The organism is Bradyrhizobium sp. USDA 4473 (genome assembly GCF_054063335.1).
In genome coordinates this window covers 7,379,647-7,436,560 of the sequence record NZ_JBSSGE010000001.1, presented here as the reverse complement: position 1 = coordinate 7,436,560, position 56,914 = coordinate 7,379,647, and the positions used below count along the sequence as shown (strand labels likewise).

Below are 56,914 nucleotides of genomic sequence, written 5' to 3'. Positions count from 1 at the left end.
CCTCTGTTCGCCCGAACAAGTGCGTGTGGCGCAAGGCAAGGAGGAATGTGCGGTCACGGTCGAATGGCCATACGCGACCGAGGCCGAGCCTGCGATCTCAACGGATGTGACCTTTGCTTCACTCGTAGAACTTGGGCGCCGAGGCACCGGGCAGTCGCTTGCTCCCTTGCGTGTCGAACTGGTTCGTGAGCGTCCCAAGAACGATGTTTATCAGAGGTATTTCGAATGCCCGGTTCGCTTTGGTGCTGCGCAGAGCCGGCTTATCCTGAAGCCGTCCGACCTCGATCGTCCGTTTCCCGGGCATAATCAAGAACTCCTCGAAATCCTCACCCCGGCACTGGCTTCAGCACTCGGCGAGCTGCAAGCGCGCAGCTCGATCAAGGAACAGGTGAAGGTTGTTCTCAAAAGAAGCCTCGCGAGCGGGCGGCCGGAGCTATCGGACGTGGCGCGCGATCTCGGCTTGAGCGAACGCACGCTGCAACGAAGGATCACCGAAGAAGGTGCGAGCTTCCGCGAACTGCTTGCCGAAGCGCGGCAAGAACTCGGACGGCAGCTTCTCCTCGACCCTTCCGCTGAGATCGATGAGGTGGCCTGTCTGCTCGGCTACCAGGATACAAGCTCCTTCTATCGCGCATTCCGGGACCGGGAAGGCGTGACGCCCAGCCGCTGGCGGGAATTGAGGAGCGACAAACTTCACTAATTAGGCATTTAAGACATCGAGCATGGAGGCAGCCGCCGGGTGCGGCTTCTCCATGAACGTCGGAGGCTTCCCACTGCTCAGGAGCAGACAATATGAAGAAAATATCAAGTCGTCGTATTCTCCTTTGCCTTGCCACCGCTCTGATGCTGGCGATTTTGGGCCCGCTGGCGTTCGTCAAAATCGGGCACGGTCGGGGCACGCCCTATCCGGATATCGGCTCGGACAATCCGGAGGGCCTTGCAAAGCTCGAGACGCTCATCACCCTCGATTATCCTCCGGGCAATGTGGCTGTCGCAAACGATGGCCATGTTTATTTCAACTATCATCCGATCGCGCGCGCGAGCCGGTTCTCGCCGAACACGGTATTCGAATGGGCTGACGGCAAGATCACGCCGTTCCCGTCCAAAGAAATGCAGAAGGAGTTTCAAGGCAGTTTCGGCATGACCATCGACAACCAGAAGCGCATCTGGTTGATCGAGCCGGCGAGCTTCGATTTTCAACACACCCGCTTGTGGGCGTTCGACCTCGCGACACGCAAGCGTGTCGACTATTTCGAGTTCCCCGGCAAGGATGCGCAATTCGCGCAGGATTTGCGCGTTACCGCCGACGGCAAATACATCGTCCTCGCCGACACCGGCATCATGCGGTTCACGGCACCGAAGCTGATCGTCTATTCGGTCGCTGATCACGCGTACCGGACCGCGCTGGGAGCGCATCCGTGCACCTCGCCCGAAGACTGGTTGATGCAAACGCCGTTTGGCGCGTATCGCCTGGGCTTCGGACTTGTGAACGTCGCGGTCGGTCTTGATGGCATCGAAATCAGCCGGGATCAGCAATGGGTCTACCTTGCGGGCATGACGAATTCACATCTTTGCCGGGTGCCCCTTTCAGCCGTGCTCGATCCCACGATCGCTCCGTCGGATGTTGCCAGCAAGGTGGAAGATCTCGGGCGCAAACCCCTCAGCGACGGCATCAGCACGGACAAGGCGGGCGATGTCATTCTGACCGATGTCGAGCATGGCGGCCTCATGGCGTTTGATCTCAATACCAGGAAGGCCAGGACGCTCGTGCGCTCGCGTGACGTGATTTGGCCCGATGGGGTCGTGACGGGGCCCGATGACTCGCTCTATTTCACGGACAGCGCACTTTCGGCCTACATGGGTCAGCTCGCGGGACCGCCCGACCAGGCGCAACTGGCCGCACATCGACCGTATTTCATCTACCGCCTCAAACGCTAAGCACTGCACGTCTGCTGCATTATCGTTGGCGTTTGCCGCAAGTTCATTGGCGCGGTTGGTCACTGCCGATTGCGGGAGCCATCACTAAAACAGCGGCGGCAGATCAAGCGCTCTTCACGGAAGGAACATCGTATGTCTGACAAAATCTGGTTCATCACGGGCGCATCGCGCGGTTTTGGTCGCATCTGGACCGAAGCCGCGCTCAAGCGGGGCGACAAGGTCGCAGCCACCGCACGCATTGCGGCGGACCTTACCGACCTTACGGAACGCTTTGGAGAAAACGTGCTGCCGTTGTCGCTTGACGTGACCGACCCCCATGCGGTTCGGAATGCCGTTACGCGAGCCTACGGGCATTTCGGAAGGCTGGATGTCGTTCTCAACAACGCCGGCTATGCCCTGGTCAGCGCGATCGAGGAAGCCGACGAGACCGAGGTTCGGGCCGAGTTCGACACCAATTTCTTCGGCTCGCTCCGCGTGATCCAGGCCGCGCTCCCGATCTTGCGCCGTCAGCGTCGTGGTCACATCATCGGTGTATCCAGCGTGGCCGGAATCGTCGCGGGTCCTATCACGGGTTTCTACAACGCTTCGAAGTTCGCGCTCGAAGCACTCCATGACAGTCTGTCACAAGAGGTCGAGCACTTCGGGATCAAGGTGACGGTGCTTGAACCCGGCGCCTACGCGACAGGGTTTGCCAGCATGGCCTCGCTCAGGATCGCAACCGCGATCGAGGCTTACAGCGCGACGAGGGCGGAAGTCTTCGCGGCAGGCGCGGCAAGCCCGTTCGGCGATCCGGCGGCGACGGCGGATGCGATCCTGAAGATCGTCGACGCCGAGAATCCTCCCCTGCGTTTCTTCGTGGGTACCGAGGGTATGCCGCGCGCCCGGGCCGCCTACGCCGAACGCCTCAAGACGTGGGAAGCATGGGAGACGGTTTCAAACGCCGCGCAAGGTGAAGCACGGCAACACAACATCGCGTCCTGACCGGTCAACGCAAGGAGGGTTCGATATGAACGCCAGCGCTGTTGTAGATTTCTTTCAGTTCTTTCGCTCCTACGTCTCCAATCCGGGCCAGGTTTCGGCGATCGCCCCCTCGGGGCAGTCGTTGGCGCGCCTGATGACGCAAGAAATCGTACCAGGGGCCGGGCCGGTCATCGAACTCGGACCCGGCACGGGGGTGTTCACCAAGGCACTGCTCGCGCGCGGCGTTGCCGAGCAGGATCTGCTTCTCGTCGAGTATGGTTCCGATTTCATGCGCCTGTTGCAGCAACGCTTTCCAAGGGCGAGGGTGCTCTGGATGGATGCGCGACAGCTTTCGCAGTATGAGCCGTTCATGGCGCCTGCCGCAGCGACCGTGAGCGGACTTCCGCTCCTGACCATGTCGCCGCGCAAGGTCATCGCCATCCTGAGTGGCGCGTTCCGTCACATGCGCGAAGATGGGACGTTCTATCAATTTACCTACGGGCCGCGCTGCCCTGTGCCACGCCCGATCCTGGACCGGCTCGGGCTGAAAGCCAGCCTCGTCGGGCGCACGGCATTGAACGTTCCTCCTGCCTCCGCCTATCGCATTCGGCGGCGTCCGCAACTTCCAAAGCACACGCTACGGCATGAAAATTGGTAATTGCGGATTGCCCGGGTCGAGACGTACTTGGACTTCGGCAATGTCCGCTTTCGTGCGGCCATCACAGACATCCAACGCGCGTGATCGTGCGCGGGCTCGCAGCAACTAGCCCGCATGAGCGAAGCGAGATGCGGGATTGATGCCGCGACCTATTGCCGGCCCCGGATATCGCTTCGCCCATCCGGGCTACGCTCGCTGTTGGCCCGAAGCCACCGCTGCGTCCGTCAGGCAACGATCACCACTTTTCCCGGAATGCGATCTGCTTGGCGTGATCGCTTTTCATCACCAGTATGGCCACCGCCAACCCTCATAGAGGTCCCAAGACGACACCAGCGGCGGCGCATAGGGATCGACCCGGTCGTCTTCAGGGCGATAGCGATATCGTGGAACGATATAATAATCCCACGGGGTCGGCGTTATCACGGGCGTCGAGATCACGACCCTCGTTCGTTCATGTGCCTTGCGCGCCCGGGCTTCAGCACCTGATGTCCCGAGGGTACACAGCACCAGGGCCGCTCCGAGAGCGCATGCGGCAGTCATCATCTTCATCATGCATCGGCCTCCAAGCGTGAGAGTGCAAAAGGACTCAAAGCAAGCTACTTCGCCCCTGGCTGGCGTGAATCTTCGCGTCCGGCCGCTCTCGGACTTGTCGCAAAAGTTCGGAATAATAGAAGATATCGCTGAGTTGCCCGACGTGTCAAGTTGCTTGTCCGAGTGCCGGCGGCCGCCCGGCTCCTTTGCATGGGGTTGTTCTTCGGTATTTTGGGTGATGGCGGGAAGCGGAGCCGGCGAGCGCTGTTACCGCAACGCCGCCAGCAGCTCGTCGGGCTGTTCGACCATCATCATGTGGCCGGCGCCGGCGAGCACAACGGTGCGGGCGTTCGGCGTAGCGGCGGCGAGCGCCTTGCCGGCCTTTGCTGGCGTCATCATGTCGCGCTCGCCGAGGACGAAGGTCGCTGGCACCTTGACCGCGGCAGCAGCCGCGAGCGCGTTCTGGTAGGCGTTGCAGGCATTGAGGTCGTTGAAGAGCACGCCGGGCTTGGCCTCTTGCAACACCCGCTGCGCGCCCTGGTGCATCCACAGCCCCGGCGCGAGGCTGCCGCCGAGCTCGGCGTTGAAGCCGAGGCCCCAGATCGAGACCATGTCGATCGCCGCGACGTCGTTGGCCTCGGCGGCCTTCAGGAGATCAGGGCCGACCGTCATGGTCGCGGCGGTGCCGATCAGCGCGAGGCCGGAGACCTTGTCGGGATGCCGCGCGGAGGTCTCGATCGCGATCAGCGAGCCCATCGAATGGCCGATCAGCCGCGCCTTCGCCGCGCCGGCAGCCGCAATCAGCGCCGCGGTCCAGTCGGCCATCTCGGCAATGGTCGCAAGGGGCTTGCCGGCGGAGCGGCCATGGCCGGGCAGGTCGGGCGCCAGCACGGAGAAGCCGTGATGGGCGAACCAGCGGCTATGCAGCGCCCAGGTCGATGAATCGAAGCCGGCGCCGTGGATCATCACGACCGCCGGAAACGACGGGTCGAACGGCTTGCCGCCGGTGGCGATGAAGGTGTCTGATCCGTTGACGGAAAGCTGCATGGCGCTCAAGTCCTTTGCGAGGCGCGCAGCGCCTGACCGAGATCGTCGATGATATCGTCAGCGGTCTCGATGCCGACCGACAGCCGCACCAGCTCCTCGCCGATCCCGGCGGCCTTGAGCTGATCGGCGTCCATCTGCTGATGCGTGGTGCTGGCGGGATGGATCACCAGCGTCTTGGCGTCGCCGACATTGGCGAGATGGCTGATCAGCTTCAGGGACTCGATGAACTTCTTGCCGGCAGCGCGGCCGCCCTTGATGCCGAAAGAGATGATCGAGCCGGCGCCGCGCGGCAGCAGCTTCTTCGCCAGCACGTAGTCCGGATGCGTTTCCAGCGACGGATGCAGCACCCAGTCGACCGCCTTGTTCGCGGCGAGGGCGTCGAGCACCGCACGGGTGTTGCTGATGTGGCGGTCCATCCGGACGCCGAGCGTCTCGATGCCCTGCAACAGCTGAAACGCGTTGGTCGGCGACAGGCAGGCGCCGAAATCGCGCAGGCCCTCGGTGCGGGCGCGCATGATGAAGGCGGCCTTGCCGAACTGCTCGTCGAAGACGATGCCGTGATAGCCGGCATAGGGCTCGGTGAGCTGCGGGAATTTGCCGGAGCCGCGCCAGTCGAACCGGCCGCCGTCGACGATGACGCCGCCGATCGCGATGCCGTGGCCGCCCATCCACTTGGTCGCCGAGTTCATCGTGATGTCGGCGCCGAGCTCGATCGGTTGGCTCAGATACGGCGTCGCGAAGGTGTTATCGATCAACAGCGGGATCTTCGCATCATGCGCGATCTGCGCGACCGCGGGGATGTCGAGCACCTCGAGGCCGGGATTGCCGATGGTCTCGCCGATCACGAGCCGCGTGTTCGGCCTGATCGCGGCGCGGAACTCGTCCAGCGCCCGCGGCTTCACGAAGGTCGTGGTGATGCCGAACCGCGGCAGCGTGTGCGCCAGCAAATTGATGGTGCCGCCATAGAGCGAGGCGGAGGCGACGATATGGTGGCCGGCATTGAGCAGGGTTGCGATCGCCAGATGCATCGCGGCCATGCCGCTGGCGGTGCAGATCGCGCCGACGCCGCATTCCAGCGCGGCGATGCGCTCCTCCAGAACCGCGGTGGTCGGATTCGAGATGCGCGTATAGATGTGGCCGGCACGTTCGAGGTTGAACAGTGCCGCGGCGTGGTCGGCGTCCTGGAACACGTAGGACGTGGTCTGGTAGATCGGCACCGCGCGGGCGCCGGTTGCGGGATCGGGGCGCTGGCCGGCGTGCAGGCTCAGGGTTTCGAAGGCAGGCGGCTTGGGTGCGGGCATGCAGGACTCGTCAGGTCAGTCGATGGGTGGGCAGTGCGCGAATTAGACGTGAACTGCGGTGCGAACGCGGCCGACATTGCCGAACACGCGCAAATAGCGCTCGACCTCCGAGGGGATGCCGGTTGCCTTCTCCGGATTGTCGGAGAGTTTCACGGCCGGGCGTCCGTCGACCGACGTCACCTTGCAGACGATCGAGATCGGATCGAGCTCGGCGGAACCGTCGGGCGCGCAACCGACGAAGTCGTTGGTGAGGTTGGTGCCCCAGCCGAAGCTGACGCGCACGCGGCCCTTGAAGTGGTGGAAGGTGTCCTCGATCGAGCCGACGTCCATCGCGTCCGAGAACACCAGGAGCTTCTCCTTGGGATCGCGGCCCTTCTGCTTCCACCATTTGATGATCTCTTCGCCGGCGGTGATCGGCGGCGCGCTGTCGGGACGAAAGCCGGTCCAGTCGGCGACCCAGTCGGGCGCGTCGCGCAGGAACGGCTTGGTGCCGAAGGCGTCGGGCAGCGCGATCAAGAGGTTGCCGCCATAGGTGTGGCGCCATTGGTCGAGGATGCGATAGGGCGCCCAGCGCAGCGCCTCGTCGTCATTGGCGAGCGCCGCCGCCACCATCGGCAGCTCATGCGCGTTGGTGCCGATCGCCTCGAGATCGTTGTCCATCGCCAGCAGCACGTTCGACGTTCCGGTGAAGGACGGACCGAGGCCTTCCTTCACCGCCTCGACGCACCAGCGCTGCCACAGGAAGCCGTGGCGGCGGCGGGTGCCGAAATCGGACAGCCGCAGGCCGTCGAGCTTCTGCAGCCGCTCGACCTTGGTCCACAGCTTGGCCTTGGCGCGGGCGTACAGCACGTCGAGCGCGAAGCGGCCATAGGTCTTGGTCGCGGCGCGCGAGCGCAGCTCGTTGAGGATCGCGAGCGCCGGGATCTCCCACATCGTGGTGTGGGTCCACGGGCCGTGGAAGTGCAGCTCATACTGGCCGTCGACCTTGTGCAGCTCGTATTCGGGCAGGCGGAAGGTCGAAAGCCAGTTGATGAAATCGGGCGAGAACATCTGGGTCTTGCCATAGAACGTGTTGCCGGCGAGCCAGATCAGTTCCTTCTTGCTGAAGCGGATGGTGCGGGCGTGGTCGAGCTGGGCGCGCAATTCGCCCTCGTCGATGACCTCGGCGAGGCGGATATGGGTCGAGCGGTTGATCACCGAAAAGGTCGTGCGGGTGTCCGGATAGCATTCCCGGATCATCTGCTGCATCAACAGCTTGTAGAAATCGGTATCGAGCAGGCTGCGCACGATCGGGTCGAGCCGCCAGCCATGGTTGTAGGTCCGGGTCGCGATATCTGTCACGGTCATAAGGGAACCTTAGCCTGCCCCGCGCCGCCCGCCCAGTGGGTATCGGGCGGAACATGGCAGCTCAGCGCGCTATGGTCTGCCGTATACGGCCGACGGTGGCGGCGACATCGGTCCAGGCCGGCTTGTCCGGGGCGAATTGCCGCCGCAGGAAGGCGGCGAGCTCGGCGACCTGGTTGTCGCTCATGCTGTCCTTGAAGGCCGGCATGTAGCCGAGATCGGTCACGGCCGGCTTGGCGATGCCGTGCAGGATCACCTGGATCAGATTGTCGGGCGCATCGCTGTGCAGATTGCTGTTCAGCGCCAGCGACGGCCGGCTGCCGAACAGCGGCGGGCCGCCGACCTCATGGCAGACCGCGCAGGCGCCTTGATAGATCCGCGCACCTGCCGAGGCGGCGGTGGTGACGGCGGTGCCGGCCTCGAGCTTCGCGGCGAGCGCATCGTGGGCCAGCTGATCAGCGGTTGGGTTGAACGAGGCGAGGTAGACCGCCATCGCACGGATATCCTGGTCGGGCAGCGCGGCCAGCTCCTGCACGACCGGCGCCATCGGTCCTGCGGCGACGCCGTGCAGGCGGGACTCGCCGGTGCGCAGATAGGCGTACAGCTCGTCCTCGCTCCAGGGGATCGGCGCCTTCGACAGCGACGTCAGCGCCGGCGCCTCCCAGCCCTCGGCAAAGCCGCCGGCGAGATAGGCCGCCTGTCGCTCGGCGCCGAGCGCATTGCGCGGCGAATGGCAGGCGCTGCAATGCCCGAGCCCTTCGATCAGATAGGCGCCGCGATTCCATATCTCGGGCTTCGATGGATCGGGCTGGAACGTGCGCGGCTGATGGAAAAACGCATTCCATCCGGCGAGCGGCGGCCGCAGGTTGAACGGAAAGGCAAGGGCATTCGCCGGCGTTTCGGCGCGCACCGGCGGCTGCGCCATCAGATAGGCATAGAGCGCTTGCAAATCGGCGTCGGTGGTCCTGGCGAAATGCGTGTACGGAAACGCCGGATAGAGATGGCGGCCGTCGCGATGAATGCCTTCGCGCATCGCGCGCTCGAAGGCGGGATAGGACCAGGCGCCGATGCCGGTGTCGATATCGGGCGTGATGTTGGTGGTATGGATGGTGCCGAACGGCGTCTCGAGCGGCCGGCCGCCGGCGTTCAGGATGCCGTGCTCCGAGGTGTGGCAGACGGCGCAGGCACCGAGCGCCGCAAGCTCCTTGCCGCGCGCGATCGTTGCCGTGGAATAGACCGAGGCATCGGGACGGGCGATCGGCGCGATCGCGCGCCATGGCAAGACGGCCGCGCCGATCCCGATCGCTGCTGCACACAGTGCGGCAATGCCGGCAAGCATTCCGCCGCGTTGCGCGAACGGATTTTTCCATCTGTTGAGGTCGGCCGCCTTCGCCGGCGGCGCAAGCGGGGCGGGCGCTGCCGGTTGCTCGCCGCGTAAGCCCTTCAAAATGCGCTCCGGCGTGAACGGCAATTCGCGGAAGCGCACGCCGGTCGCATCGTAGATCGCGTTCGCGATCGCAGCCGCGCTCGGCACCGAGGCGGATTCGCCGACGCCGAGCGGCGGCTGGTCCTGCCGCGGCAGCATCAGCACATCGATCTCAGGCAGCTCGGGGAATTTGATGATGGGGTAGGCGCCCCATTCCCGCGCGGCCACCGCGCCGCGCTCGAAGGAAACCTCCTCCATCAGCGCGCGGCTGGTCGACTGGATGACGTTGCCTTCGATCTGGTGCCGCACGCCCTCCGGATTGATCATCAATCCGGAGTCCTGGCCGGCGACGACGCGCGTCACGCTGACATCACCGGTCGCCTTGTTGACCGCGACGTCGGCGATCCACGCCGACCATGCCGCACCGTAGCCGGGAAACTTGCTGTGCACGTAGAGCGCATAGGCGAAGCCGCGGCCGCGCACGATGTCGCCGTCCGCCTCGGGCTCTTGCCGCACCGGGCGCGGCGTCCAGCCGGCGCGCTCGGCGACCGCGTTGACGAGGTCGATCGCGCGCTTGTCTTTCAAATAACGCAGCCGGTATTCGATCGGATCGACTTCCGCTTCGGCCGCGAGCTCGTCGATATAGGACTCGTGCGCAAACGTGTTCGGCAGCGCCGAGACGCCGCGAAACCAGGAGGCGCGCACGATCGGCGGCATGTCGTTGGCGACCACGCGCATGTTCTCGTAGTCGTAGGGCGGGATTGCGGTGCGGTCGCCCATCTCGAATACGGCAGGCGTCGGCGCGATCCGCCCGGTGAGCAGCAGCGCCAGCGTCGGCGCGCCGTTCGAGGGATAGCGCGTAGCGAAATCGTAGCCGGCGACGCTGCCGTCGGCGTTGAGCCCGCCATTGACGTCCATCAGCTGCGCGGTGCCCTTCGGCTCCCAGGCATGCTCCTGCTCGCGCGTGAGCTGGACCCGCACGGGCTTGCCGACCGCGCGCGACAGCAGCAGCGCATCGGCGGAGACGTCGTCGGCGCAGTTGCGGCCGTAGCAGCCGGCGGCCTCCATCCGGATCACGTCGATCTCGGATTCCGGCCGCTGGATCAAGAGCGCCAGATCGCCGCGCAGGATGTGCGGGTTCTGCGTGCCGGACCACACCCGGATCGCACCGGCGCCGTAGTCGGCGACCGCGCAGGATGGGCCGATCGAGCCGTGCATCTGGTAGGGCCAAACGTAGGTCCGTTGCATCGGCTTGGCGGCAGCCTTGATCGCGGCATCGACATCGCCCTTGTCGATCAGCTGGCGCGGCGTCGCGGGATTGGCGCGCAGCGCCTGCTCGATGTCGGAGAGATCGGTCAGCGCAGGCCCCGGCTTCCAGCTCACCTTGAGCTGCGCCGCGGCCTTGATCGCGTTCTCCTCGCGCTCGGCGACGACGCCAACGAAATCGCCGATCCGCACCACCGCGACAACGCCGGGGATATCCCGCACCGAAGCTTCATCGACCGCGATCAGGCTGGTGCCGACGAACGGGCCGGCATCGACGCCGGCATAGGGCGGTCGCACGACACGGCCATGCAGCATGCCGGGCACGCGCACATCGTGGACGTAGACGAGCTCGCCGGTCGCCTTCGCCGGCAGGTCGATGCGCGGCACCGATTTGCCGACGACGGAATAGCTTTTGACCGGCTTGACCGGCACGTCGTCGGCGAGCTCGAGCCTGATGGTCTCGTCGGTGATCAATTCGCCATAGCTGATGCTGCGGTTGTCATGGCCGCGGATCAGGCCGTCCTCGATCGTGAGTTCGTCAGCCGGTAGTTCGAGCCGCTCGGCCGCGCGCGCGAGCAAAAAATGCCGGGCTTGCGCGGCGGCCTTGCGCAAGGGCACAGCCGTGATCTGGATGGTTTCGCTTGCGATCGTCGCGCCCTGGTTCGGCACCACGGCGGTGTCGCCGAGGATCACGACCACGCGGGCAAAGGAGACGTCGAGCTCTTCGGCGACGATCTGCCCGAGCGCGGTGCGGATGCCGGTGCCGAGATCGACGTGGCCGTTATAGGCATTGACCGAACCGTCCGCCGTGATGGTGATGAAGGTCTCGAACGCGCCTTCCGTGCCCAGCACCGCGGGACGGACGACGGAGAGTGAGCCGCGCTTGCGTTGCTCGGCAGGCCGTGCGTCCGCCATCAATCGCGCGCCTCGAGCGCGTGGCCGGCGGCGCGCATCGCCGCGCGGACGATCTCGATATGCGCGCCGCAACGGCAGAGATTGTAGCGCAGCGCTTCCAGCACCTCGTGCTCGGACGGGCTTGGGTTGCGCGTGAGCAGCGCCTTGGTCGTGATGATCATGCCGTTGAGGCAATAGCCGCACTGCGCGGCCTGTTCGCGGATGAAGGCATCCTGCACCGGATCGGGATGCTCGCGCGTGCCGAGCCCTTCCAGCGTGACGATGCTGCGCCCCGCGCAGCCTTCGATCGGAATCACGCAGGCGCGCGCCGCGACGCCGTCGATCAGCACCGCGCAGGCGCCGCACTCGCCGAGCCCGCAGCCATATTTCGGTCCATTCAATGCGAGGTCGTTGCGCAGCACGTAAAGCAATGCGGTGTCGGGAGCGGCGTCGATATCATGATTCCTGCCGTTCACGGTCAGGCGCATCGCCCCGGTTCTCCCCTCGATGTTTGCGCTGCAATGTCAGCGTCCGATCGCAAATGAGGATAACGTTTGTATACAAACGTGCAAGCGGCGCCATGCCGCGCTGCAGCGCGTGCACGCTTTATGAACAGGGTGCGCAAGCGAATGGCAGGGTTTGATTGCAAAGGTCGCTTGACAGGTGTCGGGCTCGCGCGCAGGATCATTCGTATACGAACGATATAGGCAGGGAGGCGGAAGCGCAGTATGATCGACCGCCACCACAAGTCCAGGCTGGGTCACGATGGCTGACACAATGACCGTCGCCGCCGGCGACAAGATCCGCTGCGATGCCTGTCCGGTGATGTGCTACATCAAGCCGGGCGCGGCCGGCGCCTGCGATCGCTACGCCAATCACGACGGCACGCTGGTGCGTGTCGATCCGCATGTGGTGCTGGAGCGCACGGTCTCGCATGGCGGCAAGCTGGTGCCGTTCCAGGTGAGCGGCGACTGGGACGGCAAGATCGTCCGTCAGCCAGACCTGTTCGTCACCGCGATCGGCGCTGGAACCACCTATCCGGACTACAAGCCGGCGCCGTTCATCGTGTCGTCGGAGGTCGACGGCGTCGACATGGTCACCGTGGTGACCGAAGGCATTTTCTCCTATTGCGGCGTCAAGGTGAAGATCGACACCGACCGCTATCTCGGCCCGGAGACCGCGACCGTGCGCGCGGACGGCGAAGCGGTCGGCCACGTCACGACCAGCGAATATGGCTCGCAGATGCTCTCGCTCGGTGGCGTGCATCATTTGACCGGCGGTTCCAAGAAGGAGGGCCGCATCACGTGCGACACGCTGATGGATCTCTCCAATTGCAAGGCGGTCGAGCTCGTCATCGACGGCGGCGCCACCGTCGTGGTGCAGGCGGGCAAGCCGCCGATCGTCAACGGTGTGGCGGAAGAGCGCATGCGGGTCGGTTGCGGCTCGGCGACCATCGGCATGTTCGCCAAGCAGTGGCACGGCAAGGTCGACGAAGTCGTGGTGGTCGACGACCACATCACCGGCGTGCTCAGCGAGCACCAGGCCGGCAAGCTGCTCGACATCGCCGACACCGGCATCAAGATGAAGGGCCGCCGCTCGACGCCCGGCCGCTATTTCCAGGTCGCCGATCCCGGCACGGGATGGGGCGGCACCAACATCTCCGATCCGCTGTCGATCCTCGGCCCCTTCAATGCCAAGGAGGCGCGGCCCGGGCTCACCATGCTGATGGTGTCGACCACAGGCGAGCACGCGTCCTACTACGTGCTCGACGAGGCGTTGCAGCCAATCGAGACCGAGATGCCTGCCGACCTTCGCTTCTCGGTCGAGCGCATCCAGGAGAATTGCGAGCCGGCGCTGTGCACCGTGCTGTTCATGGGCGGCGCCGGCGGATCGCTGCGCGCCGGCGTTACCGACAATCCGGTCCGGCTGACGCGCTCGGTGAAGGACGCGCTCACGAGGGTGACCAGCGGCGGTGCGCCGGTCTATGTCTGGCCGGGCGGCGGCATCACCTACATGGTCGATGTCACGCAGATGCCGGCCGGCGCCTTCGGTTATGTGCCGACCCCGGCATTGGTGGCGCCGATCGAGTTCACGATGCGCATGTCCGATTACGCGGCGCTCGGCGGTCATATGGACTATGTCCGGCCGCTGTCGTCGTTGCGGGACAGCGCCGAAGTCAGGCCGTATCTTCCGGGACGGCGCGCATGAGGCGGCTTCCGCAAATCGCGCTTCTTCCTGACGGCAAGCGGCTGCATTTGCAGGACGGTCCGATTGATCTGGTCATTGAAGCCAAGGGCAGGGATGCCGAGATCCGCGCCGCCTATCGGGCCGCGGCGGAGCGCTTCACCGGTTTGCTCGATGAACTCTGCGCGGAACTGCCGGGATTGCGGACCGCGGCCCAGCCGAAGCACAGCACGCTGAAGGGCGTGGTCGCGCGGTGCATGCATGCGGCGGTCGTGCCGTTTGCTGCCGACTGCTTCATTACGCCGATGGCGGCGGTGGCGGGATCAGTCGCCGAGGAAATCCTCGGCGCGATGCTTCGGGCGGCAACGCTCGATCGCGCTTATGTCAACAATGGCGGCGACATTGCGCTGCATCTCGGCGGTGGCGAGCATTTCACCGTTGGCCTGATGGACCGCCCGGACCGCGATGGCGTGATGCACACCATGACCGTCGATGCCGACATGCCGGTCCGCGGGATCGCGACCAGCGGCCGCCACGGCCGCAGCTTCTCGCTCGGCATTGCCGATGCCGTCACCGTGCTGGCGCGGACGGCATCGCAGGCGGACGCGGCCGCGACGGTGATCGCCAATGCGGTCGATCTGCCCGGTCATTCCGCGATCCTGCGCTGTCCGGCCAGCGAATTGCAGCCGGACAGCGATCTCGGCGCGCGGCTGGTCACGCGCGATGTCGGGGCCTTGGCGGAACACGAGATCGAGCAGGCGCTGGAGGCGGGGGCAGCGCGGGCGCGCGACCTCCTGATGGCGGGATTGATCGAGGGCGCGGCATTGCGTCTACTGGGCGAAACGCGAATTGTCGGTGCAACTGGGATTGAGGCGCCGGCGTCGCACGCGTTTCAGGGGCGAACGATAAACAACACGCTGCAGGCATGACCGGGAGCGAGGCACAATGAGCGCCGTCATTCGCAAGATCGTCACCGTGGTCGAGGAGACCCATCTGGAGATGGGCAAGACCATCGCGCCGCCGACAAGGCGCGCCGCCGCGATCGCCGTGATCGAGAACCCCTTTGCCGGCCGCTATGTCGAGGATCTGTCGCCGCTGATCGCGATCGGCGAGGAACTCGGCGAATTGCTCTCCAAGCGGGCCGTCGCCGCGCTCGGCATCGATGGCGCCAAGGCCCACAGCTACGGCAAGGCCGCCGCCGTCGGCGAGAACGGCGAGCTCGAGCATGCGGCCGCGATCCTGCATCCGAAGATGGGCGCGCCGGTGCGCAAGGTGCTGTCGAAGGGTGCGGCACTGATTCCGTCGTCGAAGAAGCGCTCGGGTCCCGGCACGACGCTGGATATTCCGCTCGGGCACAAGGATGCCGCCTTCGTGCGCAGCCATTTCGACGGCATGGAGGTGCAGATCAACGACGCACCGCGGGCCAACGAGATCATGGTCGCGGTCGCGGTGACCGACAGCGGGCGGCCGCTGCCGCGGGTCGGCGGGCTGACGGTTTCTGAAGTCAAAGGCGAAGACGGATTGCGATAGTCTCTTTGAAGAACAACTGGAGGACGGGATGCGTGGTTATTTCGTAGGGGCGGGATTGGCGATCGCGGCCGCGGCCATGGCAACAAGCGTCATGACGACGCAGGCCATGGCGCAGAATGAAATCAAGATCGGCGAGATCAACTCCTATTCCTTGCTGCCGGCGTTCACCGAGCCCTATCGCAAGGGCTGGCAGCTCGCGGTGGAAGAGATCAATGCCGCCGGCGGCATCAACGGCAAGAAGCTCGTCGTCATTTCCAAGGATGACGGCGGCAAGCCGGCCGACGCACAGACCGCGGCCAACGAGCTGGTGTCGAGCGAGAACGTCGCGATGCTCACCGGCACCTTCCTCTCCAATATCGGCCTCGCGGTCTCCGACTTCGCCAACCAGAAGAAGGTATTCTTCCTGGCGGCGGAGCCGCTGACCGACGCCATCACCTGGTCGAAGGGCAACCGTTATACATTCCGCCTGCGGCCGTCGAATTACATGCAAGCCGCAATGCTGGTGGAAGAAGCCGCAAAACTGCCCGCAAAACGCTGGGCGACGATCGCGCCAAACTATGAATACGGCCAGTCGGCGGTCGCGGTGTTCAAGAAGCTGATGTCGGAGAAGCGGCCCGATATCCAGTGGGTCGACGAGCAGTGGCCGCCGCAGGGCAAGATCGACGCCGGCCCGGTGGTGCAGGCGGCTGCCGCGGCAAACCCGGAGGCGATCCTCAACGTCACCTTCGGTGCCGACCTCGTCAAGCTCGTGCGCGAAGGCAACACCCGCGGCCTGTTCAAGGGCCGCACCGTGGTGAGCTTCCTGACCGGCGAGCCGGAATATCTCGATCCCTTGAAGGACGAGACGCCTGAAGGGTGGATCGTCACCGGCTATCCCTGGTACTCGATCAAGACGCCCGAGCACGACGCGTTCCTGAAAGCCTATCAGGCCAAGTACAACGACTATCCGCGACTCGGCTCGATCGTCGGCTACCAGACCATCAAGGCGGCCGCCGCGATCCTCGCCAAGGCCGGCTCGAGCGATCCGGAGAAGCTGATCGCGGCAGCCGAAGGCATCTCGATGCCGTCGCCGTTCGGCGAGATCACCTTCCGCAAGATCGATCACCAGTCGACGCTGGGGGCCTTCACCGGCAAGACCGCGCTGAAGGACGGCAAGGGCATCATGGTCGATACCGCCTATCGCAAGGGCTCGGACTATCTGCCTGGCGATGCCGAGATCGAGAAGCTGCGGCCGAAGGATTGATTCTTCTTCTCCCTCTCCCCGTTCTTACGGAGAGAGGGTTGGAGTGAGGGGCTGTCTCCGCGAGCGAGCGCGTGGAGAGTTCCCCTCACCCGAAACTCAAGCTGGCGCTTGAGTGTCGACCTCTCCCCGCAAGCGGGGCGAGGTGAAGAAAGTGACGCTTGTGTTCTCCAACGTGGACCGCCCATGGCCTTCTATGTCGTCCAGTTCCTGACCGGTCTTGCCAGCGCGGCGTCGCTGTTCCTGGTCGCTTCGGGTCTGTCGATCATCTTCGGCGTGACGCGGATCGTGAATTTCGCCCATGGCGCGTTCTACATGCTCGGCGCCTATGTCGCCTTCACGCTGACCGAGCGCTTCTCGGGCGCGTTCGGCTTCTGGGGCGGCATCGTCGTTGCGGCGCTGGCGGTTGCCGCGATCGGCGTGTTGGTCGAGATGGTGCTGCTGCGCCGGATCTATCATTCGCCCGAGCTGTTCCAGCTACTCGCCACCTTCGGCCTGACGCTGATGGTCGAGGACCTCGTGGTGCTGATCTGGGGGCCGGACGATCTGGTCGGCCGCCGCGCGCCCGGCTTCAAGGGCGCGATCGATTTCTTCGGCCAGAATATTCCGAGCTACGATCTGTTCCTGATCGTGCTCGGGCCGGTCGTGCTCGGCGTGCTCTGGCTGCTGTTCCAGCGCACCCGCTGGGGCGTGCTGGTGCGGGCGGCGACGCAGGACCGCGACATGGTCGCGGCGCTCGGCGTCAATCAGAAATGGCTGTTCACCAGCGTGTTCGCGCTCGGCGTCTTCCTCGCCGCGCTCGGCGGCGCCTTGCAGATCCCGCGCGATGCGGTCAATCACGCGATGGATCTGCGCGTCATCGTCGAGGTCTTCGTCGTGGTCGTGATCGGCGGCCTCGGCAGCATCATCGGCGCGTTCGTCGCGGCGGTGCTGGTCTCCGAGCTCAACGCCTTCGGCATCCTGATCTTCCCGAAGATCTCGATCATCCTGGTGTTCCTGGTGATGGCGGTGGTGCTGATCGTCCGTCCCTGGGGCCTGTTCGGCAAGCCGGAGGCGCCGGCGCGGCGCACGCCGGGCCTCACCGTCAATCCGTGGCGGCCGCTGACAACGAACGAACGGCTCGCCGCGATCGCCGTGCTGGTGGTCGCCGCCGCGCTGCCGTTCGTCGCCGGCAATTACCTGCTCACCGTCGGCTCGGAGATCGCGATCTTCGTGATCTTCGCCGTCAGCCTGCACTTCCTGATGTCGGTCGGCGGGCTCGCCTCGTTCGGCCACGCCGCCTATTTCGGCCTCGGCGCCTATGGGGTGGCGCTGCTCGCCAAGATGGCGGGCCTGCCGATGATCGCCTGCCTGCTGCTCGGTCCGCTGCTCGGACTATTGGGCGCCGCGGTGTTCGGCTTCTTCGCGGTGCAGCTCTCCGGCGTCTATTTCGCGATGCTGACTTTGGCTTTCGCGCAGATCGTGTGGTCGATCGCATTCCAGTGGGTGTCGGTCACCGGCGGCGACAACGGCATTCTCGGCATCTGGCCGGAAAAATGGGCGGCGAGCCCGTCGCATTTCTACTGGCTGTCGCTCGGCATCGCCGCGCTTGCGGTGGTGATCCTGCGCATCATCGTGTTCTCGCCGTTCGGCTTTGCGCTGCGCGCCACGCGGGACTCGCCGCTGCGCAGCGAAGCGGTCGGCATCGACGGCAAGCGCATCCAGTGGACCGCCTTCGTGATCGCGGGCACGGTCGCAGGCCTTGCCGGCGCGCTGTTCGCCTACCTCAAGGGCAGCGTATTCCCCGACAATATGGGCATCTCGCTGTCGGTCGACGCGCTGGTCATGGTGCTGCTCGGCGGCGTCGAGACGGTGTCGGGCGCGGTGGTCGGCGCCATCGTCTACAAGGCGCTCAACATCTGGCTGGTCAGCCAGACCGATCTCTCCAAGCTCGTGCTTGGCGGTTTCGTGGTGCTGATCGTGGTCGCATTCCCGAAGGGCATCGTCGGCACGCTGGAAGCCTTCATGCATCGCCGCCGCAAATCCTCGTCATCGGCGTCGTCGCCCTTGCTGACCTCCCGCATCGAGAGCGCCGAATGAGCATGGTCCCCACATTGCTGTCGGTCGAAGGGCTGACCAAATCCTATGGCGGCGTGCATGCCGTGCGCGGCGTCTCGTTCGATCTGCGCGCCGGCGAGATCCTGGCGCTGATCGGGCCGAACGGCGCGGGCAAGAGCACCTGCTTCGACATGCTCAACGGCCAGAACATTCCAGACTCTGGCCGCATCCGCGTGCTGGGGGCGGAGACCACCGGCAAGAAGCCGCGCGTGATCTGGCGCATGGGGGTGGGGCGCACCTTCCAGATCGCGGCGACCTTCCCGACCATGACGGTGCGCGAGAACGTGCAGGTCGCGCTGGTCTCGCATGGCCAGCAATTGTTCAATCTGTGGGCCTCGACCGCGCGGCACGCCCGAGACGAAGCCGCGCGGCTGCTCGACCTGGTCGGCATGGGCGCCTATGCGGAGCGTCCCTGCGGCGAGCTCGCCTATGGCGACGTCAAGCGGCTGGAGCTTGCGATCGCGCTCGCCAACCAGCCAAAGCTGCTCTTGATGGACGAGCCGACCGCCGGCATGGCGCCGCGCGAGCGCGTCGAGCTGATGCGGCTGACGGCGCGGATCGCGCGCGAGCAGTCGATCGGCGTTCTCTTCACCGAGCACGACATGGACGTGGTGTTCGAGCATGCCGACCGCATCCTGGTGCTGAACCGCGGCACCTTGATTGCCGAAGGTTCGCCCGAGGAGGTCCGCGGTAACGCCCAGGTGCGGGCGATCTATCTCGGCGAAGGCCTGCTCTATGACGCCCGGCACCGCGAGGGAGCATCGGCATGAAGCTCACCGTAAAGGACCTCAACAGCTTCTATGGCCCGGCGCATATCCTGTTCGACATCGCGCTCGAGGTCGGCGAGGGCGAGGTGGTCGCGCTGCTCGGCCGCAACGGCGCCGGCAAGTCGACCACGTTCCGCTCCATCGTCGGCCTGGTCGAGAACCGCTCGGGCCGCGTGATGTTCGAGGGCCGGGACGTCTCCGATCTGCCGACGCATGCGATCGTGCGCGGCGGGCTCGGCTATGTGCCGGAGGAGCGGCGCATCTTCACGGATCTGACGGTCGAGGAGAATCTCGAGGTCGGCCGCCAGCCGAAGCGGGCGGGCGCGCCGCAATGGGATCGTGACAAACTGTTCAAGCTGTTCCCCAATCTCGGCGAGATGCGCGGCCGCCCCGGCGGGCGCATGAGCGGCGGCGAGCAGCAGATGCTGACGATCGCGCGCACGCTGATGGGAAATCCCTCGCTCGTTCTGCTCGACGAGCCGTCGGAGGGACTGTCGCCCAAGATCGTCGAACAGATGGTCGATGCGATCCTGGCGATGAAGAAAGAGGGCGTCAGCATCGTCGTGTCGGAGCAGAATCTGCATTTCGCCCGGCTGATCTCGGATCGCGCCTACATCATCGAGCGCGGCCGGATCTGCTTCGGCGGCACCATGGCGGAACTCGATGCGCGTCCGGATATCCGCGATGCGCATCTGTCGCTGTAACGGGCGGGGTGGACAATGGCGAGGAGCGCTGCACAGAAGCGAAGCGTCAAGGCGGCGAAGCCCGGCTACGTGCTGGACGAGCAGATCGGCTTCATCCTGCGCCAGGTGTCGCAGCGCCACGCCGTGATCTTCGCCCGCGAGATCGGCATCAATTTGACGCCGACGCAATGGGCGGCGCTGTCGAAGCTGTCCGAGGTCGGGCCATGTTCGCAGAACCAATTGGGGCGGCTGACCTCGATGGACGTTGCGACCATCAAGGGCGTGATCGATCGCCTGACCGCACGCGGCCTGACCGAGACCTCGCCCGATCCCGACGACGGCCGAAGACTGCTGGTAAGCCTGACCCGCGCCGGCCAGCAGATGGCCGACAAGGCCGCGCCGAACGCGCTGGTGATCTCCAGGGAAACCCTGGCGCCGCTCGACGCCAAGGAGCGCGAGACGCTGATCGCGCTGCTCGGCAGGTTGCGGTGATTCAAATCTGTTCTCACCAAAAATCTCTCACCGTCACCCTGAGGAGGCCGCAAAGCGGCCGTCTCGAAGGGTCGACGGCCACCAGCCGGGCCGTGCATCCTTCGAGACGCGCGGAGCCTGTCATCGGGCCGCGCTTCGCGCGGACCCGTTGGCGCTCCTCAGGATGACGGGGCGCCTGCCGCAGCCTACTTCCCCACGATCTCCGGCACCTTCCCCGCGGGCGGCGTGTTGCGGCTGCGCTGGGTGCGGACGATGCCGTCGATGATGGTCATGCCGATGCCGGGGAGGTCGCCGAGCTGAACGCTCTCCAGGATGTTCTTGCCCGGCGAATGCTGCGCCTTGTCCATCAGCACGAAATCGGCCGAGCGGCCAACCTCGATCAAGCCGCAATCGAGCTCGCGCATCCGCGCGGTGTTGCCGGTTGCCAGGCAGAACGCCAGCTCGGCCGGCAGTTCGCCGAGTGAGGACAGCAGCGAGACCATGCGCAGGATGCCGAGCGGCTGCACGCCGGAGCCCGCCGGCGCATCGGTGCCGAGGATGACGCGGTGCAGGTCGCCCATCTCGCGCGCGGTGCGCAGCGTGAACAGCGCCGAGCGCTCGTTGCCGTTGTGCACCAGCTCGAGCCCGCGCTTGCAGCCCTCGCAGATGCAGCGGATCTGGTCGTCGGGCAGCGCGGTGTGGCCGCCATTGATGTGGCCGACCACGTCGGTGTCGGCCTCCAGCACCACGTCCTTGTCGATCAGGCCGGAGCCCGGGATCGACGGACCGCCGGTGTGGATCGTGCTCTGAATGCCGTATTTGCGCGCCCAGCCGACCATCTTGCGCGCCGTCGGCCCGTCCTTGACGCCGCCGAGCCCGACCTCGCCGAGCAGCTTGACGCCGGCGGCGGCCATGTCCTTGAAATCGTCCTCGACCATCTCGCATTCGATCACGGGCGCGCCGGCATGCACCTTCACGCCGCCCGGCCGCAGCGTCCAGAACGCGCGTTGCGCGAAGATCGCCATCGCCTTCAGCCCGACCACGTCGCGCGGCCGGCCGGGCATGTGCACCTCGCCGGCGGAGATCATGGTGGTGACGCCGCCGTGCAGATAGCTGTCGATCCAGTTGATCTGGTTTTGCCGCGGCGTCCAGTCGCCGGCGACGGGATGGACGTGGCTGTCGATCAGCCCGGGCGCGACCGTCGTTCCCATCGCATCGACGATCGTGGTGGCGCCTTCGGTGTCGACGTCCTTGAGGCGGCCGATCGCTGATATCTTGCCGTTCTCGGCAACGATGGTATCGGCGTCCAGGATCGGCTTCTCCAGCGCTCCCGACAGCAAGAGCCCGATATTGCGGATCACCAGCTTGCTGGGGCCGGTGGCCTGGGGCGCGTCGTGAGCCATGGGTGTTTTCCTTTTTTCTTTCCGAAATTGCTCGGGAATTTGAGCCCGGCTTGACTTTCCGATCAAGCCGGATTATTCGTTTGTATACGAATGATCGTATACAAACGATCCGGCCGGTCAACGGGGTCCAAGTCCCTTTCCGCCGCGGCACAAATCAGGGGTTGGTGCGATGAGCAATTTCAACCAGGAAAGCGTCCTCAGCGTCCACCACTGGACCGACACGCTGTTCTCCTTCAAGACCACGCGCAATCCGTCGTTCCGCTTCCGCAACGGCGAGTTCACCATGATCGGGCTCAAGGTCGGCGAGAAGCCGCTGCTGCGCGCCTACAGCGTCGCCAGCGCGAATTACGAGGATACGCTCGAGTTCTTCTCGATCAAGGTTCCGGACGGCCCGCTCACCTCGCGCCTCCAGCACCTAAAAGAGGGCGACGAGATCATCGTCAGCCGCAAGGCGACCGGCACGCTGGTCATCGACAATCTCGAGGACGGCCGCAACCTCTATCTGATCGGCACCGGCACGGGCCTCGCGCCGTTCCTCAGCGTGATCAAGGATCCGGAGACCTATGACCGGTTCGAGAAGGTCGTGCTGCTGCACGGCTGCCGCCGCGTCAAGGAGCTCGCCTATGGCGAGATGATCACCGAGACGCTGCCGCAGGACGAACTGATCGGCGAGCTGGTACGCGACCAGCTGATCTACTATCCGACCGTGACGCGCGATCCGTTCCGCAACCGCGGCCGCATCACCGACCTGATCACCTCGGGCAAGCTGTTCGCCGACATCGGCCTGCCGGCGCTCGATGCCGCGCATGACCGCGTCATGATCTGCGGCTCGCCGGCGCTGGTCGCCGACACCCGCACGCTGCTCAACGGCCGCGGCTTCGTTGAGGGCAACCACGGCGAGCCTGCCCAGTTCGTGGTCGAGAAGGCGTTCGCCGAACGGTGATGTCGGCACGGTCTCGCCCCGCGTCATTGCGAGGAGCGACAGCGACGAAGCAATCCATCTCTCCATTCGAGTGGAGAGGTGGATTGCTTCGCTCCGCTCGCAATGGCGGGGGATAGAGCGACGCGCAATCATTGCTCATCGTAGGGGACCACCGTCACGGCCGCACCGCCGGTGTCTCGATCGGCATGCCGCGCGCCCGCGACATCAGATAGAGCTCGAGCTCGACGAGCTCCGGGGAGCCGTAATCATAGGCCTGCGCGCGGATGCCGGTGATGCAGGCGCGCAGCCGCCGCTGCAGCGATCCGAGCGACTGCCATTCCAGCCGGTACAGCGGATAACCCGTGGGCTGGCCTTGCGTGATCGCGCTGCCCGCGAGCTTCTTGTCCCAATTGTCATCGTGGCAGCTCGCGCAGGCCAGATTGAGCTGGCCCTGCCGCTGCATGAACAGCGCGTGGCCCTTGTCGACGAACGGCGCGAGCTCCGGATCGTCGCCGGCCGCGATCGGCACGCCGCGTGACTGCTGCGCGACGAAGGCGGTCAGCGCCAGCAGCTCACGGCTTTCATAGGCAAACGGTGACGCCTGCTGATGATTGGTGCGGCAGAGGTTGATCCGACCTTCGAGGTCGACCGGTTTGCCCAGCGCCTTCTCGAAGGCGGGATAATGCGCGGCGATGCCCTTCATGCTGACGCGTGCATCATTGTGGCAGTCGGCGCAGGCCTTGTTCGCGGTGCCGGCCTTGCGCGTCCACAGCGCCTCGCCGTCGAGCACGAAGAGCATGCCGGGATTGGCGGTGTCCTCGTCCTGCATCGCCTTGGTGTCGGCGCTCATGAAGCTGGTGCCGGAGCGGCGTTCGGATAGCGGAATCTCGGTGGCGAACGCTGCGCCCGCCATCGCCGTCAGCAGCGCGATTGAGACCGCAAGCCTCATTCGACCGTGATCGAAGCCTGCGCGGTCTCCGAAAACCCCTTGTCGCCGATCCATTCGAACTCGAACTTGCCGCTCTCGGTCGCCGTGGTGAAGAAGGTGATGAACGGATTGGCCGCGATCGCCGGATAAAGATCGGCGCGGAACACTTCGGTGCCGTTGAAGCGGCACGTGAAGCTCGTGATGATGTCGCGCGGCACCACGTCGCCGGACGCGGTGTGGCGATAGCCGGTCTCCATGATGTGCGACATCAGCGTCTTGATCTCGATAATTTCGCCGCGCCTGGCCTTCTTCGGCACGTTGATGAGGGCCGAGGGCATCAGATCGCCTCCTCGGTGCAGGCGGCGAGCGTCACCACGACGTCTGCGGTCGCCGACCAGAAGGTGTCGTCGGACAGCCGTGCGATCGCGGTGACCTTCTGGCTGTCGGCGAGGCGGATGCGGGTCGATATCTGCGCACGCCCGGCGCGCGGCCCGAGATGGAAATTGCCGATGTTCGGCTGCGGGTTCTTCTCGTTGAAGACGTGGATGCTCTTCACATACTCATCCGCCGTCATCGGGCTCGTCACGCTGACCGTCATCGGCACGGTGTTGCCGTTCTCGACCAGCGGCGGGATGTCGAGCTTGACCTTACCGGTCCGGACATTGGCTTCGCCGACGACGTTGCGGATCGCGGCTTGCAGCATCGCCGGCGTTGCATCAGCCGGACGGACGATCACCATCGACGCGGCAGCGCCGGTGAGGGCAAAAAACGTTCGCCGGGTGTGATCCGAATGCGCCATCGGCTAGTCTCGCAGTGTCACCAAGTAAGCCACGATATCCTCGATCTGCTCCGCCGACAGGATCGGCTTGCCGCGCCATGCATTGCCGACGTGCGTGAACCCGTCGACGCGATAATAGGACGGCATGATCGTTGCCGCATTGAGGTGCGACGCGTCGACCAGGCGGAGCCGTAACTGCCCTTCCGACCAGCGGCTGCCGCTGCCCGCGAGGTTCGGCGCGAGGTCACCCTGGAACGCCTGCTCGGGAAATGGGCCGCTGTGGCAGAGGATGCAAGTGGAGGAGCGCTCGACGATCAGCGCACGGCCGCGGATCGCGTCGCCCTTGGTTCCCGTCAGCGAGACTGGAATCGCATCGCCCACGACGGTGTAGGGGCGCAGGTCCTCGGCGCCGGCGGGCGCGCAGGCTGCGAACCCAGCCGCGAGCAATGCGATGAGGGAACGCCTAGCCAAAGGCGTCTCCCGTGATTGTCTTGAACCAGTCGAGCGCCTGGTCGGCTTCGCGCTGGCGCATCTCGCGCGACGCGTCGACCGGGCTCGTCGTCACCTCGGCCTCCGCGTACTGATCCTCCTTCGGCTGATAGATGCCCTTCAGCGAGAACGCGTAGCCGGGAGCGACCGTGTTGTAGCAGGCGCCATCGAGCCGCGGCATCTCCGGCGGCTTGCCTGCAAGTGAATTCACGATCGCGGCCGCACAGGCCCGGCCTTGCGCCGCCGCGGCGGAAGCGGATTTCGGGATGCCGCCGGCGATCGCGGCATCGCCGATGACGTGGATATTGGGCACGAGCTTCGAGGCAAAGGTCACGGGATCGATCGGGCACCAGCCGGTGTGGTCGGCAGCGCCGGCGACCTCGGCGATGCGGCCGGCTCGCTGCGGCGGGATCACATTGGCGACCGCCGCGGTGTAATTGCCGAAGTCGGTGACGATCTCGTTGGTTGCCGGATCGACCGACGTCACCCGGCCGCCCTGCGACAGCGCGATCCGCTCGATCATGCCGGGATAGAGTTCGCTCCACGCTTTCTCGAACAGTTTTTGCTGCGAATAATTGTCCTTGGCGTCGAGCACCAGGATCTTGGACTTCGGCTTGTTCGCCTTCAGGTAATGCGCGATCAAGCTGGCGCGTTCGTAAGGCGCAGGCGGGCAGCGCAGCGGCGCGGCCGGCACCGCGATCACGACGAGGCCGCCATCCTCCATCGCCTCGAGCTGCCTGCGCAGCAGCAGGGTCTGCGCGCCGGCCTTCCAGGCATGCGGCATCTTCTCGGCTGCGGCCTCGTCATAGCCGGGCAGGGCGTCGAAGTGCATGTCGATGCCGGGGGCGAGCACAAGCCGGTCATAGGACTGCGTTGTGCCATCGGAAAGCGTGATGCTGCGCGCCTGCGCATCGACCTTGGTGGCCGCCTGCGCGGCGACGGTGATGCCGTCGGCCGCAATCTTGTCGTAGCTGAATTGCTGTGCGGAGAGCTCACGCAGGCCGGCGATCACCTCGTTGCTGAACGGGCAGGCGGTGAAGGTCTTGTTCGGCTCGATCAGCGTGACCTGAAGCTTTGCATCGAGCCGCCGCAGCGCCCGTGCGCAGGCCGCGCCGCCGAAGCCGCCGCCGATCACTGCAATGCGCGGCGCGGCCTGGGCCAGCGCCGGACATGCCAATGCGGCCGCTGCGACGACAGCGGCGCCACGGATCACATCCCTGCGCGTCCGATGACGCGAGACGGCCATGCACGATAATCCGGAAAATAAGGAAGCGGCGGCCGGTCGGGCCGCCGCTTCGGGTTTGATCAGGCGAAGGAGATGTTCTGGTTGCGCAGCGGGAAAGAACGGATGCGCTTCCCCGTCGCCGCGAAATAGGCGTTGAGCACCGCCGGCGCCGCAACGCCGATGGTCGGCTCGCCGACCCCGCCCCAGAACCCGCCGCTCGGCACCATCACCGATTCCACCTTGGGCATTTCGTTGATGCGCATCGAGTTGTAGGTGTCGAAATTGGTCTGCTCGATGCGGCCGTCCTTCACGGTGCAGCCGCCATAGAACAGCGCGCTGAGGCCGTAGACGAAGGAGCCCGCGATCTGCCGCTCCACCTGCGCCGGGTTGACGACATAGCCGGGATCGGTGGAGGCGACGATGCGATGCACCTTGATCTTGCTGCCCTCGGTCACCGAGATCTCGGCGGCGCCCGCAACATAGCTGCCATAGCCCATCACCTGCGCGATGCCGCGATAAACGCCCTGCGGGGCCGGCGTGCCCCAGCCGATCTTCTCGGCCACGGCATTGAGCACCGCGAGATGCTTGGGATGCTTGCCCATCAGCTTGCGGCGGAATTCGAGCGGGTCCTGGCCCACGGCCAGGGCCAGCTCGTCCATGAAGCATTCCATGTAGATCGCGTTGTGATTGACATTCACGCCGCGCCAGAAGCCCGGCGGGACGTGCGGGTTGCGCATTGCATGCTCGACCAGCAGGTTCGGCACCGAATAGCCGATCGCGGCCTCGCCGGATTGCGCCACGCCCTGGAACGCGGCAGGGTCCATGCCGTTTTGCAGCGCTTCCGGGCGCACTGAAAACAGGATGGATTGGCCCGACAGCCGGTAGTGCAGCGCGACCAGATTGTTGTCGGCATCGAACGCGCCGGTCAGCTTGCACTGCGTGACCGGGTGATATTTGCCGTGCTGCATGTCCTCTTCGCGCGACCACAACAGCTTGATCGGCGTACCCGAAATCTGCTTGGCGATCGCCACGGCCTGCCGCACATAGTCGGTCATGCCGCGCCGGCCGAAGCCGCCGCCGAGCATCAGCTTGTGCACGTCGACCTTCTCCGCCGGCAGGCCGGAGGCCTCGAGCGCTGCCGCGAACGCCGCCTCGCCATTCTGCGTGCCGCACCACACCTCGCATTTGTCCGGCGTGTAGAGCACGGTGGCGTTCATCGGCTCCATCGTGGCGTGGTTCTGGTAGGGATAGCTGTAGACAGCTTCCACCTTCTTCGCCGCGCTGGCGATCGCCGCCTTGGCGTCACCATTCTGGTTGCCGACATAGGCCGGCTGCGCGTTGTCGAGCCCTTCGGCGAGCCACTTCGCGATCGTCTCGCTGGAGACTTTTGCGTTGTCGCCTTCGTCCCAGACGATCGGCAGCGCATCGAGGGCGGTCTTGGCGTGCCACCAGGTGTCGGCGACGACGGCAACCGCGCTGTCGCCGACCGGCACCACCTTCTTGACGCCCTTCATGCCCGCGATCTTGGCTTCGTCAAAACTCTTCACCTTGCCGCCGAACACCGGGCAATCCTTGATCGCGGCGTTCAGCATGCCCGGCAGCTTGACGTCGATGCCGTAGATCATCTTGCCGGTGGTCTTGTCGACGGTATCGAGCCGCTTCAGGCCCTTGCCGGCGATGGTCCAGTCCTTCGGGTCCTTCAGCTTGACGTCGGCCGGCGGCTCGAGTTTGGCCGCGGCTTCCGCGACCTTGCCGTAGGTCGTGGTCTTGCCCGATGGCGTATGGGTGATGACGCCGTTGGAGACCTTGCACTCCGCGGCCGGCACCTTCCACTCATTGGCCGCGGCCTGGATCAGCATCACGCGCGCGGTGGCGCCGCCCTTGCGGACATAGTCCTGCGAGGTGCGAATGCCGCGGCTGCCGCCGGTGGAGAAATCGCCCCAGGCGCGCTTGCGGGCGACGCTCTGGCCGGGCGTCGGATATTCGGTGGTGACCTTCGACCAGTCGCATTCCAGTTCTTCAGCAACGAGCTGGGCGAGGCCGGTGAGCGTGCCCTGGCCCATCTCGGAGCGGGCGATGCGGATCACCACGGTGTCGTCGGGCCGAATCACCACCCAGGCATTGATTTCAGGCGCGCCGCCGGCGGCGCGCACCACGGTGGGGCCGCCGAACGGCAGATCGAGGCCGAGCGCGAGGCCGGCGCCGGCGGTTGCCGTTCCGATCACGAAAGCGCGGCGGTTGAGTTTTGGCATGACGTGCTGATTCATCCCTGCCTCCTCACGCGTTCGCGGCAGCATGGATCGCCTCGCGCACCTGCTGGAAGGTGCCGCAGCGGCAGATATTGGTGATGGCGTCGTTGATGTCGTTGTCTGATGGCTTCGGGTTCTCTTTCAGCAGCGCCGCCACGGCCATGATCATGCCGCTCTGGCAGTAGCCGCATTGCGGCACGTCGTTCGCGATCCAGGCGAGCTGCACCTTGTGCATCGCGCCGTTGACCTCGAGACCCTCGATGGTGGTGATCTCCTTGCCGGCGGCTTCGCCGACCGTGACGCCGCAGGAGCGCATCGCGACGCCGTCGACATGCACGGTGCAGGCGCCGCATTGTGCGATGCCGCAGCCGTATTTGGTTCCCGTCAGTCCGACATTCTCTCTGATCGCCCAGAGCAGCGGGGTGTCGTCCTCGACGTCTACTGTAATTGTCTTGCCGTTGATTTTGAGGTTTGCCATCGCGATCCCCTGAATGGTCCAATCCTCCGATTGGACTCCAGCGCGATGTTGGCCTTGAAACTGGAACGTTTCAAATCAAGAAAACGCGTTTGCGGCGCGGAAGAAAGCTGGTCGCGCGGTGTTTGGTCGCGCCCTCGCGCGCGACATGCCTGTCATGTCTTTTGCGGTGAGGCGACGGCCAGGCGCAGGAAGCTCATGACGCTGCCGAGCGTGGCAAACCCCGCACCCAGCGCCAGCGCCACGGTGGCGCCCTCGCGGTCGGCCAATGCGAAGCAGAGCGCGGCGAGGGCGGCGCCGGTGGTCTGGCCGGTCAGCCGGGCAGTCGCGACGATGCCGCTGGCGCTGCCGCTGCGATGCGACGGCGCGCTCGACATGATCGCCTTCATGTTGGGAGTCTGGAAGAAGCCGAAGCCGATGCCGCAGATCATGGTGCGCCAGACGATGTTGGCGACGCTCGGCTCCGCCGGCAGCGTCGCCAGCAGCACCATGCCGAGCCCGAGCAGCAGCATGCCGATGCCGCCGAGGATGCCGGCCGGATAGCGATCCGACAGCCGGCCGCCGATCGGCGCCATGAAGGCGACCACCAGCGGCCAGGGCGTCATGAAGAAGCCGGTCTCGACCTGCGAGCGGTGCAGGATGTCCTCGAAGTAGAACGGCAGCGACACGAAGGCGAGGCCCTGCACGGCGAATGAGCAGACCGCGGTCGCGGCCGACAGCGCGAAGATCGGCCGGCGGAACAGGTCGATCGGCAGCATCGGCGCCGGATGATCGGCATGCCGCCGGGTCAGGATCCAGCCGAACAGCACTGCGCCGACCAGCTCGGCGATCACCAGCGCGGGCGCCGTCTTGTGGGCGGCGCTGCCGATGCCGATGATGAACAGGCCGAGGCAGGCGCAGGCGAGCGCGGCGCCGGTGAAGTCGAAGGCGTGGGTGGCGCGCGGCGTCTTCGGCAACGTCTTCATGCCGATCAGCAATGCGATGATGCCGAACGGAATGTTGACGGCGAACAGCCAGGGCCATGGGCCGAGCGCGAGGATGCCGGAGGCGATGGTCGGCCCCAGCGTGAAGGCGGTCGCGACCACGAGTGCATTGTGGCCGAAGCCGCGGCCGTGCATCCGGCTCGGATAGACGAACCGCACTAGCGCCGTGTTGACGCTCATCAGGCCGCTGGCGCCGAGCCCCTGTAATGTCCGCGCGACCAAAAGGCTCGGCAGCGACCACGCCAGCGCGCAGCCGAGTGACGCCAATGTGAACAGCAGCAGGCCGCCGAGATAAATCCGCTGATGGCCGACGATCTCGCCGAGCGCGCCGAGCGGCAGCAGCGTCGCGACCAGGGCGATCTGGTAGACATTGACGACCCAGACCACCTCTGCAGGGCTGACATGCAGATCGCTGGCGATCGCCGGCAGCGCGATGTTGGCGATCGCGGTGTCGAGCGAGGCCATCGCCAGCGCCGTGAAGATCGCGGCCACCGCCCATCGGCGGGTCTCCCAAGGCAACCCATCTGGCAATCCATCGGTGATCGGCGCCGCTGCCGCGGTGGTCGGGGTCTTCTCGAGCATGTGTGAAAATGTCTCCAGACGGCCATGTACTACGCCGGCCTCGCGTTCCCCAGCCGCGCCATTGCATGATGCGTATGCGAAGCGGTCTTGCCGGGCGCGCCGGCACGCTCCTGTCGAGGGGAGGGTGCGGCGAAGTTTCTTCGTTTTTTCCGAATTAGCTCTTGACGCGCACCCCAACTCAGATGTTCAATAGGTTCGTCTCGCCCGACACGAGGGGCGCTTCGCGGTCGTCACGAACGCGGGTCGAGATGCGGTGGACGCCGATTGCGCAGTCGACGAACGCGCATGAGGCGGACGGCGAAATCGTGCAGGCCTGACGCCCTAGCGGTAGGTGTCTCTTCGGATTGCGCAATGCGCGTCGCGAAGGCGGTGACAACAAAGCCAAGTCTCGCCGGGGAGAGCACGTATAAGCCGTAACCCATCGCGCAGGGAAAGCCGGATTGCTCCGGTTACACCTGTGGTCCTACCCCCGAGCTTTCTACCCCATTGCTCGGGGCCCATGGGTGCGATCGGCACCCGGCTTTCCCTGCGCCCTCTTCAAGCGAGGGCGGAACGAAGAGCAAGACTCGGACAATTCATGTCGCGAGAACACGAAACTGCGTCCTCACCCAAGCTGTCATCGCCCGGCTTGACCGGGCGATCCAGTACGCCGCAGCCCATCGGTTCAATAACGACTGCCTCTGGAATACTGGATCACCCGCTTTCGCGGGTGATGACACCGAGAGCGTGGCAATTGAATCGAGACCGATCCTCATCGTGGTCGCGGCGAGGACCGGGACGACGATGAAATTGGGGTGCGTGAGCGGGATCAATCGAACGCGTGTTCCCGCAGTGTGTCACACAACCGCACGCAGACGACTTTCGGATAGCTTGCGTCATAATCGCGATCGACTACCCTTGGCATACGAGCAGGCGCGACGTCAGATCGGGCCGCAACAGGGGAAGCGCGCATTGCACGGACCGACCGACCGGCGCAGCGAAGCCATGCGAAGCGCCGGTGAAGCCACCCGCCGCCGCGCGCTCACCGGTCTCTGGGTCGCAGCCTTGCTGGCGGTCCTCAGCTTCCTGGTCATCTATCCCGTCTTGATGCTGCTGCTCGGTGCGCTCACCGACACCAATCCGGTGGTCGACGGCGTCCGTCTCAGCCTGAGCCATCTGTCGATCGCCAATTTCCTCGCGGTGCTGGCCAATCCGAATGTCGGCGAAGCGTTGCTCAACACGCTGATCGCCTGCGGCGGCGGCACACTGATCGCGGTCGCGATCGGGCTGTTGTTCTCCTGGATCGTGGTTCGCAGCAACACGCCGTTCAAGGGCTTCATCGCCGCGGCCAGCATCCTGCCGTTGTTTGCGCCGCCGCTGGTGGCCGGCGTGGCCTGGGCGATCCTCGGCTCGCCGAAGACCGGGCTGATCAACACGATATTCAAGTGGATGGGATCGGACCTGCGCGTCGATCTCTATTCGATGTGGGGCATGGTGTTCGTGTTCGGCATCTACTACGCGCCCTATGTCTACATGTTCACCTCCTCGGCGCTGCGCAACATGGACCCGAGCCTGGAGGAGGCCGCGGAAATCTCCGGCGCCAGCGCGTTCGCGACGCTGTTCACGGTGACGTTTCCGCTGATCATGCCGGCGATCGTCTCGGGCATGCTGCTGTCGTTCATCGTGATGCTCGGCATCTACGGTATTCCGGCCGTGCTCGGCGCGCCGACCAACCTGAACGTGCTGACGACCTACATCTTCAAGCTCACCAACTGGTCGCCGCCGCTCTACAACACCGCGGCCGCGGTCGCGATCATCCTGATGGTGGTCACGGGGCTGCTGGTCTATCTGCAGCAGAAGCTGCTGAGCGGGCGCAGCTACACCACCGTCGCCGGCAAGGCATTCCGGCCGCGCAGCCTCGATCTCGGGCCGTGGCGCTGGCTCACCTTCGGGCTTGGGATCGTCTATCTCCTCGTCGTCGTGGTGCTGCCGTCGCTGGCGCTGATCGTTGCGGCGTTCCGCAAGTTCATGTTCATCCGCGACGCCGCCAGCCTGTTCGACATGCGGCAATACTCGCTGATGCATTTCGAGAGCATCTTCGACAATCCGCTGACGATGAAGTCGATCTACAACGCGCTCGAGGTCGGGATCATCACCGCAATTGTCGGCGGCGCGCTCGCCTTCGCGATCGGCTACACCATCCATCGCACCCGTGTCGCCGGGCGCGGCGCCATCGACCTGATCTCGACATTGCCGGTCGCGATCCCCGGGCTGGTGGTCGGTGTCGCCTATCTCTGGGCCTGGATCGGCGTGCCCGGCGGACTCTACGGCACGATCTGGATTCTTGCGCTCGCCTTCATCGCGCGCTTCATGCCCGACACCGTGAAATCGTTGTCGACCTCGTTCCTGCAGATCCATCGCGAGCTCGAGGAGGCCGCCTGGGTCTGTGGCCGGGGCATGCTCGGCACCATCGCCTCGATCGTGTTGCCGCTGGCGCGGCCGGGCGTGCTGGCGTCGATGACGCTGCTGTTCGTGCTGGCGATCCGCGAGCTCGGCTCGTCGCTGTTCCTCTACACCAGCAACACCATGGTGATGTCGGTGCTGCTGCTCGACTATTACGAGGGCGGCAATATCGGCAAGACCGCGGCCTTCAGCCTGGTGCAGACCGTGTTGCTCGGTGTCCTGATCGGCGGCGCCAACTGGCTGTCGCGCGGGGCTGCGCAGGGCAACGTCGCACGGACCGGATAACAAGAAACGACGGGAGGATTGGCGATGGATAGACGGACCTTCACCACACTGGCCTTGGCGAGCGCCGCAGCGCTTGCGCTGGTGCCGGCCGCTCGGGCGCAGGAGTTCGGCTCGGCGGAATTGATCGCGGCTGCCAAGGCCGAAGGCAAGCTCGTGTTCTACACCGCGAACTTCGCGGAGATCGAGCAGCAGGTCATCAAGGCCTTCAACAAGCGCTATCCGGAGATCAAGGTCGAGATGGTCCGCGCGCCCGGCGGTCAGCTCATCACCCGCGTGAAAACCGAGGCGGCGGCCGGCAAGCTGATCGCCGACGTGGTCGATCATTCCGATCGCGCGCTGATGCAGCCGCTGCAGGACCTGTTCCAGGACTACGCGCCGCCGAACGCGGCCGATTACGATCCGCATGCACTGATCTCGCCAAAATACTGGCCGCGCGCCACGATCGCCTGGTCGATCGCCTACAACACCGAGCTGGTGAAGGATCCGCCGAAATCCTGGATGGACCTGACCAAGCCGCAATATGACAAGCTGATCGGCCAGGTGTTCGCGCAGTCCGGCGGGACCACCTGGACGCGGATCATGTTCGAGCGCCAGGTGCTCGGTGAGGAGTACTGGGCCAGGCAGGCCGCGACCCATCCCGTGCTCTATCCCTCCGGCGCGCCGACCGCCGATGCGCTGGTGCGCGGCGAGATCGCGATCGCGCCGCTGCTCTACAACGTGATCTATCAAAAGAAGAAAGACGGTGCGCCGATCGAGATCTTCTTCCCGCCCGAGGGCGCGCCGGTCAATCCGTATGCGAGCGGCATTCCGAAGACGGCCGCGCATCCCAACGCGGCAAAGCTGTTCCTGAACTGGTGCCTGTCGAGAGAGGGCCAGACCTTCATGATCAAGGAACTCGGCAATCTCACATCGCTGAAGCAGCCGCCGGCATTTCCCGAAGGGTTCGATCCCAAGGTGGTCAAGCTCTGGTATCCGAACTTCGACGACTACGTGAAACTGCACGCGGCATGGGTTGCGGACTGGGACAAGACGTACGGGTATCGGCAATAGGCGACGAGGCAAGCGATGACGGCGACGCTCGAAGTCACCGATCTCAGGAAGCAGTTTGCGATCGGCCGCCCTGCGGTCGACGGGGTCAGCTTTGGCGTGCCGGCCGGCGAGATCGTGGTGCTGCTCGGGCCATCGGGCTGCGGCAAGACCACGACGCTGCGCTGCGTTGCCGGGCTCGAGCATCCGACCGGCGGCGAGATCAGCATTTCCGGGCGGGTAGTATCATCACCGGACCGCGGCATCCTGGTGCCGCCGCGTGCGCGCAACCTCGGCATGGTGTTCCAGTCCTATGCGGTGTGGCCGCACATGACGGTGCGTCAGAACGTGAGCTATCCATTGAAGCACCGCACCGTCGGGCGCACCGATGCCGCCCGCATGGTCGAGGAAGCGCTGGAACTGGTCGGGCTGTCCGACTATGCCGACCGGCCGGTGGTGGCGCTGTCGGGCGGACAGATGCAGCGCGTCGCGCTGGCGCGCAGCATGGTGTACCGGCCGCAGCTCTTGCTGCTCGACGAGCCGCTGTCGAACCTCGATGCCAAATTGCGACTGCGGTTGCGTGACGATCTCCGCGTCATTCTCAAGCAGACCGGGATGACCGCGCTCTACGTCACCCATGACCAGGCCGAGGCGGTCGTGCTCGGCGACCGCATCGGCGTGATGCGCGACGGCAAGCTGTTGCAGATGGACAGGCCCGACGTGATCTACAACCATCCGGCCGATCTGTTCGTCGCCAATTTCACCGGCGCCACCAACGAGCTCGCAGGCCGGCTCGTCGCCTGCAACGGCGCGTATGGCACGGTCGATTTCGGCGACGGCCGGCGAGGCGAGGTCGCCCTGTTCCAGCCGCTGGCGCCGGATGAGAGGGTGCGCGTGGCACTGCGGCCCGAGAACATCGCGATCGGCCGGCCTGATGGCGCCAATACATTCTCGGCAAAGGTGCTCGACCGCCGCTACCAGGGCACGCAGACCGCCTACGGCCTCGAACTATTCGGCAAGCGGCTGGAAGCAATCGAGCTCGGCACTGCCGCGCGCCATCAGGTCGGCGTCGAGGCGCAGGTCGCATTGCCGCGAGAATGCCTGTGGGCCTACCGCGACAGCGGGCAGGCATCGCAGGACTAGCTGTGCTGCCGATGCGCCGGTTAACCTTCCTCGACCAGCGCGCGGATGCTGCGCGCGAGGCCCAGGATGCGCGGGCCGCATTCGCGCTCGATCTGCTCGGCGCTGAAGCGGTAGGAGGGGACGCCGCAATTGACCGACAAGCACTCGCCGCTCGGCGTGCGATAGAGCGGGGCGGCAACGCCGAAGATCTCGCGCCGCCATTCGCCGAGCGAGATGGCAAAGCCGCGCTCCCGGCACAATTCGACGTCGGGCAGTGTGCGCTTCTGCACATAGTCGAACTCGTCGGGGCGCTCGGCCTTGACGCGCGCGACATAACGGCCGAGCTCGTCCTCGGTGAACAGCGACAGCAGCGCACGCCCCACCGCGGTCGGGGCCAGGGTGCTGACGAAGCCGACGTCGGGCACATGCGGCGCGGTGTCCGTGGTGCGCAGCGTCTCGACATAGATGAAGTCGATCCCGAACGGCATCGCGATCGACACCGTGCCGCCGGCATAGGTCGCGAAGTCGCGCATCAGCGGACGCGCGAGCTGGCGCACCTTCAGCGCCGACAGCACCGGATAGGCGGCGGCGAGCGCGCCGAGCCCGAGCACGAAGCGGCCTTTGGCGTCGCGCCTGAGATAGCCGAGCTGCTCCAGCGTGTAGGTCAGCCGCGACACCGTCGGCCGCGATAGCCCGGTATGCAGCGCGAGTTCGGCATTGGACAGCGAGCCGGGATGGCGGCGGAACGCCGCCAGCACGTCGAGGCCATGTGCCAGAGTGGTCGCAAAGGACGGATCCGGCTGAATTTCGGCAGGGGAAGATGCTGTCATACGGAATATTGGTCTCGGACGACCAATTTTGTCAATATATCGGAATGAATTTGCAAATCGTGTCGATATCGGTTTATCTGCCGGAAATAAGGATAAAGAGCCGCTGGAGCGAGGCGCCCGCCGATGACGATGACCGAGCAAGCCGATGCAAAGCCCGCCGCGATCGACAAGGAGCGGCTGCGCCTGAAGTATCAGCACGAGCGCAACAAGCGGCTGCGTCCCGACGGCAACGACCAGTACCTCCAGATCAAGGGCCAGCTCGCGCATTATCTCGACGATCCCTACACGCCGGTCACAGAACGCGCGCCGAAGACCGATCACGTCACCTTCGCCTTTGTCGGCGGCGGCTTTGCCGGGCTCGCCACCGCGGCGCGGCTGACGGAGGCCGGCGTCAAGGATGTCCGCATCATCGAGAAGGGCGGCGATTTCGGCGGGACCTGGTACTGGAACCGATATCCCGGCGCGCAGTGCGACACCGCGTCGATGGTCTACATGCCGCTGCTGGAAGAGACCGGCCATATGCCGTCGGAGAAATACGCGCATGCGCCCGAGATCCTGGCGCACTGCCAGCGGATCGGCCGGCAGTTCGATCTCTACGACAACGCGTTGTTCCACACCGAGGTGACGAGCCTCGATTGGGATGCGGCGCAATCGCGCTGGATCATCCGCACCACCAGGGGCGATGCCTTCACCGCGCAATATGTCGGCATCGGCACCGGCCCGCTGCATGTGCCGAAGCTGCCCGGCATTCCCGGCATCGAGCGCTTCAAGGGCCACTCGTTCCACACCAGCCGCTGGGACTACGACTACACCGGCGGCGATCCCCGGGGCGCGTTGATGGAGAAGCTCGCCGACAAGCGCGTCGGCATCATCGGCACCGGCGCAACCTCGGTGCAGTGCATTCCGCACCTCGCCCGTGCCTGCAAGGAGCTCTACGTGTTCCAGCGCACGCCGTCGTCGGTCGACGTGCGCGGCAACGGCCCGATCGATCCGGACTGGTTTGCCGGTATCGCGACGCCGGGCTGGCAACAGCGCTGGCTGGAGAATTTCACGGCCAACCAGGCCGGTGGATCGGCCGAGGAGGATCTGGTGCAGGACGGCTGGACCGACCTGTCGAAGCGGATCCGCGCCAAGGTCATGCTGCTGCCGCGCGAGCAGCGCACCGTGGAAAACATGCGCGCCGCGTTCGAGGATTCCGATTTCGAAAAGATGGAGGAGATCCGCAACCGGGTCGACAGCATCGTCCGCGATGCTGAGACAGCTAAAAACCTCAAGGCCTGGTACGGCCAGCTCTGCAAGCGGCCATGTTTCCACGACGCCTACCTTCAGGCGTTCAACACGCCGGGCACCCATCTGGTCGATACCGACGGCAAGGGCGTCGAGGAGATCACCGAGAACGGCATCGTCGTCGCCGGCAAGGAATACGCGCTCGACTGCATCATCTATGCGTCCGGCTTCGAGGTCGGCACCGAGTACAAGCGCCGCGCGGGCTTCGATCTGACCGGTCGCGACGGTCTCAAGCTGTCGGAGCACTGGGCGCAGGGCATGCGCAGCAAGCACGGCATTCACGTCCACGGCTTCCCCAACGTGTTCTTCGTGCAGCCGACGCAGGGCGCCAACCTGATCTCCAACGTGCCGCACAACCTGACCGAAGCGGCGCGGACCATCGCGCTGATGGTTGCCCACGCGCAGGACAACGGCTTCAAGGAAATCGAGGTCAGCAGGGAGGCCGAGGATCGCTGGGTCGAGCTGCTGCTCACCGCGGTCGGCCGGATGATCGGCGGGCCCGATTGCACGCCCGGCTATTACAACAATGAGGGACGCGAGCCGGGGCCCGCGGCCAAGCTCAATGTCGGCTATCCCGCCGGGCCGTTGGCCTACTTCAAATATATCGATGGCTGGCGCAGCAACGGCCGGTTCGAAGGCGTGCAATTCCGCTGAGCGACATGCGATCGAAACTGATCTTCAGGGTTGATGAGGGAGTGCTCAAGTATGCCCCAGACAAATGCAGCTGAAACATCGCACGAGCTTCCCAAGGCGGCATCCGCGTCGGTCATCGCGCAACACGAGGCGACGCTGAAGGCGCTGCCGTTTGCCGACACCAGGGATTTCGACGACGCCGCGCGCGGCTTCCTCGGCACCATCGAGAACGCACGCATCAGCTCGGCGCAGGGCAGGGTGGTCTGGAGCCTCGAGCCTTATGGCTTCCTGTCTGAGGAGAAGGCTCCTGCAACCGTCGATCCGAGCCTGTGGCGGCAGTCGCGGCTCAACATGCATCACGGCCTGTTCGAGGTGGTGCCGGGCGTCTACCAGGTGCGCGGCCTCGACATCGCCAACATGACGCTGATCGAGGGCGACACCGGCCTCATCGTGGTCGACACGCTGACCTCGATGGAGGGCGCGCGCGCCGCGATGGAATTGTACTTCCAGCATCGCGGCAAGCGGCCGGTCGCCGCCGTCATCTTCACCCACACCCACACCGACCACTGGGGCGGCGCCCGCGGCGTGCTCGACGACGCCATGCTGGCGGCGGGCGTGCCGATCATCGCGCCGAACTTCTTCATGGAGCACGCGGTCTCCGAGAACATCATCGCGGGGCCGGCGATGCTGCGCCGCGCGCAATACCAGTTCGGACCGTTCCTCGCCAAGGGCGTGCGCGGCCATGTCGATTGCGGGCTCGGCAAGACCATGGCGGCGGGCGGCGTGGCGCTGCTGCGGCCGACCGATCTGATCATCGCGACCGGTGACACGCGCGTGATCGACGGCGTCGCGTTCGAATTCCAGATGGCGCCGAACAGCGAAGCGCCGGCGGAGATGCATTTCTACATCCCGCGCTACAGGCTTTTGAACCTCGCGGAGAACTGCACGCACAATTTCCACAATCTGCTGCCGTTCCGCGGCGCCGACGTGCGCGATGCGCTGGCATGGTCGAAATATCTCGGCGAAGCCCTGCAGATGTGGGGCGGCAAGGCGGAGGCGATGTGCGGCCAGCACCATTGGCCGGTGTGGGGGCGGGAGCGGATCGACACCATGATCCGCGAGCAGCGCGATCTCTACAAATACGCGCACGACCAGACCATCCGGCTGATGAACCACGGCCTCAACGCGGCGGAGATCGCCGAGACGATCCGGCTACCCTCGAGCCTCGAAGGGGCCTGGCACGGCCGCGGCTATTACGGGCATATCAGGCACAATGTGAAGGCGATCTACCAGAAGTATCTCGGTTGGTACGACGCCAATCCGGTCAATCTCGATCCGCTGCCGCCGGTCGAGGCCGGCAAGAAATATGTCGAGTATATGGGTGGCGCCGATGCGATCCTGGAACGGGCCGCGGCGGACTTCGCCAAGGGCGAATTCCGCTTCGTCGCGCAGGCCGTCAGCCATCTCGTGTTCGCGGAGCCCGGCAACCAGGCGGCGCGCGCATTGCTGGCCGATACGTTCGAGCAACTCGGCTACGCCGCCGAGAGTTCGACCTGGCGCAACGCTTATCTGTTCGGTGCCCAGGAGTTGCGACAGGGCATGCCGAAGACGCCGCCGCGCTCGTCGATGCCACGCGAGACGCTGGCAGCACTCCGCACCGAGCAGCTCTGGGACGTGCTCGGCGTCCGCCTCAACGGCCCCAAGGCCGAAGGCAAGCGCATCGTGCTGAACTGGCGTTTTACCGATACCGGCGAGAGCTTCGTGCTTAATCTCGAGAATTCGGCGCTGACTTACGTTGCGGGCGCGCAGGCCGCCGATGCGCATGCCGGCTTCACCTTGGCGCGCAGCGTGCTCGACGAGGTCATCGCCAAGCTGACCACGTTCCCGGACGCGGTTGGTGCCGGCAAGATCGAGGTGACGGGCGATCCGCTGCGACTAGCCGAACTGATGGCGCTGATGGACGAATTCCCGCGGATGTTCGAGATCGTCGAGCCGAAGCGCACGGTGGTGGTGTAGAGCAGCATACTCAAAGCAATGACCGTCACCCTGAGCCGCGCAGCGGCGTCTCGAAGGGTCGACGGCCCGGCTGGTGGCCGCGCATCCTTCGAGACGCGCTTCGCGCTCCTCAGAGGGTGTGATTTTTTTGGGGTTTCAGCGAGCATTATAGCCGAAAGCCGGCGCGGTGTGATTCTCTGGCGATGATGGATTCGCGGGAGGTGATGTTGGCTGCCGATGAGTTGTTTGGGGACCTGCCGGAGCAGGCGAAGCCACCAGTCGAAGCGGGCTTGCCCGGCGCTCCGCGGCTGCGTGAGCCCCAGCGCGACCAGATTGCGCTGCGAGCGGTTGATATTGAGAGCCTGATCGGGGAAGACCATCCGGTGCGGCTGATCTGGTCTTATGTCGAAGAGCTTGATCTGAGTGAGTTGGAGGACCGGATCAAGGCTCGCGGCGATCGTCCCGGTCACCCCGCGACCTCGCCCCGGCTTTTGCTGGCGCTGTGGCTCTATGCCGCCAGCGAAGGCGTTGGCAGCGCGCGGGCGTTGGAGCGGCTGTGCGAGAGCCACGATGCCTATCGCTGGCTGTGCGGCGGGGTGTCGGTGAACTATCACCTGCTGGCGGACTTCCGGGTCGGCAACGCCGATCTGCTTGACCGACTGCTCAGTGAGCATCTGGCAGCGTTGGCAAAGGCCGGTCTCGTCGATCTGGAGACCTTGGCGCAGGATGGCATGCGGGTCCGGGCCAGCGCCGGGGCCGCCTCGTTCCGGCGCGAGGCGACGCTGGATAAGCATTTGGCGCAGGCTGAGGCCGTGGTGGAAGACCTCAAGCGCGAGGTCGACACACGCTCGGACGCCAGCAATAAGCGTGCCCGGGCAGCCAAGGAGCGGGCCGCGCGGGAACGCAGCGCGCGGGTGAAGGCGGCGCAGACGGCGCTCGCCGAGATCAAGCAGCAGCGCAAGGAGCGCGAAGAAAGTCGCGGCAACGGCAAGACGCCGAAGGAGCCGCGGGCCTCCACGACGGACGCCTATGCACGGGTCATGAAGATGGCGAACGGCGGCTTCCGCCCCGCCTACAACGTGCAGGTGACGAGCGTGGCCGGCGAGCAGATCGTCGTCGACACCAGAATTTGCAACATCGGATCCGATCGCGGCCTGATGCGCCCCATGCTGGAGCGGCAGCGTGCGCGGCCCGGAGGGTTGCCCAAGGACCATCTCGTCGATGGCGGCTTTGGCAGTGCCGAGGACATCGAATGGGCCTATGCCGAGGGCATCGATATCTTTTGTCCGCCCACTCAATCCAAGCACGGTACCGATCCCTATCTACCGCGGCGCGGCGACGGTCCGGGGGTGTTGGCCTGGCGTGCGCGAATGGCGAGCGAAGAGGGCAAGGCCCGATACAGGTCCCGGTCGATCTGCGAGTGCATCCATGCCCGCTGGCGCAATTGGGACCTGCGGCAATTGACCGTGCGCGGCATCGAAAAGGTCCGTGCCGTCGTGCTCTGGTACGCCCTCGTCAACAACATCCTGCAAGGCAACCGCCTCTCCAGAGCCTAAACAACGGGTCATCGCCGAACTCGAACTCAAACCTGCCAATTGCTGCGACGAACAGCCGCCAAAAACTCCGCAGGAGCCGAATCCGTCACAAGCTCTCAGGATGACGGGTCGATCGGGCGCTCTCAAATCCCGAGATACGCCGCCTGCACCTGCCTGTTGTTGGCGAGCTCGGCGCTGGTGCCCCGCATGATCACGTTGCCGCTCTCCAGCACATAGGCGCGCTGCACCAGCGACAACGCGCGGCTGACGTTCTGCTCGACCAGCAGGATCGCGGTGCCAATCTTGTGGATTTCGCCGATCTTCTCGAAGGTGACGTCGGTCATGACAGGGGCGAGGCCGAGCGAGGGCTCGTCCAGCATCAACAGGCGCGGCTTCAGCATCAGGCCGCGGCCGACCGCGACCATCTGCTGCTCGCCGCCGCTCATGGTGCCGGCGAGCTGCTTCCTGCGGTCGGCGAGCCTCGGGAAGATGCTGTAGACCAGCTCCATGGTGCGCGCGCGATCCGCCTTGGCCTTGGGCGTGTAGGCGCCGATCTCGAGATTTTCCTGCACCGTCATGTCCGGGAACACCTGGCGGCCTTCCGGGACATGCGCGATGCCGAACTCGGGGATCCGGTACGGCGGCAGCGTGGCGAGGTCGACACCGTCGAAGGTGATCTTGCCTGCGAACAGTTTGACGAGGCCGGAGACGGCGCGCAGCGTCGTGCTCTTGCCGGCGCCGTTGGCGCCCAGCAGGCCGACGGCCTCGCCTTCGCCGATGGAGATGCTGACATCGGTGATCGCGGGCACCGAGCCGTAGCTGGCGCTGACGCCGGAGAGCTCAAGCATGGGCGTCTCCTGGCGCAGTCGGATGCACGTAGGAGCCGAGATAGGCGCGGATCACGTCCGGGTTCTCCACGATCTCCTTCGGTGCGCCCTCGGCGATCTTCTGGCCGTGGTCGAGCACCACGATATGTCGCGCCACCGCCATGATCGCGCGCATCACATGCTCGACGATCACGATGGTCAGCCCGCTGGCGGACAGCTTCTTCACCAGCGCCACCGCCTGGTCGATCTCGGCCGGGTTGAGCCCGGCCATCACCTCGTCGAGCAGCAGGATTCTCGGCTGCGTCGCCAGCGCGCGGGCCATCTCGAGGCGCCGCTGGTCGATGGTGGTGAGATCCTTGGCGGGGGTCTGCTCCTTGGCGCCGAGGCCGACGAATTCGATCGCCTCGCGTGCCTTCCTTTGCGCGGCGACGACGTGCCGGTCGCGCAGGAAGGCGCCGGTCATCACATTGGCAAGCACCGTCATGGCGCCGAACGGTTTTGCAACCTGGAAGGTGCGGGCCATGCCGAGCGCGCAGACGTCGTGCGGCTTCAGCCCTACGACCTCGTGACCGAAGGCGAGCACCGAACCGGAGTCCGGGCGATGGAATCCCGTGATCAGATGAAAGCTCGTGGTCTTGCCGGCGCCGTTCGGACCGATCAGCGCGACCGTCTCGTTCTCCTGAACGGAGAAGCTGACGTCCTGCACGGCGCGCAGGCCGCCGAAGCGCTTGCTGAGACCCTTGATGACCAGTGCTTCCGCCATCGCAAAGACCTCAGGCGCGCGCCGGCTTGCGCCGGAGGGTGCGGTGATAGAAATCGGTCGCAAACCCGATCAGGCCGGTCGGCCGCCACAGGATCACCGCCATCAGGATCAGGCTGTAGACCGTGAGCTGGATGCCGCCGACCGAGCTGCCGAGCCAGCTTTGCAGCAGCGCCGAGGTGGTCTCCAGCAGCACGGTGCCGATCACGGGTCCCCACAGCGTGCCGATGCCGCCAACGATCGACACCAGCGCCGCCTCGATCGAGACGTTGAAGCTGAACGCGGTCGCGGGATCGATGAAGTAGATGTACTGGGTATAGAAGGTGCCGGCGAGTGCGGTCAGGAACGCGCTGATCATGTAGATGTCGCGCTTGACCTTCGGCGCGTTGACGCCGATCGCCTCGGCTGCGTCCTCATCCTCGCCGATCGCGACGAGATAGTAACCGATCCAGGATTTCTCGATTCGGTGGGTGATCCACAGCCCGACCACGAGCAGGCCGAGCACGACGTAGTAGTAGGACGATTTCTCCTCGAACTGCATCATGAGCGGCGCGCTGCCGAGGTTAGGGATCGTGGTGCCCTCGGCGCCCCAGGCGAAGTCGCGAAATTTCAGGAAGATCAGCATCAGCACCTGGGCTGTCGCAATGGTGGCGATGGTGAAATAGGGCCCACGCAGGCGGAAGCAGAGCCAGCCGATCGGCAGGCTCGCGAGCATCGCGACCACGCCGCCCGCGATCATCCCGATCCAGGGCGAGATGCCGTAGTTCACCTGCATGATGGTCGAGGTGTAGGCGCCGAGGCCGAAATAGGCGGCGTGGCCCAGCGAGAGCTGCTTGGCATAGCCGCCCATCAGGTTCCAGGCGACGCCGATGAAGGAGAACAGCAAGATGCGGATGAAGATGTCGATCGCAAACGACGAGGTGACGAGCTGGGGCAAAGCCAGCATGACGACCGCTCCGATCGCCAGCCACAGCCACTTCATGTTGCCTGATGCTTGCATCAGCGGCCCCTCCTGGCGCCGAGGCCGCTCGGCCTGAAGGCGAGCGTCAGCAGCAGCAGCGCGAACACCACGATCAGTCCGGAATCGGCCCCGACGAACTGGATACCGAGCGATTCCGCGACGCCCATCATCAGGCTCGCGACCAGCGCGCCCATCACATTGCCGAGCGTGCCCATCACGACCGCGACGAACGCCATCAGCACGAACACCTGGCCGACGAACGGATAGGCCGAATAGAACGGCATCAAGAGCGAGCCGGCGGCGCCCGCCAGCGCCAGCGCGGTGCCGAACGCCACCGCGAACACCCGATTCGGATTGATCCCCATCAGCATCGCGACGTCGCGGTTCTGCGACGCCGCGCGCATGGCACGGCCGAGATCGGTGGTGTGCAGGAACACCCAGAGCAGCCCGCTCAGCGCCATCGCGACGGCAAAGGCGATCAGCTTTGCCACCGGAATGTAGAGCCCGCCGATGTGCCACGCTTCATCCGAGTAAGAGGTGTGGACGGTGCGATAATTGGCGCTGAACAGCATCAGCGAGAGATTGAGCAGCAGCAGCGACAGCGCAAAGGTCAGAAAGATCTGCGGCATGTCGTTCGGCCCGAGCACCCTGCGGATCAGGAAGTGCTGGATCAGGACGCCGGCTGCGAACAGGACCGGCATGGAGACAACCAGCGAGACCAGCGGATCGATGCCGAACTGGGTGGCGAGGAAGAACGAGATATACATCCCGAGCATCACGAACTCGCCCTGGGCGAAATTCACGATCTTGACCACGCCGAAGATGAGCGTGACGCCGATGCTGACAAGCGCGTAGATGCCGCCGATAAGCAGGCCGTTGATCACGGCCTGGGCCAGTGTCTCCCACATCTGATCCGACCGCGCTCAGGTCTTCATCAGAGGGGCGCGGGCGTCTTCCTTGGGGAAAACGCTGACGAGGTCGGCGTTCTGCCACTGCACGCCGACCGGACGGCCATAGACGTTCTTGCCGTCGGGGCCGAACTTCACCTTGCCGCCCGGTGCCATCGCTGCAAAGCCCGAGGAGACGTCGAGCGTCGACAACGCCTCGCGCACCTTCTTCGGATCGGCCGAGGCGGCGCGCTCCAGCGCGTCGGCCAGCATGAAGGTCTGCGCCACCAGGCCGCCGGCATATTCGAAGGCGAACTCGCCGGTGCGCTTCTTGAATTCGACGTTGACCTTCTGCGCATCCTCGTTGACGTCGTGGTTCCAGTGCGCCACGCCTTGCAGTCCTTCGGCCGCGTTGCCGACATTCTTGTAGAAGTCCGGCATCACGAAGCCGCCCGAGCCGCCGTTGATCGCGATGTTGAGCCCGACCTGCTTCACGGTGCGCACGATCAGGATCAGGTCGTTGAGGTAGGACAGCGAGAACAGGGTGTTGGCGCCGGAGGCCTTGACCTTGTTGATCAGCGGGCTGGCATCGGTGAAACCGGCCGAGTAGGGCTCGAACATCACGATCTCGACGCCTTCGCCCGGCGCCAGCTCCTTCAGCCCGTTCGAGGTCGAGGTGCCGAATGCGGTGTTCTCGAAGATGACCGCGACCTTGGCCTGCTCGCTGACCAGCTTCGCCATCTGCAACTGTGCCTTGGCGAATTGCGAGGCGCGGGCGAACGGCGTGAAGGTGTAGCTGCGTCCCTTGTTGAGCTGATCGGAGCTCGATCCGGTGATGATCGGAACGCGGGCGCGCTCGCAGACCTCGCTTGCGATCAAGGTCAGCGCGCTGGCGTAGCAGCCGTGGATCGCCGACAGCTTGTTGCCGGTGATGAGGCGATCGGTCTCGGTGCGCGTCACCGTGGTGTCGCTCTGCACGTCGGAGACGATCAGATTGAGCTTGGCGCCGCCGAGCGATTTGATGCCGCCGGCCTCGTTGACCATGTCGACTGCGAGCTTTGCCGCGGCAACGCAGCCGATGCCGATCTGCGCCATGCTGCCGGTGCTCGGATAGAGCGCGCCGATGTTGATCGGGTCCGCGGCCCAGCCGCGCAGCGGGACGGCGCCGAAAGCGCCGGCCGCGAGCACGCCGCCGGTTCTGGCCAGGAATTTGCGGCGGTTCAGTTTCTTCGGTGAGGTGGTAGTCGGTGCGGCATTATTAATGGCCGACGGCTTGCGGTCCCCTGGCATGGCGTTCCCCCTGTGCGACCGCGGCACGGTTGCTCCGTCCGCTCGCTTATTATTTTTCGTTCAAGCGGGGCGCATAAGAGCACGTAATCCGCCAATCGCAAAGGCGATATCAGCCGGGTTGATGGGGATGCGTGTCACCAGGGGTGCGTCGCAGCAATCGCGCGGCGGATCGCTTCGCCCCACGGGAGTTGCCGTCGGGGTGACGGCATTATTGACAATCGAATGACCCGACGGATCGGCACGGACGGTGCCGGCCGGCCCGCCGGATCATTCGATCGGCCGCTGCAACTTCTATTCGGCGCTCGCCACGAGCTTGAAGCGCGGTTTGTCCTCCATCAGGCTGCGATAGGCGGCGAGATAGTCGAGCGCCATCCGGCGCGCGGTGAAGCGGGTCTCGAACTGCTTGCGGATCGCGTCGCGGTTGAGCGTCGACAGCCGACCGACCGAGGAGATCGCGCTGATCTCGTCCTCGACGATGAAGCCGGTCAGACCATCCTCGATGATCTCCGGCACCGAGCCGCGGTTATAGGCGATCACGGGCGTGCCGCAAGCCATCGCCTCGATCATCACGAGGCCGAACGGCTCCGGCCAGTCGATCGGAACCAGGAGTCCGATCGCGCCGCTGAGAAAATCCGGCTTCTCGCGGTCGCTGATCTCGCCGATGAACTCGACCAGCGGATTGTCGGTGATCTGAGGCTTGATCAACTCATCGTAATATTCCTGGTCGGCGCGATCGACCTTGGCCGCGATCTTCAGCGGAATGCCGCAGCGGGTCGCGATCTTGATCGCACGATCGACGCCCTTCTCCGGCGCGATGCGCCCGAGCACGGCGAGATAGGATGGCTTGGCCGGTTGCGGCGTCAGCAGGTTCTCCGGCAGGCCATGATGAATGGTGCGCACCCAATTCGCCTGCGGCACCGGCCGCCGCTGCGCATTGGAGATCGAGATCACGGGGATCTTGGAGAAGATGTTGAAGACCGGCTGATGCTCCGGCAGGTCGAGCCGGCCGTGGAGCGTGGTCACGAACGGCGTCGGCTGGCGCGTGAACAGCGACCACGGATAATAGTCGAGATGGCAGTGCAGGAAATCGAACTCGTCATCGTCGGCTTTCTGCCGGACGCGCTCCAGCATCACCATGTGCAGCGCATTGGGGTCGCGGACGGAGCCGTCGAGGCGCAGCGCCTTCGGCCAGGTCGCATCGAGCTTCGCGGAGGTCTGTGAATCGCCACTGGCGAACAACGTCACGTCATGTCCAAGTGTTACAAGTTCTTCGGTCAGCCAGTGCACGACCCGTTCGGTGCCGCCGTAGAGCTTGGGGGGAACAGCCTCCGTCAGCGGGGCAACCTGCGCGATGCGCATTTCTCCGTCTCCTGTTTGTAATGTGGAATGAACCAGACCCCTCTGCCCTGTGATGGCACTGACGTGCCGAAGACGGGAACGTTCTCGCACGTGCGAGGTTCCTTATGGGTATGTGGATTCCCGCTTCTTTCTTCCATCACACTGTGGTCTTGCTGATGCCATCTCGCTCCAACACGTTTTTGCCGACGCCAGCGTTGCAAAATTGTTGCGCAGTGATGGCTGCATCAAGGAATCCAACCGCCGCCCTTCACGTCATCGTGCACGAGAGCTTCGACTAAAATTTTCTCGTTCACCTTCAACAGCTTTTGCAGGACGTCATGGACCATCTGTCAGGATATGCGCATCGCCCATTCCCCTTTGTGCTGCGCTATCTGCGCCGGCGGCTGCCGTCGCATGGGGTGATCTTGTCGGCCGTGGTCGCGGCGGTTGCCTGTTCGGTGGGCACGCAATACGGCGTCAAGAATCTGGTCGACGCGTTGTCGGCCGGGCCGTCGGCCGCGAACGGCGTATGGCTGGCATTCGCTTTGCTCATGTCGCTGATCGCAGCCGACAACTTCATGTGGCGGATCGCGAGCTGGACGGCGAGCTACACCTTCGTCAGCGTCACCGGCGACCTGCGCCGCGACATGTTCCGTCATCTCACCGGTCACGCGCCGAGCTATTTCACCGACCGGCTGCCGGGCATGCTGACCAGCCGGATCACGGCGACATCGAACGCGGTGTTCACTGTCGAGAACATGTTCGTATGGAACGTGTTGCCGCCATGCATCGCAACCTTTGCCGCGATCACCCTGGTTGGAACCGTAAGTCTGACAATGTCAGCCGTGCTGATCCTGATCGCGGGAACCATGGTGGTGGCGATGTTCCGCATGGCCGCCGCCGGCCGGCCGCTGCATGACGATTTCGCCAACCGGGCGGCCGCCGTCGATGGCGAGATGGTCGACGTCATCAACAATTTGCCGCTGGTGCGGGCATTCTGCGGCCTCGGCTATGAGCACGACCGCTTCGACGCCACCGTGAATCGGGAACTGGTCGCGCGCGGCCGTTCCCTGCGCTATCTCGAAAAGCTTCGCCTGGTTCACGCCGCCGTGACTGTGATCCTGACGATCGCGATGCTGGCCTGGGCCCTCTCGCTCTGGCAGCAGGGCCAGGCCACCACCGGCGATGTCGTGCTGGTCTGCACGCTCGGCATCTCGATCCTCAGCGCCACCCGCGATCTTGCGGTTGCGCTGGTCGACGTCACCCAGCATGTCGCGCGTCTCACCGAGGCTCTGGCGACGCTGTTGCAGCCGCACGAGCTGAAGGACCACCCGGAGGCCGAAGCGCTGGTGAAGAGCGGCGCGGCGATCGCCTTCAACAACGTCTCGTTCCGCTATCCCGGCGGCTTGCAGGTCTTCGAGCGCTTCAGCCTGCGCATCCAGCCCGGCCAGCGAGTCGGCCTGGTCGGCCAGTCCGGTGGCGGCAAGTCAACACTATTTACCCTTCTGCAGCGCTTCTACGACGTCGAGCAGGGCAACATCACGGTCGACGGCCAGGACATCTCGCGCGTCACCCAGCAGAGCCTGCGCGCGGCGATCTCGGTGGTGCCGCAGGATATCTCGCTGTTCCATCGTTCGATCCTGGAGAACATCCGCTACGGCAGGCCGGACGCCACCGACGACGAGGTGCTGCGCGCGGCGATCGCCGCACGCTGCGATTTCATCGAAACCTTGCCGGAGGGCATGAACACCATCGTCGGCGACCGCGGCGTCAAGGTGTCCGGCGGCCAGCGCCAGCGCATCGCGATCGCACGCGCGTTCCTGAAGGATGCGCCGATCCTGCTGCTCGACGAGGCCACCGCGGCGCTCGATGCCGAATCCGAGGAGGCGATCCGCGAGGCGTTGTCGCGGCTGATGCGCGGGCGTACGGTGGTCGCGATCGCGCACCGCCTCGCGACCCTGCGCAGCTTCGACCGCGTGGTCGTGCTGCAGGGCGGCCGGATCGTCGAGGACGGTCCGCCCGACATCCTCGTGAAGGGCAGAGGCCCCTACCGCGACCTGGTCGCGCGCGAGATGGGCCGCCTCTCCACCAGCGCGGCCTGACCCCGCGCCATCAAGCGTGTACTTGCGTTCCGGTGCGTTCGTTCGAACCGAGAGTCGAGACTCGAGCCAAGCAAGGTCGCCAGAGGTTCAGATGGCAGCTGACGTCGTTACGCAGATCATCACCGGTCGCATCACCGAGCACGTCGCCGAATCGCCGTTCTACATTCCGATGACCGGGCCCGCGGCGCGGCCGCGGCGCTCGCTCAAGCACGACGACACCTTCATCGTGCTCGACAGCCATGGCGACATCGGCGCCTCCGCCGGCGGCCCCGACGGCCTGTTCAACGCCGACACGCGCTACCTCGCGCGGCTGGAAATGGTGCTGGAGGACGTGCAGCCGCTGCTGCTCGGCTCCAACATGCGCGACGACAATTCGGCGCTGACGGTCGATCTGACCAATTCCGACGTCTATCGCGACGACCGCCTGACCTTGCCGAAGGATACGCTGCACATCGTGCGCTCGATCTTCCTGTGGCGCGGCACCTTCTATCAGCGCATCGGCCTGCAGAACCACGGCGATCATGCCGCGAGCTTCGATCTCGCGCTCTTGTTCGACAATGATTTCGCCGACCTGTTCGAGGTGCGCGGCGAGCGGCGGCCGCGGCGCGGCATCGGCTCGAGCAAGCTGCTCGGTCCGACCGATGTCGTGCTGGAATATTGCGGCCTCGACGAGCAGACCCGGATCACCGCGCTGCACTTCGACCCGCGACCGACACGGTTATCGGTCAACGTTGCCACCTACCATTTCGACCTCGAGCCTGCGCAGGTCACCTCGCTGTTCGTCGCGGTGTCCTGCAACAAGCCGATCATGCAGAAGCCGGTGCCGTTCTTCCGCGGGCTGTTGGCGCATCGCCGCGAGATGCGCAATTCGTCGGCCGGCGCGGCCTCGATCGAGACCTCGAACAACATCTTCAACGAGGTGCTGTGCCAGGCGATGGCCGACCTCAACATGCTGATGACGGAAACGCCGCAGGGCCGCTATCCCTATGCCGGCATTCCCTGGTATTCGACGACATTCGGCCGCGACGGGCTGATCACCGCGATGCAGATGCTGTGGGTCGACCCGCGCATCGCCAAGGGCGTGCTGAAGCGGCTGGCGCTGTTCCAGGCCAAGGCGGTCGATCCGCTGGCCGATGCTGCGCCGGGCAAGATCCTGCACGAGATGCGCGGCGGCGAGATGGCCGCGCTTCGCGAGGTGCCGTTCGCGCATTATTACGGCAGCGTCGATTCGACCCCGCTGTTCGTGCTGCTGGCCGGGCTCTATCTGGAGCGCACCGGCGACGTCGAGACGCTGCGCGAGCTGTGGCCTGCGGTCGAGGCCGGACTGCAATGGATCGATGGCCCCGGCGATCCCGACCGCGACGGCTTCGTCGAATATCAGCGCGCGACCGATGAAGGGCTGCGCAATCAAGGCTGGAAGGATTCCTTCGACGCCATCTTCCACGCCGACGGCACGCTGGCCGAGGGCAATATCGCGCTGGCGGAAGTGCAGGGCTATGTGTTCGCCGGCAAGCAGCTTGCCGCGCGCGCGGCGCGGACCCTTGGGTTCGCCGACAAAGCGGCGAGGCTGGATGCCGAGGCCGAGCGGCTGCGCGAGCGCTTCGAGGCGGCATTCTGGTGCGAGGAGCTCGGCACCTATGCGCTGGCGCTCGACGGCGCTAAGCAGCCGTGCAGGGTGCGCACCTCGAATGCCGGACAGACATTGTTTTCCGGCATGGTGCGCGAGGACCGTGCGCGACGGGTCGCCGCCGATCTGATGAGCCAGAAATTCTTCTCGGGCTGGGGCATTCGAACCGTCGCGGCGGGCGAGGCGCGCTACAATCCGATGTCCTATCACGATGGGTCGATCTGGCCGCATGACAATGCGCTGATCGCACTTGGACTGGCCCGCTACGGCCTCAAGCATTCGGTCGCGCATCTGTTCAAGGGGCTGTTCGACGCCGCGAGCTACATGGAGTTGCGGCGGCTGCCGGAGCTGTTCTGCGGCTTCCGCCGCGAACGAAGGCGCGGCCCCGTGCTCTATCCGGTCGCCTGCGCACCGCAGGCCTGGGCGAGCGCGACGCCGTTCACGCTGCTGGAGGCGGCGCTCGGACTCGAATTCGACACCGTGCGCGGCGAGATCCGCCTGCGCGATCCGCGGCTGCCGGAATTCCTCAACGACGTGGTGCTGCGCGACCTTCGGCTCGGCGCGTCCAGTGTCGATCTGCGGCTGCGTCGCCACGGCGACGAGGTGTCGCTCGAAGTGCTGCGCACGCGCGGACAGATCCAGGTGTCGATCGTGCTGACGCATTGAGCGTTGTCGCGCGGCGGACCGGGCAATCGTGGGAGAGGTAAATGCGTCCAGGGATCATGATTATGCTGGTCGCAGCGATGCTGCTGACATGCGCAGATGTCCGTGCCGCGGACGATGCGTCGCCGGCGCCGACACTACCCTCGCCGCCGGCAGCTCAAGCGCCGCCAGCAGCTCCTGCGGCACCGAAGGAGCAGGCCAAGGAGTCACCGCCGCCGTCGGTGACCGTGATCGGCGCACGCGATGCGCACGGCATTCTGGGTCGCGACGTGCGCAGCTCCGCCAATGAGGACATGGGCCGCATCGTCGACGTCATCGTCGACCGCGACGGCAAGGTCCGCGCCGCAGTGATCGATTTCGGCGGCTTCCTCGGCGTCGGCAGCCGCAAGATCGTGGTCGATTGGAACGCGCTGCGCTTCGCCGGCGTTTCCAGCAAGAGCGACAGCATCACGCTGGATCTCAACAAGCAGCAGGTGAGCGCTGCGCCGGAATACAAGGAAGATACGCCGCTGATCGTGCTGGGCGCGGCTGGCAGTCTCCATCCATGGGACTACGAACATTAGGGGGCTCAAACTGGTCGCGCGTCCGAACTCTTCATTCGGGACGGTTGGCGACGATCGTGACGAGCGATCAGCCGGCAGCGCCAATATTGTGTCGATTGTCCCCGATCAGCCCAATGCGGAGCCGCTGCGCGGGCCGTCGCGCGAGAGCCAGCGCGGGCTCGACTGGTTCATCTTCTTCCTGGCCGATGTGCAGACCGGATTCGGTCCGTTCATCGCTGTCTATCTGACGACGCAGAAATGGACCCAGGTCGAGATCGGCTTCGTGCTCTCGATCGGCGGCATCATCGGCCTGCTCGGTCAGATGCCCGGCGGGGCGATCGTCGACGCGGCGCGCTCGGAACGGGTGGTCGCAGGCTGCGCGGTTGCCGCGATCGGATCGGCCGCGCTGGCCTACGCGCTGTGGCCGATCTTCCCCGTGGTGACGCTTGCCGCGACGCTGCACGCGCTTGCAAGCTGCGTGCTGGGACCTGCGATCGCGGCGATCAGCCTCGGCCTGGTCGGGCCGCGTGCGATCGGCGAGCGGCTTGGCCGCAACGCACGCTTCGCCTCGCTCGGCAATGGCTCGGCTGCGGCGTTGATGGGCGCTTGCGGCTATTTCTTGTCGAGCCGTTCCGTGTTCCTCGTCACCTTCATCCTGGCGATCCCGACGCTGTTGTCGCTGGCACGGATCCGCGAGCGCGAGATCGACATCGCGCAGGCGCATGGCGAGGTGAAGCGTGAAGTTCCCGACAAGCGCGCCACCAGCGTCTTCACGCTGGTGCGGCACCGGACGCTCCTGATCTTCGCCGGCGCGATGATGCTGTTCCAGCTGGCCAACGCCGCGATGCTGCCGTTGATGGCGGGCGTGGTCACCACGCGCTCGAGCCAATGGGCGCCGGTCCTGATCGCCGCCTGCATCATTGTGCCGCAGGCGATTGTCGCATTGTGCTCGCCGTCGGTCGGCCGCAAGGCCCAGGCTTTGGGCCGGCGGCCATTGCTCCTGCTGGCCTTCGTTTCGCTGGCGATCCGCGGCCTGTTGTTCGCGACGGTGCGCGATCCCTATCTGCTGGTCATGGTGCAGATCTTCGACGGCATCACCGCGGCGATCTTCAGCGTGCTGGTGCCGCTGATTGTGGCCGACGTTGCGTTCGGCAGCGGCCATTTCAACCTGGCGCAGGGTATTGTCGGTACCGCGGTCGGCATCGGCGCATCACTCAGCACGGTGCTGGCCGGTTATGTCAGCGACAAGCTCGGCAGCAGCACCGCCTTCATGGGTCTCGCCGGCATCGCAGCGCTGGGACTACTCATGATCTGGCTGGTGATGCCGGAGACGCGGCGGGCGACATGACGGCCAGGTGCCGCTCCATTGGTGGGGCGGCTCCAGGCAGTGGATTTCGGCGGCTACGAGGCGGTTTTGGCGGCGCGGCGCCCTTCCTCCTGCATCCGCCGTCATATATGAATGGATAGCTCCCCAGGATCGAATTCGCGGCACCGCATGGAGCCGCGATTAATCAATCCAAAATCGTGATCTGGTACGGATCGGCGCAGCGCGGGCAGGCATTTCGACCGAGGAATCGCATGGTAAATCGAACGACGACGGCGCAGACCACCGGAGCGATGCGGCGTTGGGGACACCCCGCCTTTGTGACATTCGCGGCGATGGTCACATTTGCGTCACTGAGCGGCGGCGCCGCGGCAAAGCAGCAGCGTCCGGCGGCAACCGTCGAGGCGACGGCGCCGCGGACCGCGGGCGAGCCGATCATGGCGATCGTGTCGATCAAGGCCCAAAAGGTCACCTTCTACGACGCCGACGGCTGGATCTACCGCGCGCCGGTCTCGAGCGGCGTCAAGGGACGCGAGACGCCGGCGGGCGTGTTTGCGCTGGTCGAGAAGGACAAGGACCATCACTCGACCATGTACGACGATGCCTGGATGCCGAACATGCAGCGCATCACCTGGAACGGCATCGCGCTGCATGGCGGGCCGCTGCCGGGCTATGCGGCCTCGCATGGCTGCGTCCGGATGCCCTATGACTTTGCCGAGAAGCTGTTCGACAAGACCCGGATCGGGATGCGGGTGATCATCGCACCGAACGACCCGGAGCCGGTCGATTTCACCCACCCGGCGCTGTTCGTGCCCAACGCGGAGGCGATCGCGGCAGCTCCGGCACGTGCCGAGAAGCTGGCCCGCGAGGCCGCGGATGCCGCCAAGGCGGCCGACGAGGCGAAGAAGGCCTCCGCGGCCGCGGCCAAGGACGCGGCACTGTCCACGCCGGCGGCACTGCGCAAGCTGGAGCAGATCAAGACCCGTGCCGACGCCGCGGTTGCCTTGGCTGACAAGACGCTGGCCAAGGCCAACACCGACCAGGCCAAGGCGCGCGCCGAGGATCTGAAGCAGAAGGCAGTCGCCAAGGCCGCGGAAGCGACCACGCAATTCGAGGCGGCGCAGGGTGACGCAAAACCGAAGCTCGATGCCGCCGCCGCCGCGAAGGAGGCCGCCAAGGCGGCCGAGACCAAGAAGGCCGACACCCAGAAGGCGGCGACCGAGGCCAAGCTCGCACTGGAGCCGGTCTCGGTCTACATCAGCCGCGCGACGCAGAAGCTTTACGTCCGGCGCAACACCCATAAGCCATGGGCCGACGGCGGCGAGGTGTTCGACTCGAGCATCGAGGTTCCGGTCACGATCCGCGATCCGGACAAGCCGATCGGTACGCACATTTATACGGCGATGGCGCGCAACGGCTCCGGCCTGCGCTGGACCCAGGTGACGATCGACGACGGAGACAACGCCAAGGATGCGCTCGACCGTATCACCATCCCGCAGGATGTGCTGGATCGCATTGCGCCGACCGCGGTGCCGCGGTCTTCGATCATCATCTCGGACGAGCCGCTGAGCGCCGAAACCAACTATCGCACCGAGTTCGTTGCCGTGCTGAGCAACCAGCCACAGGGCGGCTTCATCACGCGCAAGCCGACACCGCGGCCGGTGGATGAGGATTACCCGGTTGCCAGCAGGGACGACGACGGTTTCGGCTTCTTCTCCCAGCGCAGCTGGAATCCGCAGTCCGGCACTCAATACGGTTATCCCCAGTACGGCAACCCTCAAGCGCCGACCCAGTACGGCAACCCGTACTATGGCAACCCGCAAGCCGCCAATCCGCGCCGGCGCGGCGGCCAGCAATACTGGCAATCGCAGGACTGGTAAGCAGGGCGCTGACGACCAAGCTGCCGCGAACTTTGAGTATTGGACGGCGGTGTGATGCCGCCGTCCGATTGCGTTGTGCAGTTACAGTCGAGCTTCCAGGATCAGATTGAATGGTGTCTCCGCCGCACGGCGGAAGCGCGAGAAACCGCCCTGGCGTGCGACCTCGCGCAGCCTGGTCTCTCCGGCCTGCGCGCCGAGCGCGAGCCCGACCTCCTGATCCAGCGAGGCCGGCGTGCAGATCATCGTCGAGGCCGCATAGTAGACCCGCCCGATCGGATTGAGGTTGTCCTCCAGCCGGTCGTTGGCGAATGGCTCGATCAGCAGGCAGGTGCCGTCATCGGCGAGGGTGGAGCGGGTGTGCTTGAGGGCGCCGACCGGGTCGCCCATGTCGTGCAGGCAATCGAAGAAGCACACCAGGTCATAGGCCTTCGCGGGGAATGTCTTGGCGGAATGCGTCTGGAAATGGACGCGGTCCGACAATCCGGCCTCCTTGGCGGCGATCCGCGCCGCCTGGATCGAGCCGTCGTGATAGTCGAAGCCGTAGAAGGTCGATTTCGGAAACGCCTCCGCCATCAGCCGCGTCGAGACGCCGTGGCCGCAGCCGACGTCGGCGACAACGGCGCCTTGCTTCAGCTTGTCGACCACGCCCTCGAGCGCCGGCAGCCATTCCTGCACCAGATAGTGCTTGTAGCTGGTGCGGAAGAAGCGGGCGGTGCCGCAGAACAGGCACTCGTTGCGCTTGTTCCAGCCGACGCCCTTGCCGGTCTTGAACGCGTCGGTGATTTTCGGCTCGTCGAGGAAGGTCGCGCCGACAAGGCTTCCCACCGCGCCGAGGAAGACCGGGCTGTCCTCGTCGGCCAGCGCGAGCGCTTGCTCGGGCAGCATCGAGAATTTTCCGGTCGCGCTATCGTATTCGATGTAGCCGGAGGCCGCCTGTGCCGAGAGCCATTCCTGAACGTAACGCCCGGCCGTTCCCGTTGCCTTGGCCAGCGCCGCAGCGTTCATCGGTCCTTGCTGGGCGAGGGCCCTGTAGAGGCCGAGCTTGTCTCCCAGCAGCATCAGCGAGGCGTTCATCGCCGCGCCGACATCGCCGATCATCTTACCCATGAATGAATTGAGACGCTCCTCGTTGACGTCCATGATGTTCCTCCATCGCAATCGGGTTTTGTGAAAAGTTCATCATTCGC

46 protein-coding genes (1 of these 46 cut by a window edge) are annotated in these 56,914 nt (G+C 65.3%); 24 read left to right on the top strand and 22 right to left on the bottom strand.

Translation table 11 applies throughout. From position 1 onward, the window contains the following. The 4 genes from ACVW17_RS34850 to ACVW17_RS34835 form a co-directional block, all read left to right on the top strand. On the top strand, positions 1 to 700 hold the 3' portion of the coding sequence (locus tag ACVW17_RS34850; RefSeq protein WP_456756108.1) for an AraC family transcriptional regulator ligand-binding domain-containing protein. Its footprint begins 317 nt before the window's first position; the window shows 700 of its 1,017 coding nt (coding positions 318-1,017); the start codon falls outside the window, past its left edge; it ends in the stop codon at positions 698 to 700. 92 nt (positions 701 to 792) lie between these two features. Then, entirely contained in the window at positions 793 to 1,938 is a 1,146-nt protein-coding gene (locus ACVW17_RS34845) for an L-dopachrome tautomerase-related protein (protein WP_456798528.1), read from the top strand. Between the two features lie 132 nt (positions 1,939 to 2,070). Then, a complete protein-coding gene (locus tag ACVW17_RS34840; RefSeq protein ID WP_456798527.1) occupies positions 2,071 to 2,919 on the top strand; it encodes an SDR family NAD(P)-dependent oxidoreductase in 849 nt (282 codons plus the stop codon). 25 nt (positions 2,920 to 2,944) lie between these two features. Further along, positions 2,945 to 3,556: a class I SAM-dependent methyltransferase gene (locus ACVW17_RS34835; RefSeq protein WP_456798526.1), complete on the top strand. Its 612-nt coding sequence runs from the start codon at positions 2,945 to 2,947 to the stop codon at positions 3,554 to 3,556. Positions 3,557 to 4,354: 798 nt separating this feature from the next. Here the strand turns inward: ACVW17_RS34835 and ACVW17_RS34830 are convergent. The 5 genes from ACVW17_RS34830 to ACVW17_RS34810 all read right to left on the bottom strand — a co-directional run bounded on the left by ACVW17_RS34830 (position 4,355) and on the right by ACVW17_RS34810 (position 11,853). Then, positions 4,355 to 5,134, bottom strand: coding sequence for an alpha/beta fold hydrolase (locus ACVW17_RS34830; protein WP_456798525.1), 780 nt, complete (start codon positions 5,132 to 5,134; stop codon positions 4,355 to 4,357). A gap of 5 nt (positions 5,135 to 5,139) precedes the next feature. After that, positions 5,140 to 6,435 (bottom strand): O-acetylhomoserine aminocarboxypropyltransferase, encoded by a 1,296-nt coding sequence (locus ACVW17_RS34825; RefSeq protein ID WP_456798524.1) that lies wholly within the window; start codon positions 6,433 to 6,435, stop codon positions 5,140 to 5,142. A 42-nt stretch (positions 6,436 to 6,477) separates the two neighbouring features. Continuing rightward, positions 6,478 to 7,782 carry a nicotinate phosphoribosyltransferase gene (gene pncB, locus ACVW17_RS34820; protein ID WP_456756102.1) on the bottom strand — a complete coding sequence of 435 codons (1,305 nt, stop codon included), beginning with the start codon at positions 7,780 to 7,782 and terminating at the stop codon, positions 6,478 to 6,480. A 61-nt stretch (positions 7,783 to 7,843) separates the two neighbouring features. Continuing rightward, a complete protein-coding gene (locus tag ACVW17_RS34815; RefSeq protein ID WP_456798523.1) occupies positions 7,844 to 11,386 on the bottom strand; it encodes a molybdopterin cofactor-binding domain-containing protein in 3,543 nt (1,180 codons plus the stop codon). After that, positions 11,386 to 11,853 (bottom strand): (2Fe-2S)-binding protein, encoded by a 468-nt coding sequence (locus ACVW17_RS34810; protein ID WP_456798522.1) that lies wholly within the window; start codon positions 11,851 to 11,853, stop codon positions 11,386 to 11,388. The genes ACVW17_RS34815 and ACVW17_RS34810 overlap by 1 nt, the downstream gene beginning before the upstream one ends. Positions 11,854 to 12,130: 277 nt before the next feature. On the opposite strand from ACVW17_RS34810, the gene ACVW17_RS34805 reads away from it, so the two are divergent. The 8 genes from ACVW17_RS34805 to ACVW17_RS34770 all read left to right on the top strand — a co-directional run bounded on the left by ACVW17_RS34805 (position 12,131) and on the right by ACVW17_RS34770 (position 20,358). Continuing rightward, positions 12,131 to 13,573 (top strand): 6-hydroxynicotinate reductase, encoded by a 1,443-nt coding sequence (locus tag ACVW17_RS34805; RefSeq protein WP_456798521.1) that lies wholly within the window; start codon positions 12,131 to 12,133, stop codon positions 13,571 to 13,573. Continuing rightward, positions 13,570 to 14,478, top strand: coding sequence for a UPF0280 family protein (locus ACVW17_RS34800; RefSeq protein WP_456798520.1), 909 nt, complete (start codon positions 13,570 to 13,572; stop codon positions 14,476 to 14,478). The genes ACVW17_RS34805 and ACVW17_RS34800 overlap by 4 nt, the downstream gene beginning before the upstream one ends. 16 nt (positions 14,479 to 14,494) lie before the next feature. Then, positions 14,495 to 15,079 carry an amino acid synthesis family protein gene (locus ACVW17_RS34795; RefSeq protein ID WP_223968163.1) on the top strand — a complete coding sequence of 195 codons (585 nt, stop codon included), beginning with the start codon at positions 14,495 to 14,497 and terminating at the stop codon, positions 15,077 to 15,079. A gap of 28 nt (positions 15,080 to 15,107) precedes the next feature. Then, entirely contained in the window at positions 15,108 to 16,322 is a 1,215-nt protein-coding gene (locus ACVW17_RS34790; protein WP_456798519.1) for an ABC transporter substrate-binding protein, read from the top strand. Positions 16,323 to 16,505: 183 nt separating this feature from the next. After that, positions 16,506 to 18,398 (top strand): ABC transporter permease, encoded by a 1,893-nt coding sequence (locus tag ACVW17_RS34785; RefSeq protein WP_456798518.1) that lies wholly within the window; start codon positions 16,506 to 16,508, stop codon positions 18,396 to 18,398. Continuing rightward, entirely contained in the window at positions 18,395 to 19,186 is a 792-nt protein-coding gene (locus tag ACVW17_RS34780) for an ABC transporter ATP-binding protein (RefSeq protein ID WP_456798517.1), read from the top strand. The genes ACVW17_RS34785 and ACVW17_RS34780 overlap by 4 nt, the downstream gene beginning before the upstream one ends. Continuing rightward, on the top strand, positions 19,183 to 19,887 hold the full coding sequence (locus tag ACVW17_RS34775; RefSeq protein ID WP_456731495.1) for an ABC transporter ATP-binding protein: 705 nt from the start codon (positions 19,183 to 19,185) through the stop codon (positions 19,885 to 19,887). The genes ACVW17_RS34780 and ACVW17_RS34775 overlap by 4 nt, the downstream gene beginning before the upstream one ends. 15 nt (positions 19,888 to 19,902) lie before the next feature. Beyond that, positions 19,903 to 20,358 (top strand): MarR family winged helix-turn-helix transcriptional regulator, encoded by a 456-nt coding sequence (locus tag ACVW17_RS34770; RefSeq protein WP_456756094.1) that lies wholly within the window; start codon positions 19,903 to 19,905, stop codon positions 20,356 to 20,358. Positions 20,359 to 20,543: 185 nt separating this feature from the next. Here ACVW17_RS34770 and ACVW17_RS34765 read toward each other — a convergent pair whose 3' ends face one another. Next, the gene (locus ACVW17_RS34765; RefSeq protein WP_456798516.1) at positions 20,544 to 21,740 is read right to left on the bottom strand and encodes an amidohydrolase family protein; all 1,197 of its coding nucleotides are present in this window, start codon (positions 21,738 to 21,740) and stop codon (positions 20,544 to 20,546) included. 169 nt (positions 21,741 to 21,909) lie between these two features. Between ACVW17_RS34765 and ACVW17_RS34760 the strand changes: the two genes are divergently transcribed. Continuing rightward, entirely contained in the window at positions 21,910 to 22,683 is a 774-nt protein-coding gene (locus ACVW17_RS34760; RefSeq protein ID WP_050629679.1) for a ferredoxin--NADP reductase, read from the top strand. Positions 22,684 to 22,837: 154 nt separating this feature from the next. Here ACVW17_RS34760 and soxA read toward each other — a convergent pair whose 3' ends face one another. The 8 genes from soxA to ACVW17_RS34720 form a co-directional block, all read right to left on the bottom strand. Then, positions 22,838 to 23,611, bottom strand: a complete 774-nt coding sequence (gene soxA / locus ACVW17_RS34755) for a sulfur oxidation c-type cytochrome SoxA (protein ID WP_456756091.1) — start codon at positions 23,609 to 23,611, stop codon at positions 22,838 to 22,840. After that, positions 23,608 to 23,928: a thiosulfate oxidation carrier complex protein SoxZ gene (soxZ, locus tag ACVW17_RS34750; RefSeq protein WP_456756090.1), complete on the bottom strand. Its 321-nt coding sequence runs from the start codon at positions 23,926 to 23,928 to the stop codon at positions 23,608 to 23,610. Before soxZ ends, soxA begins: the two co-directional genes overlap by 4 nt. Continuing rightward, entirely contained in the window at positions 23,928 to 24,389 is a 462-nt protein-coding gene (locus ACVW17_RS34745) for a SoxY-related AACIE arm protein (RefSeq protein ID WP_456756089.1), read from the bottom strand. The genes soxZ and ACVW17_RS34745 overlap by 1 nt, the downstream gene beginning before the upstream one ends. Positions 24,390 to 24,392: 3 nt before the next feature. Continuing rightward, positions 24,393 to 24,839 carry a sulfur oxidation c-type cytochrome SoxX gene (gene soxX, locus ACVW17_RS34740; RefSeq protein WP_456756088.1) on the bottom strand — a complete coding sequence of 149 codons (447 nt, stop codon included), beginning with the start codon at positions 24,837 to 24,839 and terminating at the stop codon, positions 24,393 to 24,395. Next, the gene (locus ACVW17_RS34735; RefSeq protein WP_456798515.1) at positions 24,832 to 26,103 is read right to left on the bottom strand and encodes an FCSD flavin-binding domain-containing protein; all 1,272 of its coding nucleotides are present in this window, start codon (positions 26,101 to 26,103) and stop codon (positions 24,832 to 24,834) included. Before ACVW17_RS34735 ends, soxX begins: the two co-directional genes overlap by 8 nt. A 59-nt stretch (positions 26,104 to 26,162) precedes the next feature. Further along, positions 26,163 to 28,349 (bottom strand): molybdopterin cofactor-binding domain-containing protein, encoded by a 2,187-nt coding sequence (locus tag ACVW17_RS34730; protein ID WP_456798514.1) that lies wholly within the window; start codon positions 28,347 to 28,349, stop codon positions 26,163 to 26,165. Between the two features lie 10 nt (positions 28,350 to 28,359). Next, positions 28,360 to 28,809, bottom strand: coding sequence for a (2Fe-2S)-binding protein (locus tag ACVW17_RS34725; protein WP_456798513.1), 450 nt, complete (start codon positions 28,807 to 28,809; stop codon positions 28,360 to 28,362). 152 nt (positions 28,810 to 28,961) lie between these two features. Next, positions 28,962 to 30,371, bottom strand: coding sequence for an MFS transporter (locus tag ACVW17_RS34720; RefSeq protein ID WP_456798512.1), 1,410 nt, complete (start codon positions 30,369 to 30,371; stop codon positions 28,962 to 28,964). Positions 30,372 to 31,355: 984 nt separating this feature from the next. On the opposite strand from ACVW17_RS34720, the gene ACVW17_RS34715 reads away from it, so the two are divergent. From ACVW17_RS34715 to ACVW17_RS34705, 3 genes are read left to right on the top strand one after another with little or no spacing between them, the layout of a single operon-like run. Further along, complete coding sequence (locus ACVW17_RS34715) at positions 31,356 to 33,098, top strand: ABC transporter permease (protein ID WP_456798511.1); 1,743 nt, start codon at positions 31,356 to 31,358, stop codon at positions 33,096 to 33,098. Positions 33,099 to 33,122: 24 nt separating this feature from the next. Beyond that, complete coding sequence (locus tag ACVW17_RS34710; protein ID WP_456756083.1) at positions 33,123 to 34,148, top strand: ABC transporter substrate-binding protein; 1,026 nt, start codon at positions 33,123 to 33,125, stop codon at positions 34,146 to 34,148. 15 nt (positions 34,149 to 34,163) lie between these two features. Then, on the top strand, positions 34,164 to 35,267 hold the full coding sequence (locus tag ACVW17_RS34705; RefSeq protein ID WP_456798510.1) for an ABC transporter ATP-binding protein: 1,104 nt from the start codon (positions 34,164 to 34,166) through the stop codon (positions 35,265 to 35,267). Positions 35,268 to 35,287: 20 nt separating this feature from the next. Here the strand turns inward: ACVW17_RS34705 and ACVW17_RS34700 are convergent, their stop codons facing one another. Continuing rightward, the gene (locus ACVW17_RS34700) at positions 35,288 to 36,076 is read right to left on the bottom strand and encodes an IclR family transcriptional regulator (protein WP_456798509.1); all 789 of its coding nucleotides are present in this window, start codon (positions 36,074 to 36,076) and stop codon (positions 35,288 to 35,290) included. A 123-nt stretch (positions 36,077 to 36,199) separates the two neighbouring features. Between ACVW17_RS34700 and ACVW17_RS34695 the strand changes: the two genes are divergently transcribed. From ACVW17_RS34695 to ACVW17_RS34685, 3 genes are all read left to right on the top strand, one after another. Then, complete coding sequence (locus ACVW17_RS34695) at positions 36,200 to 38,017, top strand: flavin-containing monooxygenase (protein ID WP_456798508.1); 1,818 nt, start codon at positions 36,200 to 36,202, stop codon at positions 38,015 to 38,017. A gap of 51 nt (positions 38,018 to 38,068) precedes the next feature. Continuing rightward, the gene (locus ACVW17_RS34690) at positions 38,069 to 40,012 is read left to right on the top strand and encodes an alkyl/aryl-sulfatase (RefSeq protein ID WP_456798507.1); all 1,944 of its coding nucleotides are present in this window, start codon (positions 38,069 to 38,071) and stop codon (positions 40,010 to 40,012) included. 203 nt (positions 40,013 to 40,215) lie between these two features. Beyond that, entirely contained in the window at positions 40,216 to 41,547 is a 1,332-nt protein-coding gene (locus ACVW17_RS34685) for an IS1182 family transposase (RefSeq protein WP_456756305.1), read from the top strand. Between the two features lie 122 nt (positions 41,548 to 41,669). On the opposite strand, the gene ACVW17_RS34680 is transcribed toward ACVW17_RS34685, so the two are convergent. From ACVW17_RS34680 to ACVW17_RS34655, 6 genes are all read right to left on the bottom strand, one after another. Beyond that, the gene (locus ACVW17_RS34680; protein WP_456798506.1) at positions 41,670 to 42,374 is read right to left on the bottom strand and encodes an ABC transporter ATP-binding protein; all 705 of its coding nucleotides are present in this window, start codon (positions 42,372 to 42,374) and stop codon (positions 41,670 to 41,672) included. Then, positions 42,367 to 43,116: an ABC transporter ATP-binding protein gene (locus ACVW17_RS34675; protein ID WP_456756077.1), complete on the bottom strand. Its 750-nt coding sequence runs from the start codon at positions 43,114 to 43,116 to the stop codon at positions 42,367 to 42,369. Before ACVW17_RS34675 ends, ACVW17_RS34680 begins: the two co-directional genes overlap by 8 nt. A gap of 10 nt (positions 43,117 to 43,126) precedes the next feature. Then, positions 43,127 to 44,113: a branched-chain amino acid ABC transporter permease gene (locus ACVW17_RS34670; protein WP_456798505.1), complete on the bottom strand. Its 987-nt coding sequence runs from the start codon at positions 44,111 to 44,113 to the stop codon at positions 43,127 to 43,129. Next, positions 44,113 to 44,982: a branched-chain amino acid ABC transporter permease gene (locus ACVW17_RS34665; RefSeq protein ID WP_456798504.1), complete on the bottom strand. Its 870-nt coding sequence runs from the start codon at positions 44,980 to 44,982 to the stop codon at positions 44,113 to 44,115. The genes ACVW17_RS34670 and ACVW17_RS34665 overlap by 1 nt, the downstream gene beginning before the upstream one ends. A 15-nt stretch (positions 44,983 to 44,997) precedes the next feature. After that, on the bottom strand, positions 44,998 to 46,251 hold the full coding sequence (locus tag ACVW17_RS34660) for an ABC transporter substrate-binding protein (RefSeq protein WP_456798503.1): 1,254 nt from the start codon (positions 46,249 to 46,251) through the stop codon (positions 44,998 to 45,000). A 291-nt stretch (positions 46,252 to 46,542) separates the two neighbouring features. After that, positions 46,543 to 47,610, bottom strand: a complete 1,068-nt coding sequence (locus ACVW17_RS34655) for a glycosyltransferase family 4 protein (RefSeq protein ID WP_456756073.1) — start codon at positions 47,608 to 47,610, stop codon at positions 46,543 to 46,545. Between the two features lie 317 nt (positions 47,611 to 47,927). Between ACVW17_RS34655 and ACVW17_RS34650 the strand changes: the two genes are divergently transcribed. The 5 genes from ACVW17_RS34650 (at position 47,928) to ACVW17_RS34630 (ending at position 55,727) form a co-directional block, all read left to right on the top strand. Further along, complete coding sequence (locus ACVW17_RS34650) at positions 47,928 to 49,691, top strand: ABC transporter ATP-binding protein (RefSeq protein ID WP_456798502.1); 1,764 nt, start codon at positions 47,928 to 47,930, stop codon at positions 49,689 to 49,691. A 91-nt stretch (positions 49,692 to 49,782) separates the two neighbouring features. Continuing rightward, positions 49,783 to 51,984, top strand: coding sequence for an amylo-alpha-1,6-glucosidase (locus ACVW17_RS34645; RefSeq protein ID WP_456756071.1), 2,202 nt, complete (start codon positions 49,783 to 49,785; stop codon positions 51,982 to 51,984). 41 nt (positions 51,985 to 52,025) lie between these two features. Continuing rightward, complete coding sequence (locus ACVW17_RS34640; protein WP_456798501.1) at positions 52,026 to 52,544, top strand: PRC-barrel domain-containing protein; 519 nt, start codon at positions 52,026 to 52,028, stop codon at positions 52,542 to 52,544. Positions 52,545 to 52,632: 88 nt separating this feature from the next. Next, positions 52,633 to 53,871: an MFS transporter gene (locus ACVW17_RS34635; protein WP_456756069.1), complete on the top strand. Its 1,239-nt coding sequence runs from the start codon at positions 52,633 to 52,635 to the stop codon at positions 53,869 to 53,871. Positions 53,872 to 54,182: 311 nt separating this feature from the next. Then, a complete protein-coding gene (locus tag ACVW17_RS34630; protein WP_456799005.1) occupies positions 54,183 to 55,727 on the top strand; it encodes a L,D-transpeptidase family protein in 1,545 nt (514 codons plus the stop codon). Positions 55,728 to 55,808: 81 nt separating this feature from the next. On the opposite strand, the gene ACVW17_RS34625 is transcribed toward ACVW17_RS34630, so the two are convergent. Beyond that, a complete protein-coding gene (locus tag ACVW17_RS34625; RefSeq protein WP_456798500.1) occupies positions 55,809 to 56,867 on the bottom strand; it encodes a class I SAM-dependent methyltransferase in 1,059 nt (352 codons plus the stop codon). Positions 56,868 to 56,914: the final 47 nt, after the last annotated feature.

What these genes read in the sequence shown, in the direction of transcription:
- ACVW17_RS34655 (WP_456756073.1), bottom strand. Translation starts at nt 47,610, where the DNA reads ATGCGCATCGCGCAGGTTGCCCCGCTGACGGAGGCTGTTCCCCCCAAG.
- ACVW17_RS34710 (WP_456756083.1), top strand. Translation starts at nt 33,123, where the DNA reads ATGGATAGACGGACCTTCACCACACTGGCCTTGGCGAGCGCCGCAGCG.
- ACVW17_RS34845 (WP_456798528.1), top strand. Translation starts at nt 793, where the DNA reads ATGAAGAAAATATCAAGTCGTCGTATTCTCCTTTGCCTTGCCACCGCT.
- ACVW17_RS34690 (WP_456798507.1), top strand. Translation starts at nt 38,069, where the DNA reads ATGCCCCAGACAAATGCAGCTGAAACATCGCACGAGCTTCCCAAGGCG.
- ACVW17_RS34645 (WP_456756071.1), top strand. Translation starts at nt 49,783, where the DNA reads ATGGCAGCTGACGTCGTTACGCAGATCATCACCGGTCGCATCACCGAG.
- ACVW17_RS34650 (WP_456798502.1), top strand. Translation starts at nt 47,928, where the DNA reads ATGGACCATCTGTCAGGATATGCGCATCGCCCATTCCCCTTTGTGCTG.
- ACVW17_RS34675 (WP_456756077.1), bottom strand. Translation starts at nt 43,116, where the DNA reads ATGGCGGAAGCACTGGTCATCAAGGGTCTCAGCAAGCGCTTCGGCGGC.
- ACVW17_RS34790 (WP_456798519.1), top strand. Translation starts at nt 15,108, where the DNA reads ATGCGTGGTTATTTCGTAGGGGCGGGATTGGCGATCGCGGCCGCGGCC.
- ACVW17_RS34730 (WP_456798514.1), bottom strand. Translation starts at nt 28,349, where the DNA reads ATGAATCAGCACGTCATGCCAAAACTCAACCGCCGCGCTTTCGTGATC.
- ACVW17_RS34670 (WP_456798505.1), bottom strand. Translation starts at nt 44,113, where the DNA reads ATGCAAGCATCAGGCAACATGAAGTGGCTGTGGCTGGCGATCGGAGCG.
- ACVW17_RS34810 (WP_456798522.1), bottom strand. Translation starts at nt 11,853, where the DNA reads ATGCGCCTGACCGTGAACGGCAGGAATCATGATATCGACGCCGCTCCC.
- ACVW17_RS34685 (WP_456756305.1), top strand. Translation starts at nt 40,216, where the DNA reads ATGTTGGCTGCCGATGAGTTGTTTGGGGACCTGCCGGAGCAGGCGAAG.
- ACVW17_RS34835 (WP_456798526.1), top strand. Translation starts at nt 2,945, where the DNA reads ATGAACGCCAGCGCTGTTGTAGATTTCTTTCAGTTCTTTCGCTCCTAC.
- ACVW17_RS34630 (WP_456799005.1), top strand. Translation starts at nt 54,183, where the DNA reads ATGGTCACATTTGCGTCACTGAGCGGCGGCGCCGCGGCAAAGCAGCAG.
- ACVW17_RS34735 (WP_456798515.1), bottom strand. Translation starts at nt 26,103, where the DNA reads ATGGCCGTCTCGCGTCATCGGACGCGCAGGGATGTGATCCGTGGCGCC.
- ACVW17_RS34680 (WP_456798506.1), bottom strand. Translation starts at nt 42,374, where the DNA reads ATGCTTGAGCTCTCCGGCGTCAGCGCCAGCTACGGCTCGGTGCCCGCG.
- ACVW17_RS34705 (WP_456798510.1), top strand. Translation starts at nt 34,164, where the DNA reads ATGACGGCGACGCTCGAAGTCACCGATCTCAGGAAGCAGTTTGCGATC.
- ACVW17_RS34720 (WP_456798512.1), bottom strand. Translation starts at nt 30,371, where the DNA reads ATGCTCGAGAAGACCCCGACCACCGCGGCAGCGGCGCCGATCACCGAT.
- ACVW17_RS34775 (WP_456731495.1), top strand. Translation starts at nt 19,183, where the DNA reads ATGAAGCTCACCGTAAAGGACCTCAACAGCTTCTATGGCCCGGCGCAT.
- ACVW17_RS34640 (WP_456798501.1), top strand. Translation starts at nt 52,026, where the DNA reads ATGCGTCCAGGGATCATGATTATGCTGGTCGCAGCGATGCTGCTGACA.
- ACVW17_RS34805 (WP_456798521.1), top strand. Translation starts at nt 12,131, where the DNA reads ATGGCTGACACAATGACCGTCGCCGCCGGCGACAAGATCCGCTGCGAT.
- ACVW17_RS34660 (WP_456798503.1), bottom strand. Translation starts at nt 46,251, where the DNA reads ATGCCAGGGGACCGCAAGCCGTCGGCCATTAATAATGCCGCACCGACT.
- ACVW17_RS34830 (WP_456798525.1), bottom strand. Translation starts at nt 5,134, where the DNA reads ATGCAGCTTTCCGTCAACGGATCAGACACCTTCATCGCCACCGGCGGC.
- ACVW17_RS34725 (WP_456798513.1), bottom strand. Translation starts at nt 28,809, where the DNA reads ATGGCAAACCTCAAAATCAACGGCAAGACAATTACAGTAGACGTCGAG.
- ACVW17_RS34625 (WP_456798500.1), bottom strand. Translation starts at nt 56,867, where the DNA reads ATGGACGTCAACGAGGAGCGTCTCAATTCATTCATGGGTAAGATGATC.
- ACVW17_RS34760 (WP_050629679.1), top strand. Translation starts at nt 21,910, where the DNA reads ATGAGCAATTTCAACCAGGAAAGCGTCCTCAGCGTCCACCACTGGACC.
- ACVW17_RS34785 (WP_456798518.1), top strand. Translation starts at nt 16,506, where the DNA reads ATGGCCTTCTATGTCGTCCAGTTCCTGACCGGTCTTGCCAGCGCGGCG.
- ACVW17_RS34815 (WP_456798523.1), bottom strand. Translation starts at nt 11,386, where the DNA reads ATGGCGGACGCACGGCCTGCCGAGCAACGCAAGCGCGGCTCACTCTCC.
- ACVW17_RS34770 (WP_456756094.1), top strand. Translation starts at nt 19,903, where the DNA reads ATGGCGAGGAGCGCTGCACAGAAGCGAAGCGTCAAGGCGGCGAAGCCC.
- ACVW17_RS34840 (WP_456798527.1), top strand. Translation starts at nt 2,071, where the DNA reads ATGTCTGACAAAATCTGGTTCATCACGGGCGCATCGCGCGGTTTTGGT.
- soxA (WP_456756091.1), bottom strand. Translation starts at nt 23,611, where the DNA reads ATGAGGCTTGCGGTCTCAATCGCGCTGCTGACGGCGATGGCGGGCGCA.
- ACVW17_RS34825 (WP_456798524.1), bottom strand. Translation starts at nt 6,435, where the DNA reads ATGCCCGCACCCAAGCCGCCTGCCTTCGAAACCCTGAGCCTGCACGCC.
- ACVW17_RS34745 (WP_456756089.1), bottom strand. Translation starts at nt 24,389, where the DNA reads ATGGCGCATTCGGATCACACCCGGCGAACGTTTTTTGCCCTCACCGGC.
- ACVW17_RS34800 (WP_456798520.1), top strand. Translation starts at nt 13,570, where the DNA reads ATGAGGCGGCTTCCGCAAATCGCGCTTCTTCCTGACGGCAAGCGGCTG.
- ACVW17_RS34795 (WP_223968163.1), top strand. Translation starts at nt 14,495, where the DNA reads ATGAGCGCCGTCATTCGCAAGATCGTCACCGTGGTCGAGGAGACCCAT.
- pncB (WP_456756102.1), bottom strand. Translation starts at nt 7,782, where the DNA reads ATGACCGTGACAGATATCGCGACCCGGACCTACAACCATGGCTGGCGG.
- soxZ (WP_456756090.1), bottom strand. Translation starts at nt 23,928, where the DNA reads ATGCCCTCGGCCCTCATCAACGTGCCGAAGAAGGCCAGGCGCGGCGAA.
- ACVW17_RS34715 (WP_456798511.1), top strand. Translation starts at nt 31,356, where the DNA reads ATGCGAAGCGCCGGTGAAGCCACCCGCCGCCGCGCGCTCACCGGTCTC.
- ACVW17_RS34700 (WP_456798509.1), bottom strand. Translation starts at nt 36,076, where the DNA reads ATGACAGCATCTTCCCCTGCCGAAATTCAGCCGGATCCGTCCTTTGCG.
- ACVW17_RS34695 (WP_456798508.1), top strand. Translation starts at nt 36,200, where the DNA reads ATGACGATGACCGAGCAAGCCGATGCAAAGCCCGCCGCGATCGACAAG.
- ACVW17_RS34765 (WP_456798516.1), bottom strand. Translation starts at nt 21,740, where the DNA reads ATGGCTCACGACGCGCCCCAGGCCACCGGCCCCAGCAAGCTGGTGATC.
- ACVW17_RS34665 (WP_456798504.1), bottom strand. Translation starts at nt 44,982, where the DNA reads ATGTGGGAGACACTGGCCCAGGCCGTGATCAACGGCCTGCTTATCGGC.
- ACVW17_RS34780 (WP_456798517.1), top strand. Translation starts at nt 18,395, where the DNA reads ATGAGCATGGTCCCCACATTGCTGTCGGTCGAAGGGCTGACCAAATCC.